The sequence below is a fragment of the Stenotrophomonas sp. 1L-E-5-B-C3 genome (assembly GCF_057292075.1).
Genome location: NZ_JBXAWS010000026.1, coordinates 1 through 42,634, shown reverse-complemented (window position 1 = coordinate 42,634; position 42,634 = coordinate 1). Strand labels below are relative to the sequence as shown.

General features: G+C 67.5%; 39 protein-coding genes. All 39 read left to right on the top strand.

The window, feature by feature from the left end; genetic code table 11:
• Window positions 1–421: 421 nt before the first annotated feature.
• The 39 genes from rpoN to AC0Z6F_RS21080 all read left to right on the top strand — a co-directional run bounded on the left by rpoN (window position 422) and on the right by AC0Z6F_RS21080 (window position 42,074).
• Entirely contained in the window at window positions 422–1,831 is a 1,410-nt protein-coding gene (rpoN, locus tag AC0Z6F_RS21270) for an RNA polymerase factor sigma-54 (protein WP_154354721.1), read from the top strand.
• Between the two features lie 14 nt (window positions 1,832–1,845).
• Window positions 1,846–2,223 carry a response regulator gene (locus AC0Z6F_RS21265; protein WP_012510975.1) on the top strand — a complete coding sequence of 126 codons (378 nt, stop codon included), beginning with the start codon at window positions 1,846–1,848 and terminating at the stop codon, window positions 2,221–2,223.
• The gene (locus AC0Z6F_RS21260) at window positions 2,220–3,725 is read left to right on the top strand and encodes a sigma-54 dependent transcriptional regulator (RefSeq protein WP_065723222.1); all 1,506 of its coding nucleotides are present in this window, start codon (window positions 2,220–2,222) and stop codon (window positions 3,723–3,725) included. The genes AC0Z6F_RS21265 and AC0Z6F_RS21260 overlap by 4 nt, the downstream gene beginning before the upstream one ends.
• Before the next feature lie 197 nt (window positions 3,726–3,922).
• Window positions 3,923–4,339 carry a hypothetical protein gene (locus tag AC0Z6F_RS21255; RefSeq protein ID WP_485618368.1) on the top strand — a complete coding sequence of 139 codons (417 nt, stop codon included), beginning with the start codon at window positions 3,923–3,925 and terminating at the stop codon, window positions 4,337–4,339.
• A 438-nt stretch (window positions 4,340–4,777) separates the two neighbouring features.
• Window positions 4,778–5,143, top strand: coding sequence for a flagellar hook-basal body complex protein FliE (gene fliE / locus AC0Z6F_RS21250; protein ID WP_005409552.1), 366 nt, complete (start codon window positions 4,778–4,780; stop codon window positions 5,141–5,143).
• A 12-nt stretch (window positions 5,144–5,155) separates the two neighbouring features.
• Window positions 5,156–6,802: a flagellar basal-body MS-ring/collar protein FliF gene (gene fliF / locus AC0Z6F_RS21245; protein WP_485618365.1), complete on the top strand. Its 1,647-nt coding sequence runs from the start codon at window positions 5,156–5,158 to the stop codon at window positions 6,800–6,802.
• A gap of 7 nt (window positions 6,803–6,809) precedes the next feature.
• Entirely contained in the window at window positions 6,810–7,796 is a 987-nt protein-coding gene (gene fliG / locus AC0Z6F_RS21240; RefSeq protein ID WP_024958226.1) for a flagellar motor switch protein FliG, read from the top strand.
• Entirely contained in the window at window positions 7,793–8,434 is a 642-nt protein-coding gene (locus AC0Z6F_RS21235; RefSeq protein WP_065723220.1) for a FliH/SctL family protein, read from the top strand. The genes fliG and AC0Z6F_RS21235 overlap by 4 nt, the downstream gene beginning before the upstream one ends.
• Window positions 8,431–9,816, top strand: coding sequence for a FliI/YscN family ATPase (locus tag AC0Z6F_RS21230; protein WP_006365721.1), 1,386 nt, complete (start codon window positions 8,431–8,433; stop codon window positions 9,814–9,816). Before AC0Z6F_RS21235 ends, AC0Z6F_RS21230 begins: the two co-directional genes overlap by 4 nt.
• Window positions 9,817–9,819: 3 nt before the next feature.
• Entirely contained in the window at window positions 9,820–10,287 is a 468-nt protein-coding gene (gene fliJ / locus AC0Z6F_RS21225) for a flagellar export protein FliJ (RefSeq protein ID WP_006365719.1), read from the top strand.
• Window positions 10,287–11,456: a flagellar hook-length control protein FliK gene (locus tag AC0Z6F_RS21220; protein ID WP_485618362.1), complete on the top strand. Its 1,170-nt coding sequence runs from the start codon at window positions 10,287–10,289 to the stop codon at window positions 11,454–11,456. The genes fliJ and AC0Z6F_RS21220 overlap by 1 nt, the downstream gene beginning before the upstream one ends.
• A gap of 172 nt (window positions 11,457–11,628) precedes the next feature.
• Window positions 11,629–12,144 (top strand): flagellar basal body-associated FliL family protein, encoded by a 516-nt coding sequence (locus AC0Z6F_RS21215; RefSeq protein WP_065723218.1) that lies wholly within the window; start codon window positions 11,629–11,631, stop codon window positions 12,142–12,144.
• Between the two features lie 10 nt (window positions 12,145–12,154).
• Window positions 12,155–13,159 (top strand): flagellar motor switch protein FliM, encoded by a 1,005-nt coding sequence (fliM, locus tag AC0Z6F_RS21210; RefSeq protein ID WP_006365636.1) that lies wholly within the window; start codon window positions 12,155–12,157, stop codon window positions 13,157–13,159.
• Window positions 13,156–13,491, top strand: a complete 336-nt coding sequence (gene fliN, locus AC0Z6F_RS21205) for a flagellar motor switch protein FliN (RefSeq protein ID WP_005409543.1) — start codon at window positions 13,156–13,158, stop codon at window positions 13,489–13,491. Before fliM ends, fliN begins: the two co-directional genes overlap by 4 nt.
• Window positions 13,488–13,907 (top strand): flagellar biosynthetic protein FliO, encoded by a 420-nt coding sequence (gene fliO, locus AC0Z6F_RS21200; RefSeq protein ID WP_006365633.1) that lies wholly within the window; start codon window positions 13,488–13,490, stop codon window positions 13,905–13,907. The genes fliN and fliO overlap by 4 nt, the downstream gene beginning before the upstream one ends.
• 1 nt (window position 13,908) lies before the next feature.
• A complete protein-coding gene (gene fliP / locus AC0Z6F_RS21195) occupies window positions 13,909–14,688 on the top strand; it encodes a flagellar type III secretion system pore protein FliP (protein WP_043395553.1) in 780 nt (259 codons plus the stop codon).
• Window positions 14,689–14,747: 59 nt separating this feature from the next.
• A complete protein-coding gene (locus AC0Z6F_RS21190) occupies window positions 14,748–15,017 on the top strand; it encodes a flagellar biosynthetic protein FliQ (RefSeq protein WP_005413254.1) in 270 nt (89 codons plus the stop codon).
• Between the two features lie 13 nt (window positions 15,018–15,030).
• Window positions 15,031–15,822, top strand: coding sequence for a flagellar biosynthetic protein FliR (gene fliR / locus AC0Z6F_RS21185; protein ID WP_485618357.1), 792 nt, complete (start codon window positions 15,031–15,033; stop codon window positions 15,820–15,822).
• A gap of 164 nt (window positions 15,823–15,986) precedes the next feature.
• Window positions 15,987–18,119, top strand: coding sequence for a putative bifunctional diguanylate cyclase/phosphodiesterase (locus AC0Z6F_RS21180; RefSeq protein ID WP_485618355.1), 2,133 nt, complete (start codon window positions 15,987–15,989; stop codon window positions 18,117–18,119).
• Window positions 18,120–18,347: 228 nt separating this feature from the next.
• Window positions 18,348–19,478 (top strand): flagellar biosynthesis protein FlhB, encoded by a 1,131-nt coding sequence (gene flhB / locus AC0Z6F_RS21175; protein ID WP_485618353.1) that lies wholly within the window; start codon window positions 18,348–18,350, stop codon window positions 19,476–19,478.
• Window positions 19,479–19,522: 44 nt separating this feature from the next.
• On the top strand, window positions 19,523–21,583 hold the full coding sequence (flhA, locus tag AC0Z6F_RS21170; RefSeq protein ID WP_485618371.1) for a flagellar biosynthesis protein FlhA: 2,061 nt from the start codon (window positions 19,523–19,525) through the stop codon (window positions 21,581–21,583).
• A 145-nt stretch (window positions 21,584–21,728) separates the two neighbouring features.
• Complete coding sequence (flhF, locus tag AC0Z6F_RS21165; protein ID WP_485618351.1) at window positions 21,729–23,357, top strand: flagellar biosynthesis GTPase FlhF; 1,629 nt, start codon at window positions 21,729–21,731, stop codon at window positions 23,355–23,357.
• Entirely contained in the window at window positions 23,344–24,231 is an 888-nt protein-coding gene (locus AC0Z6F_RS21160; protein WP_065723213.1) for a MinD/ParA family ATP-binding protein, read from the top strand. Before flhF ends, AC0Z6F_RS21160 begins: the two co-directional genes overlap by 14 nt.
• Window positions 24,228–24,971: an RNA polymerase sigma factor FliA gene (locus tag AC0Z6F_RS21155; RefSeq protein ID WP_006365468.1), complete on the top strand. Its 744-nt coding sequence runs from the start codon at window positions 24,228–24,230 to the stop codon at window positions 24,969–24,971. The genes AC0Z6F_RS21160 and AC0Z6F_RS21155 overlap by 4 nt, the downstream gene beginning before the upstream one ends.
• A 57-nt stretch (window positions 24,972–25,028) precedes the next feature.
• Window positions 25,029–25,421, top strand: a complete 393-nt coding sequence (gene cheY, locus AC0Z6F_RS21150) for a chemotaxis response regulator CheY (protein WP_006365466.1) — start codon at window positions 25,029–25,031, stop codon at window positions 25,419–25,421.
• The gene (locus AC0Z6F_RS21145) at window positions 25,421–26,026 is read left to right on the top strand and encodes a protein phosphatase CheZ (protein WP_046984318.1); all 606 of its coding nucleotides are present in this window, start codon (window positions 25,421–25,423) and stop codon (window positions 26,024–26,026) included. The genes cheY and AC0Z6F_RS21145 overlap by 1 nt, the downstream gene beginning before the upstream one ends.
• A gap of 2 nt (window positions 26,027–26,028) precedes the next feature.
• Window positions 26,029–27,861 carry a chemotaxis protein CheA gene (locus AC0Z6F_RS21140; protein WP_485618346.1) on the top strand — a complete coding sequence of 611 codons (1,833 nt, stop codon included), beginning with the start codon at window positions 26,029–26,031 and terminating at the stop codon, window positions 27,859–27,861.
• Between the two features lie 147 nt (window positions 27,862–28,008).
• Window positions 28,009–28,749, top strand: a complete 741-nt coding sequence (locus tag AC0Z6F_RS21135) for a flagellar motor protein (protein ID WP_046984316.1) — start codon at window positions 28,009–28,011, stop codon at window positions 28,747–28,749.
• Window position 28,750: 1 nt separating this feature from the next.
• The gene (gene motD / locus AC0Z6F_RS21130) at window positions 28,751–29,767 is read left to right on the top strand and encodes a flagellar motor protein MotD (RefSeq protein WP_006365315.1); all 1,017 of its coding nucleotides are present in this window, start codon (window positions 28,751–28,753) and stop codon (window positions 29,765–29,767) included.
• 4 nt (window positions 29,768–29,771) lie between these two features.
• The gene (locus AC0Z6F_RS21125; RefSeq protein WP_006365313.1) at window positions 29,772–30,554 is read left to right on the top strand and encodes a ParA family protein; all 783 of its coding nucleotides are present in this window, start codon (window positions 29,772–29,774) and stop codon (window positions 30,552–30,554) included.
• Window positions 30,551–31,840, top strand: coding sequence for a chemotaxis protein CheW (locus AC0Z6F_RS21120; protein WP_153675535.1), 1,290 nt, complete (start codon window positions 30,551–30,553; stop codon window positions 31,838–31,840). Before AC0Z6F_RS21125 ends, AC0Z6F_RS21120 begins: the two co-directional genes overlap by 4 nt.
• A gap of 285 nt (window positions 31,841–32,125) precedes the next feature.
• A complete protein-coding gene (locus tag AC0Z6F_RS21115) occupies window positions 32,126–32,434 on the top strand; it encodes an STAS domain-containing protein (protein ID WP_006365253.1) in 309 nt (102 codons plus the stop codon).
• Window positions 32,431–32,796 carry a response regulator gene (locus AC0Z6F_RS21110; protein ID WP_005409521.1) on the top strand — a complete coding sequence of 122 codons (366 nt, stop codon included), beginning with the start codon at window positions 32,431–32,433 and terminating at the stop codon, window positions 32,794–32,796. Before AC0Z6F_RS21115 ends, AC0Z6F_RS21110 begins: the two co-directional genes overlap by 4 nt.
• Before the next feature lie 45 nt (window positions 32,797–32,841).
• On the top strand, window positions 32,842–34,836 hold the full coding sequence (locus AC0Z6F_RS21105; protein WP_485618341.1) for a chemotaxis protein CheA: 1,995 nt from the start codon (window positions 32,842–32,844) through the stop codon (window positions 34,834–34,836).
• Between the two features lie 392 nt (window positions 34,837–35,228).
• Window positions 35,229–37,466 (top strand): methyl-accepting chemotaxis protein, encoded by a 2,238-nt coding sequence (locus AC0Z6F_RS21100; protein ID WP_012510955.1) that lies wholly within the window; start codon window positions 35,229–35,231, stop codon window positions 37,464–37,466.
• A gap of 152 nt (window positions 37,467–37,618) precedes the next feature.
• On the top strand, window positions 37,619–38,392 hold the full coding sequence (locus tag AC0Z6F_RS21095) for a flagellar brake protein (RefSeq protein WP_012510954.1): 774 nt from the start codon (window positions 37,619–37,621) through the stop codon (window positions 38,390–38,392).
• A 186-nt stretch (window positions 38,393–38,578) separates the two neighbouring features.
• A complete protein-coding gene (locus tag AC0Z6F_RS21090) occupies window positions 38,579–39,070 on the top strand; it encodes a chemotaxis protein CheW (RefSeq protein ID WP_006365152.1) in 492 nt (163 codons plus the stop codon).
• Between the two features lie 136 nt (window positions 39,071–39,206).
• Window positions 39,207–39,590 (top strand): hypothetical protein, encoded by a 384-nt coding sequence (locus tag AC0Z6F_RS21085; RefSeq protein WP_005409515.1) that lies wholly within the window; start codon window positions 39,207–39,209, stop codon window positions 39,588–39,590.
• 102 nt (window positions 39,591–39,692) lie between these two features.
• The gene (locus AC0Z6F_RS21080; protein ID WP_485618624.1) at window positions 39,693–42,074 is read left to right on the top strand and encodes a methyl-accepting chemotaxis protein; all 2,382 of its coding nucleotides are present in this window, start codon (window positions 39,693–39,695) and stop codon (window positions 42,072–42,074) included.
• The last annotated feature ends 560 nt before the right edge of the window (window positions 42,075–42,634 follow it).

Here is a 42,634-nt window from a genome sequence, read left to right as displayed (position 1 = left end):
TTGTTCATCCGGGCTCTTTGGGGACTGGAACGGTGTGGTAACCACCATTTTCCAAAGATGTCCCGGATGAACAACCTACAGAGAGATCACAACTAACAGTCGACTCTACCGGCAATCGTCTCTATCAACAGCCGACGCAGCCAACCCACACCCAGCCCCTTCACTGACGACGAATTCCCGTCACCCCGACACGTCCCGACAGGAATCCGTACACGCAGGTCCGCCGCCACTCTTCGTCACCCACGACGAATCAACAACTTGGCGACACTCATCGTCAACATTCCGCGCCAATGTAGGGAATATCCCCACACGCTGTCGGGATATCCACCAGGGCCATCAGGAACCCCCCGATTCCGCCCCCGCCGGATCAAAAGCAAGATGCGTTCCACAAGGCGCCGGGGAGCGGTGCCGGGGAACCACGATGAAGGCTGCACTCTCGACCCAGCTGGGCCAACAACTTCACCTCACCCCGCAGTTGCTGCAGTCGATCCGGCTGTTGCAGCTCGACGGTCTGCACCTGGAACAGGAAATCCAGCGGCTGCTGGATTCCAACCCACTGCTGGAGATCGAAGAAGCTGAAGCCCCGGCTGCCGAGTCCACCGATGCCGGCGCCACCACCCTGGAAACGGCCGCCTTCGACGAACTGCCCGAATCCTCGATGTGGGATGTGGCCGGCAGCAGCTGGCAGGACGGCGACGATGACCGCATGGCACGCATCGCGGCCGGCGAATCCAGCGACCCGCAGCTGCGCGTATTGCAGCGTCTTTCGCTGGACATGGATGACCGTGAGCTCGCCGTGGCTGCGTTCTGGCTGGACCATTGCGACGAGGCCGGTTACCTGCAGGCGCCGCTGGCCCAACTGCAACTGCTGGCCAGCGCCCAGTTCGACATCGCCGCCGATGGCGTGGAAGCCATCCGCCAGCAGCTGCTGCATGGCGAGCCAGCCGGCATGGCCGCACAGGACCTGCGCGAAGGCCTGCAGGCACAGCTGCGCAGCCTGCACGGCGTGGTACCTGCACGCCACCTGGCAGCACGCATCCTCGACGGCGCGCTGGATGCACTGGCCGCGCACGACTACCCCGCCCTCGCCCGCCAGCACGACGCCGAGATCGACGACGTTCGCGAAGCGGTGCGCCTGATCCTGTCACTACAGCCGCGCCCGGGCGACAGCCTGCTGCCGGAACGCAATGCCGTGGTGGTACCGGACGTGGTCGCCTGGCACGCCGATGACCAGTGGAAAGTGGCATTGAACCCCGCCACCAGCCGCCGCGTCTCGATCAACAGCCAGTACGAACAGGCCCTGGCCGAGACCAGCGAGGCCGCCCCGGCGCTGCGCGAAATGCTGCAGGAGGCGCGTTGGTTCAGCCGCGGACTATCGATGCGCTATGACACCCTGCTGCGCACAGCGCGGGTGATCGTCGAACGCCAGGCCGCCTTCCTGGTGCGTGGCGAGGAAGCCATGGCACCGCTGACCCTGAAGGAAGTGGCCGAAGAGATCGGCATGCACGAGTCCACCGTCTCGCGCATCACCACCGGCAAGTTCCTGCAGACCCCGCGCGGCACCTTCGAACTGAAGCACTTCTTCGCCGTGCGCCTGGAAGGCGCCAGCGTCTCCGGCCAGGCCGTGAAGGCCATGGTCCGCCGCCTGATCGACGCCGAACCGGCCGGCCGGCCGCTGGCCGACGAGGCCATTGCCGGCCTGCTGTCGCGCCAGGGGGTGAACATTGCCCGCCGAACCGTCGCAAAATACCGAGAACAACTGGATATCGCCCCGGCCCGTGAACGGCGCCGGCTCAGCGCCAGGCAACCGCAGCTGGCCCGGGTGGGCTGAAAAGGATGTTGGACATGAACAAGCTCACGGTCCTGCTGGTCGATGACCACGAGGGCTTCATCAACGCGGCGATGCGCCATTTCCGCAAGATCGACTGGCTGCAGATCGTCGGCAGTGCCGGCAACGGCCTGGAAGCGATCGAGCGTTCGGAAACGCTGCGCCCGCAGGTGGTGTTGATGGACCTGGCAATGCCGGAGATGGGCGGCCTGCAGGCCACCCGCCTGATCAAGTCGCAGGACGATGCCCCGTACATCGTGATCGCCAGCCACTTCGACGACGTCGAGCACCGCGAACACGCGCTGCGCGCCGGCGCCGACAACTTCGTCAGCAAGCTGTCCTACATCCAGGAAGTCATGCCGATCCTGGAAGGCCTCAGGGAGGATCAGTCGTGAGCGAATCGCGCATCCTGGTACTGGACAACGACGCCGTGCGCGCAGAGCGCACCGTTGCCCTGCTCGAATTCATGGACTTCAACCCGCGTTGGGTCTCCGACGCGGCCGACTTCGACCTGGGCCGCCAGCGCCAGAACGACTGGATGGCAGTGATCGTCGGCAGCCTCGACGACAGCGCCGCCAGCACCGCGCTGTACAACTGGCTGGGCGGCAGCAGCCTGCCACCGCCGGTGCTGCTGGCCGATGGCGAAGCCACCGCGTTCGCGCAGCAGCACGGCCTGCATGAAGCCAACATCTGGCCGCTGGAAACCCCGCTGCGGCATACGCAGATGGAAGCCCTGCTGCGTCGCGCCAGCCTCAAGCGCCTGGACGCCGAGCACCAGGCCGGTGCCGTGCAGGAACAGGGCCCGACCGGCCATGGCCCGGCGGTAACCGAACTGCGCACCATGATCGAACAGGTAGCCGCCTTCGACACCACCGTGCTGGTGCTGGGCGAATCGGGTACCGGCAAGGAAGTTGTATCTCGCTCGATCCACCAGCGCTCGCCGCGCCGTGATGGCCCGTTCGTGGCGATCAACTGCGGCGCCATTCCGCCGGACCTGCTGGAAAGCGAGCTGTTCGGTCACGAAAAGGGTGCCTTCACCGGTGCACTGACCGCGCGCAAGGGCCGTTTCGAAATGGCCGAGGGCGGCACCCTGCTGCTCGACGAAATCGGCGACATGAGCCTGCCGATGCAGGTGAAGCTGCTGCGCGTGCTCCAGGAGCGCAGCTTCGAACGCGTGGGTGGCAACCAGACCATCCGCTGCAACGTGCGCGTCGTTGCCGCGACCCACCGCGACCTGGAAACCCGTATCGCCGAAGGCAAGTTCCGCGAGGATCTGTTCTACCGCCTCAACGTGTTCCCGATCGACGTGCCGGCCCTGCGCGAACGCCGCGAAGACCTGCCGGTGCTGGTGGAGACCATCGCCGCGCAGCTGGCCCGCACCGGCCGTGGCGAAGTGCGCTTTACCGCCGAAGCGCTGCAGGCACTGGCCGGCTACGAGTGGCCGGGCAACGTGCGTGAGCTGACCAATCTGGTCGAGCGCCTCGCCGTGCTGCACCCGGGTGGCTCCGTGCGCGTGCAGGATCTGCCGGCGCGCTACCGTGGCGATGCCGTCCTGGCAGCAGTGGCCGCACCGGCACCGGCGCAGCCGGTCGCCAGCGAAGAACGCCTGGACCTGCGCAGCTTCTCGTTCCACACCCCGGGCAGCGGCAACCAGCCTGCACTGGAACACGGCATCGCCGTCAATCGCCCAGCGGCACCGGTCGCACTGCCTGACGAAGGCATGGACCTGCGCAACCACATGGCCAACATCGAACTGGGCCTGATCAACGAGGCACTGGAGCGCACCCAGGGCGTGGTCGCCCACGCCGCCCAGCTGCTCGGCCTGCGCCGCACCACCCTGGTGGAAAAACTGCGCAAGTACGGCATTGAACGCGAGCAGGCCGAACTGGCCAGCTGAAACGCGATATCAGCATGAAGGGGGCACGAACGCCTGGGCTTGCCCGGGCGTTGGTGTTTCCAGTACTCGGGGTCAGAGCCCTCCCTGCGGGAGGGATCTGCCCCCTTCCGCAGCCCCCTTCTGCATTTACACGTTTTCCTAAAGACAGCGGAGCCGAACTGCGGTGCATTGCAAGGACATCCCAAGGAGGTTCCACCATGCATCGCCTCACCCTGCTCGCCGCCCTGCTCTCCCCGGCCCTGGCCACCGCCGCCAACTGCACCCTGCCCACCACGCTGGACCAGCGCCAGTTCACCAACCTCAGCGACCCGCTTTACGCACCGGACAACCCCAATGCCGGACGCATGGTGCAGGTCAGCTTTGCCGGTAACCAGTACGTGCTGGACATCCTCGGCGCCGACCTCCGCATCGGCGGCAGCTACCGCTATCAGCGCCTGGCCCCGCATATCGCGGAAATCCAGATGACCGAAGCCCACCCCGAAGGACCGGCCCGCTACGCCCTGCTGTTGACCTGCCTGAGCGACCGCCAGGGTCGCTTCATCTACACCCAGCACGACGGCCCCATCGCACCGCGCCAGCGCCAGAATTCCGGCCGTTGGACCCTGCAGCCATAGGCCAGAAAACCGACGCCGGTTAAATGGCGCATCCAATGGGGTCAGAGCCCGTTGCGTCGCAACGGGATCCGACCCCGTGCCGAACAAAACGTGTCGACCAAGGTCGACACCCACCAAGGGCAGTCCATGCCCGTCCGACAGATCGCGGGAAACTGTCGAAGGCGGGGTGGGTCCGGTTGCGGGGGTGTCCGCGGCATGGATGCCGCGGCCAAGCCCCCAAGGACGGGTTTACGGCGTCCCCCGCAACCGGACCCACCCCGCCACCCCACGGATAGCCCGCCGTTGACGTTGCCGTTGCCGTTGATTCGGCGGGTGCAGGGCGCAGCCCTGCCAGCACACCCCAAACCCTCACTTCACTGAATCGAAAACCGGTTTCGGCACGGCACTTGCACCTGCTCCAGCAGACAACCCCATCCCCTGTTTCTGGAACCGTTGCAGATGTCCCACTCCGTCACGTCGATCCTTTCGCAGATCCGCTCCTATCAGACCCAGATGGGACAGCCGGCGCTCAACCCGCTGGGCGAAACGCCGCGCAGCAACGCCCTGCCGGGCACGGTGCTGGATGCACCGCAGGCCCAGCCGGCCAGCTTCACCGAAACCCTGCGTGGTGCGATTGCCGGCGTCAACGACGCGCAACAGAAATCCGGCGCCCTGGCCAAAGCCTTCGAAATGGGCGACCCCAGCGCCGACCTCGCCAAGGTCATGGTCGCCTCGCAGCAGTCCCAGATCGCCTTCCGCGCCACCGTGGAAGTCCGCAACCGTCTCGTCCAGGCCTACCAGGACGTGATGAACATGCCGCTGTAAGGATAGAACCGCATGGCCCTGTCGCTCTCCAAGGAATCCCTGAACGCCGAAAAGGCGGGCCAGTGGTTCGATCGGCTGCAAAGCCTGCAGATCACCCGTCGGCTCGGACTGATGGCGATGATCGCCGTGGCCGTAGCGGCCGGGCTGTTCGTGTTCTTCTGGTCGCAGAAGCCCGGCATGGTCCCGCTGTATACCGGCCTGGACCAGAAGGCCACCGCTGAAGCGACCGACCTGCTGCGCGCCGCCCAGATTCCGTTCCAGCTGGACCCGGCCACCGGTGGCATCACCGTGCCGGAAAAGAACCTGCACGACGCCCGCCTGAAGCTGGCCGGGTCCGGCCTGACCGACAGCGGCAAGCTCGGCTTCGAGCTGATGGAACGCGACCCGGGCTTCGGCGTCAGCCAGTTCGTGGAAAGCGCGCGCTACCAGCATGCGCTGGAAACAGAACTGTCGCGCACCATCAACACGCTGCGCCCGGTGCGCGATTCGCGCGTGCACCTGGCCATTCCCAAGCCCAGCGCCTTCACCCGCCAGCGCGACGTCGCCAGCGCCTCGGTGACGCTGGAACTGCGTGGCGGCCAGCAGCTGGAACGCAGCCAGGTCGACGCCATCGTGCACATGGTCGCAGCCAGCATCCCGGACCTGGCACCGGAACGGGTGACCGTGGTCGACCAGAGCGGCCGCATGCTCAGCGTCAGCGATCCGAACAGCGAAGCCGCGGTCAATGCGGCCCAGTTCGAGCAGGTGCGCCGCCAGGAAACCTCGTTCAACCAGCGTATCCGCGAACTGCTTGAGCCGATGACCGGCCCCGGCCGGGTCAACCCGGAAGTCAGCGTGGACATGGACTTCTCGGTGACCGAGGAAGCGCGCGAACTGTACAACGGCGAGCCGCAGAAGCTGCGCAGCGAGCAGATGAGCGAGAACAGCACCACCACGCCGGGTCCGCAGGGCGTGCCGGGGGCCGCCAGCAACAGCCCGCCGGGCCAGGCCGCTGCGCCGGCAACCGCACAGACCCCGACCGAAAGCAGCAAGAACGCGACCCGAAACTACGAGCTGGACCGCACCCTGCAGCACACCCGGCAGCCGGCCGGCCGCATCAAGCGCGTATCGGTGGCGGTGCTGGTGGACAACGTGCCGCGCGCCGGTGCCAACGGCAAGGTCGCACCGCAGCCGCTGTCGGCCGCCGAACTGACCCGCGTCGAGGCGCTGGTCAAGCAGGCAGTCGGCTTCAACGCCGAGCGCGGCGACACCGTATCGGTGATGAACGCCCCGTTCGTGCGGGATACCACGCCGGTGGAAGGCCCCGCATGGTGGGAGCTGCCGTGGGTGCACGACGCCGGCCGCATGCTGCTGGGTGCCGTCGTGGTGCTGGCGCTGCTGTTCGGCGTGCTGCGCCCTGCACTGCGCGCGATCACCGGCCAGAACAAGAAGAACGACGAGCAGGCACTGGAACCGCATACCGCGGACGTGCAGCTGGTCGATGACGATGGCATGCCGCTGCCGGCGCTGGGCGCCGACCGGGCCAGCCTGGGCGGGCCGGACGCATTGGCTCTGCCGGTGGATTCATATGAGGAACGACTGCGGATGGCGCGTGAAGCCGTGAAGACCGACTCCAAGCGCGTGGCCCAGGTGGTCAAGGGTTGGGTGGCCAATGACTGAAGCACAACTGACCGGCGTGCAGCGCGCGGCCGTGCTGCTGCTGTCCTTGGGAGAGCTGGATGCAGCCGAAGTGCTGCGCCACATGGAACCCAAGGAAGTGCAGAAGATCGGCATCGCCATGGCCACCATGACCGACATCACCCGTGAGCAGGTGGAACGGGTGATGGACCAGTTCGGCCAGGAGCTGGGTTCGAAGACCTCGCTGGGCGTGGGCTCGGACGACTACATCCGCAACATGCTGGTGCAGGCACTGGGCAGCGAAAAGGCCGGCAACCTGATCGATCGCATCCTGCTCGGCCGCAACACCACCGGCCTGGACGCGCTGAAGTGGATGGACCCGCGCGCGGTGGCCGATCTGGTGCGCAACGAGCACCCGCAGATCATCGCCATCGTCATGGCCCATCTGGAAACCGACCAGGCCGCCGACGCGCTGAAACTGCTGCCCGACCGCACCCGCGTCGACGTTCTGCTGCGCATCGCCACCCTCGACGGTATTCCGCCGAACGCACTCAATGAGCTCAACGAGATCATGGAGCGCCAGTTCGCCGGCAACCAGAACCTGAAGTCGTCCAACATCGGCGGCGTGCAGTGTGCGGCCAACATCCTCAACTTCATGGACAGCGGCCAGGACCAGGCCATCCTGGGCGAGATCGCGCGTATCGACGCGCCGCTGAGCAACCGCATCCAGGACCTGATGTTCGTGTTCGACGACCTGGTCGACCTGGACGATCGCGAGATGCAGCTGGTGCTGCGCGAGGTCAGTGGCGAGCGCCTGGGCCTGGCCCTGCGCGGCGCCGACATCAAGGTGCGCGACAAGATCACCCGCAACATGTCGCAGCGCGCGGCCGAGATCCTGCTGGAAGACATGGAAGCACGCGGTCCGGTGCGCCTGTCCGACGTGGAAGGCGCACAACGCGAGATCCTGGCCATCGTCAAGCGCATGGCCGATGAAGGCACCGTCACCATCGGCGGAAGCGCGGAGGCGATGCTGTGAGCAACGTCGTGCGCTGGCTTGCCCCGGACCTGCTGGCCCCGCCCGAACCGGCGCTGGACCAGGAGGGCGCGTTCGAACTCACCGAGCCGGATCCGGAGCACGAACCGGAACCGCCGCTGCACCTGCCCACCCTGGAAGAAATCCAGGCGATCCAGGACAGTGCCGAGAAGGAAGGCTTCCAGCACGGCCATGCGGATGGCTACGGCCAGGGTCAGGCCGAGGTGCGTCGCCTCGCCGCGCAGATCGAGGGCATTCTCGACAACTTCAGCCGCCCGCTGGTGCGACTGGAAAACGAAGTGGTCGGTGCGCTGGGCGAGCTGGCGGTACGCATCGCCGGTGCGCTGGTCGGCCGTGCCTACGAGACCGATCCGGAGCTGTTGGCGCAGCTGGTCGGTGAAGCCATCGACGCGGTCGGTGGCAGCACCCGCGAAGTGGAAGTGCGCCTGCACCCGGACGACATCGCTGCGCTCGCTCCTCTGCTGAACCTGTCGCCGCAGCAGCGCCTGGTACCTGATACCAGCCTCAGCCGTGGCGACCTGCGCGTGCACGCCGAAGCGGTGCGCATCGACGGCACCCTCGAAGCCCGCCTGCGCGGCGCGCTGGACGCTGTGATCCGCCAGACCGGAGCAGGCGCATGACCCCCGAAGCGCAACCGAACCTGCCGCCGGCTGACTGGGCCGTGGCCCGCAACCTGCGCCTGGCCCGTCGCCTGGACGGCCTGCGCGTGGACACCGGGCATGGACGCGGCCTGATCCGCGAGGGCGTGCTGCGCCGGGCAGTCGGTCTGACCCTGGAAGCGGTCGGCTGCGAGGCGCCGCTGGGTGCCAGCTGCAAGGTGGAAGTGGTCGACGGCGGCTGGGTCGATGCCGAAGTGGTCGGCTTCGCCGGTGAACGCACCTACTTGATGCCCAGCGCCGAGCTTCATGGCCTGCTGCCCAATGCACGGGTGGTGCCGTCGGCGCGCCGTGGCGGCGTGGAAGTGGGCGAAGGCCTGCTCGGCCGCGTCATCGACAGCGATGGCGTGCCGCTGGATGGCAAGGGACCGATCCGCGCCGAAGGCCATGTCGGCATGGCGGGTGTCTCGATCAATCCGCTGGCGCGCGAACCCATTACCCAGCCGCTGGACGTGGGCGTCCGCGCGATCAACGCGCTGCTGCCGATCGGCCGTGGCCAGCGTGTCGGCCTGTTCGCCGGCTCCGGCGTCGGCAAGTCGACGCTGCTCGGCATGATGACCCGTTACACCGCCGCCGACGTGATCGTGGTCGGCCTGATCGGTGAGCGTGGCCGCGAAGTACGCGATTTCGTCGAGACCACGCTGGGTGAGGAAGGCCTGCGCCGCGCCGTGGTGGTGGCCAGTCCCGCCGACCGGCCGCCATTGGCGCGACTGCACGGCGCCTACCGCGCTACCGCCATCGCCGAATGGTTCCGCGACCAGGGCCTGAACGTACTGCTGCTGATGGATTCGCTGACCCGCTTCGCGCAGGCGCAGCGCGAGATCGGCCTGTCGGTCGGTGAACCGCCGACCACCCGCGGCTACCCGCCGTCGGTGTTCGCCAAGCTGCCGGCGCTGGTCGAACGCGCCGGTAATGGTGCCAAGGGCCGTGGCTCGATCACCGCGTTCTACACCGTGCTGACCGAAGGCGATGATCCGCAGGATCCGATCGCCGATGCGGCGCGCGCGATCCTCGATGGTCACATCCTGCTTTCGCGCCGCGTGGCCGACAGCGGCCTGTATCCGGCCATCGACGTCGAATCGTCGGTCAGCCGCGTGGTCACGGAAATCGCCGACGAGCCGTGGCGCCTGCGCATCCGCAAGTTGAAGCGACTGGTCTCGGCCTATTCTGCCAACCGTGACCTGATCGCCATCGGTGCCTACCAGCGCGGCAACGACGCGGCCACCGACGAAGCCCTGGAACGCTGGCCGGAAATCATGGAATTCCTCGGCCAGGACGTTGCCAAGGCCGCAGATCTCCCGCACAGCCAGGCGGCGCTGCAGCGCCTGGTGGAACAAGAGAGTTAAGCCATGAACCAGTCCAAGCGCATCGATCCCCTGCTCAAGCGGGCCCAGGAACACGAGGATGCCGTCGCTCGCGATCTGGCCGAACGCCAGACCGTGCTCGACACCCATCTGTCGCGCCTGGATGAACTGCGCCGCTATGCCGAGGAGTATGCGAACGCGCAGATGGCGGCCACCAGCCCGGCACAGCTGCTGAACCGTCGCGCCTTCCTCGATCGCCTGGACAGCGCGGTCGAACAGCAGCAGGCAACGGTCAATGGCAACCGCGAAAAAGTGGAAGCCGAGCGCGCCCGGTTGATCCTGGCCAGCCGGGACAAGGCCGTGCTGGAACAGCTGGCGGCCAGCTACCGCGCGCAGGAGAAGGTGGTGACCGACCGCCGCGACCAGCGCGAGATGGACGACATCGGCGCACGCCGTGCACGCCTGGCGCAGGCCGAGGACCACGAAGACGGTGAGCAGGGAGGCCGCACGTGATGCCCGCACCGCTCGCCAGCAGCGCCAACGCGCAGGCACAGAACACCGGCAATGGCAGCGCGCGCGCGCCGCGCAGTGACAGCGGCAAGGACTTCGGCCAGCTGCTGCAGGGTGGCACGCCGGGCCCGGACACGCCCGCGGCCGCCAGTACCTCATCGCCATCGTCGACAACACCAACGCCCACGCCGTCTGCGACCGCGGATGCCGACGGGCGGACGCCCGCCGAACGCAAGGCGGGCAGCGACGCTGCAACCGAAGACGCCACGGCAACGGCCCCCGCAGCGCCTGCCATTGCCGGCACCGACAAGGACAAAGCGGCCACGACCGAGGATGCGCCGTGGCCACCGCTGGGCCTGGCCGGGCTGGTGCTGGCGGTGCCGACGCTGGCCGACCCGCCTGCAACGCTGCCAACAACGGTCACGCCTGTGCTTGGCGACGACGCTGGCGCCCTGCCCGCCGCAGCCGGCGCGGCGTTGCCGACGGCTGCGGCAACGGCATCCAGCGCCATCGCCACGGCAGCGCCCGATGGCAAGCCTCTGGCGGCCAGCGCCGACGACGCCACCACCCTGCCGCTGCCGGAGATGATCCTGCCGGCGGGCAAGCGCGGTGACCGCGGCGAAGGCAGCGATCTGGCCGCCATCGGTGACCGTACCCCTGTCCCCCTGCTGCATGCACCGGCAACTGCTGCCGTGCAGGATCTGAAGGCCGCGCTGGCCACCGGCAATGCCATCTTCAACGGCGAACCGACGCCGAAGCCGGTGCTCGGTGACGATGGCTTCGACCAGGCCATCGGCGCGCGCCTGGGCTGGCTGGCCGACCAGAAGATCGGCCACGCCCACATCCGACTGAGCCCGGATGACATGGGCCCGGTCGATGTACGCCTGCAGTTGAACGGCGACAAGGTGCACGCCAGCTTCAGCAGCCCGCACGTGGATGTGCGCCAGGCGCTGGAAAGCAGCCTGCCGCGCCTGCGTGAACTGCTGGGCGAGCAGGGTTTCCAGCTGGCGCACGCCGATGTTGGTCATCAGGCCCCCGGCGGTGACGGCAATGCGTCGGGCCAGGCCGGTAGCGGCAGCATGGCGGGTGACGGAGAACCGTCGCCGGGCGACGCCAGCATGTCGTCCGCCCAGCTGATCCGCCAGCGCGGGCTGCTGGACGCGTACGCCTGACCGCGGTGGCGCCGGGCCATGCCCGGCGAGCGCGAAGCGCGGATATCTTCCGCCGGGCATGGCCCGGCGCTACCGATGCAGGCCTCCGACGGAATTCCGTCGCACCCCTCTGCCCCGGCTCCGGCACGCCCCTTGCATATCCCGGTGAAGCAACCCTCAGGAGCTTCACCCCGTGGCCGCAGCCGCTGACAAAACCAAGAAGACCGCCGAGAAGGACAAGGCCGCCAAGCCGCGTAGTCCGATCCTGATCACCGCACTGGTGGCCGTACTGGCCGCCGCTGCCGCCGGTGGCGGCGTGTGGTTCTTCACCCAGTCCAAGCAAGAAGACAAGGCCGCACCGGCGCCGAAGAAGGCCGCTGCTCCGGCGCCGGCGCAGTACTTCGCATTGGATCCGGCCTTCGTGGTCAATCTCAACGGACCGGTCGATGGCCCGCGCTACCTGCAGCTGGAAGTGCAGCTGATGACCCGCGACCCGGCCGCGCTGGAAGCGATCAAGACCCATGCCCCCGCCATCCGCGCCCGCCTGCTGATGCTGTTCTCGCAGGTCAGCCCGGACCAGATCGCCGACATCGCCGGCAAGCAGAAGCTGCAGGCCGCCTCGCTGGCCGAAGTGCAGAAAGTGCTCAAGGCGGAGACCGGCAGCAACGGTGCCGACGATCTGTTGTTCACCAGCTTCGTGACCCAGTAAGGGCCCACCGATGAATGATCTGCTGTCCCAGGACGAGATCGATGCCCTGCTCCACGGCGTGGACAATGGTGCAGTCGAGACCGATGCGGAACCGCCTACGGGCGAAGCACGTTCGTACGACTTCGCAAGCCAGGACCGGATCATCCGCGGTCGCATGCCGACCCTGGAAATGGTCCACGAGCGCTTCGCGCGCCTGTGGCGGATCGGCCTGTTCAACCTGATCCGGCGCTCGGCCGAGCTGTCGGTGCGCGGCATCGAACTGATCAAGTTCAACGACTACATGCACTCGCTGTATGTGCCGACCAACCTGAACCTGATCCGCTTCAAGCCGCTGCGTGGCACCGGCCTGATCGTGTTCGAGCCGACCCTGGTGTTCGCCATCGTCGACAACTTCTTCGGCGGCGACGGGCGCTACCCGACCCGTATCGAAGGCCGCGAGTTCACCGCCACCGAAATGCGGGTGATCCACCTGCTGCTGAAGCAGACCTTCGCCGACCTGCGTGAGGCCTGGGCACCGGTGATGGATGTCGACTTCGAGTACATCAACTCGGAGATCAACCCCCACTTCGCCAACATCGTGACGCCGCGCGAGTACGTGGTGGTGTGCCGCCTGCATGTCGAGCTCGACGGCGGTGGCGGCGACATCCACGTCACCCTGCCGTATTCGATGCTGGAGCCGATCCGCGAGCTGCTCGACGCTGGCATCCAGAGCGACCGCAACGACCGCGACGAGAGCTGGGGCCAGACCCTGCGCGAACAGCTCAACATCGCCGAGGTGACCCTGTCCAGCGTGCTGGCCAGCAAACGCATGACCCTGCGCGACCTGACCCAGCTGAAGGTCGGCGACATCCTGCCGATCGAGCTGAGCCCGCAGGTGCCGTTGTGCGTGGAGAACATCCCGGTGTTCACCGGCGAGTTCGGCATCGCCAACGGCATGAACGCCGTGAAGATCACCGCTACCCATCCGCCGGGCACCCGTCCGCGCGTACCCGTCATCCAGGAAGACCCGCAATGAACGATATCGACGCCCTCGAACCGACCCCGGCCCAGTTCAGCAGCCTGCAGGCCGATGAAGCGAACGGTCCGGACCTGAACCTGGACGTGATCCTCGATGTGCCGGTGACCCTGTCGCTGGAAGTCGGTCGTGCCCGTCTGCCGATCCGCAACCTGCTGCAGCTCAACCAGGGCTCGGTGGTGGAACTGGAACGCGGCGCCGGCGAGTCACTGGACGTGTTCGTCAATGGCACCCTGATCGCCCACGGCGAGGTGGTGGTGATCAACGACCGCTTCGGCGTGCGCCTGACCGACGTGGTCAGCCCGAGCGAGCGGATCCGGAGACTGCGTTGAGCCTGCTGTCCTCCACCCTGCTGGCGGTCGGCAAGACCGCCGCCCCGATCGGCCCGCAGGTCGGCCAGCACGCGGCCGCCGCACCGAGCCTGTTCGGCGCGGTGCTGGCGTTGCTGGCAGTGCTGGCGCTGGTCATCGGCCTGGGCTGGGTGCTCAAGCGCCTGCCCGGCAGCGGCTTCCGCCCGGCCGAAGGCATGAAGCTGGTGGCCAGCCTGAGTGTCGGCGCCAAGGAGCGCGTGGTGGTGGTGGAGGTCAACGGCCAGCAGCTGCTGCTGGGCGTCACCGCTGGCGGCATCAACACCCTGCACACCCTGCCCGAACCGCTGCCGCCGCCGGCCCCGGTGCGCGTGCCGGACTTCAAGAACCTGCCGAATTTCGCCCAGCTGCTGCAGCAGCGGCTGCGCAAGGATCCCTGACATGCGTGTCACCCGTACCCGTCTTGCCACCCTGATGCCGTGGCTGCTGATGCTCGCCCTGTGCCTGTTGCCGGCGCTGGCCTTCGCCGCGCCCGGTGCGCCGACCACGCCGCTGCCGGACATCAACGTCGGCAAGATCGGCGGTGCACCGGTCAGCCTGCCGCTGCAGACCCTGCTGCTGATGACCGCGATCACCCTGATCCCGTCGATGCTGCTGGTGCTGACCTCGTTCACCCGCATCATCATCGTGCTGGGCCTGCTGCGCCAGGCACTGGGCACCGGGCAGACGCCGTCCAACCAGGTGCTGCTGGGCCTGGCCCTGTTCCTCACCGCCATGATCATGCTGCCGACCTGGGACAAGGCCTGGAGCACCGGCATGGCGCCCTACCTCAATGGCGAGATCGACTTCCAGACCGCCTGGACGCTGACCACGTCGCCGCTGCGCGCCTTCATGCTGGCGCAGATCCGCGAGACCGACCTGATGACCTTCGCCGGCATCGCCGGGCACGGCACCTACGCCAGCCCCGACGCGATCCCATTCCCGGTGCTGGTCGCATCGTTCGTGACCAGCGAACTGAAGACCGCCTTCGAGATCGGCTTCCTGATCTTCATTCCGTTCGTGATCATCGATCTGGTCGTGGCCAGCGTGCTGATGTCGATGGGCATGATGATGCTGTCGCCGATGCTGGTCTCTGCACCGTTCAAGATCCTGCTGTTCGTGCTGGTGGATGGCTGGGTGCTGACCGTGGGTACATTGGCGGCGAGCTTCAATCCGGCCTGATATCCCCCGTAAAGCGCAGTCGGGCATGGCTCGACTCTACATAAGCAGATGGAACCCGAATGTCTCCCGAACTTGCCTTGACCGAACTGCGTGGCGGCCTGATCACCGTGTTGTGGGTAGCCGGCCCACTGCTGCTCACCGTGCTGGTGGTAGGCGTGGTGGTGGGTGTGGTGCAGGCTGCGACCCAGCTCAACGAACCGACCATCGCCTTCGTTGCCAAGGCGGCAGCACTGACTGCGGTGCTGTTCGCACTGGGCAGCCTGCTGATCGGCCACCTGGTTGAATTCACCACGCTGCTGTTCCAGCGCATCCCACACCTGATCGGCTAGGACACGCGCTTCGATGGACGCCGCCACCCAGATGGCTGCCGATGGGCTGAACGCCTTCGGCATGATCGGCACCGTGCTGTGGACCATGCTGCGCATCGGCGCGGTGGCCATGGCCATGCCGATGGTCGGCACCCGCGCCGTCCCGGCACGGGTGCGCGTGGTGCTGGCCGGCACCCTGGCCATCGCGTTGGCACCCCTGCTGCCGCCGGTACCGGACTGGACCGGTTTCGATGCCGCCACGGTGCTGACCATCGCCCGCGAGCTGGCCATCGGCGTATCCATCGGCTTCCTGCTGCGGCTGGTGTTCGAGGCCGGCGCGATGGCCGGCGAACTGATCGCCCAGGGCACCGGCCTGGCCTTCGCACAGATGAGCGACCCGCTGCGTGGCGGTACCTCCGGCGTCATCGGCCAGTGGTTCTACCTGCTGTTCGGCCTGCTGTTCTTCACCGCCAACGGGCACCTGGCGCTGATCTCGCTGGTGGTGGACAGCTATCGGGCGCTGCCGATTGGCGCTCCGCTGCCGGACCCGCACACATTCTTCAGTATTGCTCCAACCTTCCTGCTGACCGTACTGCGCGGCGCATTGACCCTGGCCATTCCACTGATCGTGGCAATGCTGGCGGTGAACCTGGCGTTCGGCGTGCTGGCGCGCGCCGCGCCGGCGCTGAACCCGATCCAGCTCGGCCTGCCGGTCTCGCTGCTGCTGGGCCTGTTCCTGCTGGCCCTGCTGGCCGGTGAAATGGGCCCGCCGGTACAGCGCCTGTTCGACGCCGCCTTCCAGGCTGCGGACGCGGTCACACACTGACCGGATCATCACGCTTTACTGCTTGCCCTTCCCCCGGGTCTGCGCGTTAGAGTGAATGCGCGGCAACCGGGGGGATGCCGCACGTGGCCGGCGCCCTGCGCCGGCCGGCCTCATGCATGCCCCACCGTAGTTTCCGTCGACAGGCAGGTCCGGGAGACTGACGAATGCTGGTAGGCACGTACAACCCGTGGCTGGTGGTGATCTCGCTGCTGGTCGCCGTGATGGCCTCGTACACCGCGCTGGCGATGGCCGGGCGCACGGTTACCGCACCCGGCAAGGGCGCGGCGTGGTGGTGGCGCATCGGTGGCGGCTTCGCCATGGGCCTGGGCATCTGGTCGATGCACTTCATCGGCATGCTTGCCTTCGACCTGCCGATTCCGCTCGGCTACGACCTGCCGATCACCCTGCTTTCCCTTGCACTGGCCATCGCCTCGTCGGTGTTCGCGCTGTGGCTGGTCTCGTTGCGTACGCTGCCGCACCCACGGCTGGCCGGTGGCGCCCTGCTGATGGGCACCGGCATCGCCGGCATGCACTACGTCGGCATGGCCGCGATGCGCATGCAGCCGGGCATCGACTACGACCCGGGCTGGCTGCTGTTCTCGCTGATGGTCGCCGTGGCCGCCTCGTGGACTGCGCTGTACGTGGCGTTCCGCCTGCGTGCGCAGCGTACCCGTGTCGGCGATCGCCTGGCCGCGGCCGGCCTGCTCGGCCTGGCCATTGTCGGCATGCACTACACCGGCATGGCAGCCGCGCGTTTCCCGGAAGGCAGCATCTGCGGTGCGGCGGTGGGCGATGGCCTGCAGAGCGAATGGCTGGCGATGCTGGTGGTGATGCTGACCGTGGCGATCCTGGCCGTGGTACTGGTGGTGTCATGGCTGGACCAGCGCGTGGAGGCGCAGCTGCTGCGCCTGCGCAATTCGCTGCTGAGCACCTCGTTGACCGACGCCCAGCAGGAGTTGACCCAGGCCGCTCTGCACGACCCGCTGACCCGCCTGCCCAACCGTCTGCTGCTGCAGCGTCGGATCGTGCAGGCGCTGGCCGAGGCCGAACAGGGCGGCAGCCGATTCGCGGTGATGTTCATGGACCTGGATGGCTTCAAGCAGGTCAACGATGCTTACGGCCATCAGGCCGGCGATGCGCTGCTGGTGGCCGTGGCCGAGCGCACCCGGCTGCTGTTGCGGCCCAACGACATGCTGGCGCGACTGGGCGGCGACGAGTTCGTGCTGGTGGTGCGCATCGAGCACGATGAAGACCTGCCGACGCTGGCCCGGCGCATCCTGCAGGCGGTCGGCAGCGGCCCCCTGCTGCCGGACAACGAACTGCAGGTGACCGCCAGCATCGGCGTGGCGATCTGCCCGGACCACGCCGCCAGCGAGCGGCAACTGATGGCCTTCGCCGATGCCGCGATGTACCAGGCCAAGGAATCTGGACGCAACGCCTTCGTGCTGTTCGCCGACTGGATGAACGACAGCGCCGAGCAGCAGTTCCGATTGCTGGCCGACCTGCGCCGGGCGATCGGCAGCGAACAGCTGTTCCTCAACTACCAACCCAAAATCCGCGTGGCTACGCAGAAAGTTGCCGGCGCCGAGGCACTGATCCGTTGGCGCCATCCAGAACATGGCCTGATCCCGCCGGATCGGTTCATCCGCCTGGCCGAGCGCAGCGGCGCGATCAACGACATCGGCCGCTGGGCGCTGGACCAGGCCTGCCAGCAGTTGCGCCGCTGGCACGACGCCGGGCATGAAGGCTGGTCGATGTCAGTGAACCTCTCACCGGTGCAGTTCAGCTCACCGCACCTGCTGCAGGATGTGCGTGAAGTGATCGAACGCTACAACATTGCCCCGCGCCACCTTGTGCTGGAGATCACCGAAAGCACGGTGATGCGCGATACCGATACCAGCCTGCGCCTGCTGCAGGCGCTTTCGGCACTGGGCGTGGGCATCTCCATCGATGACTTCGGCACCGGCTACTCCAGCCTGCTGTACCTGAAGCGGCTGCCGGCCACCGAAATCAAGATCGACCACGCCTTCGTGCGCGACCTGGAGCACAGCGCCGAGGACGTGGTGATCGTCTCGGCAATCGTGGCGCTGGGCCACGCGCTGGACATGGACATCGTCGCCGAAGGCGTGGAAACCGCCGCCCAGCGCGCCTACCTGGAGCGGCTGGGCTGCGACTACCTGCAGGGCTATCTGCTCGGTCGCCCGGTCGATGCCGCCCGCTTCATGCAGCTGCACGACCTGCCCCGGCCTCGGGTGGAGCTGGCGCAGAGCCCGCCGACGGAGCACCCACCCGGCTAACACCGGGCCGCGCCCCCGCCGTCACGAACGGCTCTTGCGACACGCTCCTGTAGAGCCGAGCCGACGCTCGGCTGCACTTCACGCCTGGGCCAGCCGCAGCCGAGCATGGGCTCGGCTCTACAACGCCCTGCCCCTCGGTAGATCCACGCCACGCGTGGATGGGCCGCCCCATCGCGTCACGGAACGGTTCTTGCAAGCGCCCCGGCACCTCCTGCCGCAGTGCCCGTGATGTCCGAAGACGAATCCGCCGGCGAAAAGACCGAACAACCTACCGAAAAACGCCTGCGCGATGCCCGTGAACAGGGCAACCTGCCGCGCTCGCGCGAGCTCGGCACGGCCGCCGTGTTCGGCGCCGGCGTACTGGCGGTGATGGCCATGAGCGGTTCGATCGGCCGCGGCGCCAGCGCCTGGATGAAGCACGCGCTCAGCCCCGAACAGAGCCTGCGGCAGAACCCGAAGGAACTGTTCGGCCACTTCGGTGACCTGCTGCTGCAGTTCATGCTGGTGATCGCGCCGCTGGTCTTGGTCTGCCTGCTGGCCAGCTTCGTCGCGCCACTGCTGATGGGTGGCCTGCGCTGGTCGCAGAAGGCGATGCTGCCGGACATCAACCGCATGAACCCGATGAGCGGGCTCAAGCGCCTGTACGGCCCGGAAGCCATCGCCGAATTCACCAAGTCGTTGTTGCGCGTGGCTTTTGTCGGCGTTGCCGCCGGGCTGGTGGTATGGACCGGCTTCGACACCCTGCGCGGCCTGATCCACCACCCGCTGGAGACCGCTATCACCGACGGCCTCGGCTTCACCCTGCGCCTGCTGCTGGCCACCGCCGGCGCGATGCTGGTGCTGGCGGCCATCGACGCCCCGTACCAGCGCTGGAACTGGATGCGCAAGCTGAAGATGACGCGTGAAGAGCTGCGCCGGGAAATGAAGGAAAGCGAGGGCAGCCCGGAGGTAAAGGGCCGCATCCGCCAGCTGCAGCAGCAGATGGCCAACCGCCGGATGATGGAGGCAGTCCCCACTGCCGATGTGGTGGTGGTCAATCCGACCCACTATGCGGTGGCCCTGAAGTACGAGGGCGGTGCCATGAACGCTCCCAAAGTGGTCGCCCTGGGCGTGGACGAGACCGCCCTGCGCATCCGTGAAGTGGCCGATGGCAACAAGGTCGCCATCGTCTCGGCGCCGCCTTTGGCACGCGCCTTGTATCGGGAAGGCCAACTCGGAAAGGAAATCCCCGTGAGACTGTATTCGGCCGTGGCCCAGGTCCTGTCCTACGTCTACCAGCTGCGCGCCTGGCGCACTGGCCCGATGCCGGACAGCCCGCACATCCAGGTGGATGAATTCGGCAAGGGAGGCCGCCCGTGAGCGCCCAGCCCTCCCCCGGCTTCAACACCCGCCGCGCCCTGGAAATGATCCGCCAGGGCCTTGGCGCGCCGCTGATCGTGCTGGCACTGCTGGCCATGGTCGTGGTGCCGCTGGCCGCGCCGGTGCTCGATGCGCTGTTCACCTTCAACATCGCCATCTCGCTGATGGTGCTGCTGGCGGTGGTCTACGTGAAGCGCCCGCTGGACTTCACCATCTTCCCGATCGTGCTGCTGGTCACCACCATGCTGCGGCTGGCGCTGAACGTGGCCTCCACCCGCGTGATCCTGCTCAACGGCCAGAACGGCCATGACGCGGCCGGCAAGGTCATCGCCGCCTTCGGCGAGTTCGTGATCGGTGGCAACTACGCGGTCGGCATCGTGGTGTTCGCGATCCTGACCATCATCAACTTCGTGGTCATCACCAAGGGTGCCGGCCGCGTCTCGGAAGTGACCGCGCGCTTCATTCTGGACGCCATGCCCGGCAAGCAGATGGCGATCGACGCCGACCTCAACGCCGGTTTGCTGACGCGTGAAGAAGCCAAGCTGCGCCGCGAGGAAGTACGCGAGGAAGCCGACTTCTACGGCGCGATGGACGGTGCCAGCAAGTTCATCCGTGGTGATGCCATCGCCGGCATCCTGATCCTGTTCATCAACATGCTGGGCGGCCTGGCCGTGGGTGTGCTGCAGCATGGCATGCCGTTCGGGGATGCCGCTGCGACCTACACGCTGCTGTCCATCGGTGACGGCCTGGTGGCGCAGCTGCCGGCGCTGCTGGTCTCCAGTGCGGTGGCGATGCTGGTCACCCGCGCCTCGCGCTCGCAGGACATGGCCCAGGCGATGAGCGGCCAGGTGTTCGGCCAGTACCGCGCGCTGGCGATCACCGCCGGCATCCTCGGCGTGGTCGGCCTGGTGCCGGGCATGCCCAACGTCGCTTTCCTGACGCTGGCCGCGATTCTGGGCTTCATCGCCTGGAAGCTGTACCGGAAGAGCAAGCTACCGGCTGCCGATGCCACCGCCGGCAGCAGTGACGCCGCCGCACTCACTGCGCTGGGCCGTCCGGCCGCACCCGCGGCCACCGCCGAACTGAGCTGGGACGAGCTGCGCCCGGTCGATCCGCTTGGCCTGGAGGTTGGCTATCGCTTGATCCCGCTGGTGGACAGCAACCAGGGCGGCGAACTGATGGCGCGGATCAAGGGCGTGCGCCGCAAGCTGACCCAGGACGTCGGCTTCCTGATCCCGTCGGTGCACATCCGTGACAACCTGGAACTGCCGGCCAATGGCTACCGCGTGCTGGTGCACGGCGTGCCGGTGGCCACCGCCGAGATCCATCCGGACCGTGAGCTGGCGCTGGACCCGGGCAGCGCGCTCGGTGCGCTGGAAGGCATCGCCGGCAAGGACCCCGCCTTCGGCCTGGACGCGACCTGGATCCAGCCGCACCAGCGTGCGCAGGCCGAGACGCTCGGCTACACCGTGGTCGATCCGGCCACCGTGGTCGCCACCCACCTCTCGCACCTCATCCGCGAACACGCGCCGGAACTGCTCGGCCACGAAGAAGTGCAGCACCTGCTGGCCAACCTGGCCAAGAGCGCACCCAAGCTCGTCGAAGATCTGACGCCGAAGGCACTGCCGCTGTCGGCGGTGGTACGCGTGCTGCAGAACCTGCTGATCGAGCGCATTCCGATCCGCCAGTTGCGCAAGATCGCTGAATCACTGGTCGAACACGCGCCCAACAGCCAGGACCCGGCCGTGCTGACTGCCGCCGTGCGCACTGCACTGGGTCGTTTCATCGTGCAGGAGATCGCCGGAATGTCGGCGGAGCTGCCGGTGTTCACGCTCAACCCACAATTGGAACGTGTCTTGCAGGAGTCCACGCAGGGCAACGGCGCCGCGCTGGAACCCGGACTCGCTGAGCGACTGCACCAGAGCCTGGCCGAATGTGTCAGCAAGCAGGAAGCGCGCAACGAGCCCGCGGTCGTGCTGGTACCCGGCCCGGTGCGCGCCGCGCTGGCCCGCCTGGTCCGCCACAGCGTTCCGTCGCTGTCGGTCCTGGCCTACAGCGAGGTGCCGGAGGACAAGCGCCTGAAGCTGGTCGGAACGATCAGCTGACGCCGCCCTCCGATGCGCCAGAAAACAGACACCACTTTCGAACCAACGCAACAGACAGATACCAAGGGGAACCCGCACCGTGCAGACCACCGACCACCCGAGTTCTCCGACCGCCACCCCGCCGTCTTCGTCCCGTGACCACAGCATGAAAATCAAACGATTCGTCGCCGCCGACATGCGCTCGGCCATGAACCTGGTGCGCAAGGAACATGGTCCTGACGCCGTGATCCTGTCCAACCGCCGGATCGAGGAAGGCATCGAGATCGTCGCCGCCGCCAACTACGACGAGAGCGCCGTGCAGCGTGCACTGGAAGCCTCGCGTCGTGACATCGCCCCGCCGCCGGCACCGAAGCCGCGCAACGCTGCCGATGCGGTGATCGCTGCTGTGACCCGTCGCCGCAGTGCCACCCCGGCACCAGAGCCGGTGGCTGCGACCACCTCGGCCGTTGCCGCGCTGGCCCGCGCTGCCGTCGGTGCCACCGGCCGCACCCTGGACAGCGCCGACGAGATCGTGCCGACCCGCGGCAGCACCGGCTTCGCCGCAACCCTGGCGCGCGCTGCCGTCAACGAACCGGCGCGTGCGGAACAGGCCTTCGGCCCGTTCGCGGATGCCGTCGCCGACGCTGCCGCCACACCCGCCGCGATCGCGAAGGCCAACCGTGCCCGCTTCCAGATCGATCCGCCGCATGCCGAGCACCAGCAAGGCCCGGCCCCGGCCGTGCAGCCGCCGCCGCTGCCGGCCAGCGTTGTGGCCGACGCGCAGTCGCAGACCTTCGCCGACGAACCGTCGCTGGCGGACGCAACCATCGACACCGCCCCGGAACCGACCCTTGCACCGGCCCCGGTGCTGACCGTGGTCGCCCAGGACGATGCCGAGATCCGACAGCTGCGCCAGGAAGTGGCCGGCATGCGCCATGTGATCGAGCGCGAAATGAACCGCTTCACCGACGAGCGCCTGCGCGGCTGCCCGGTGCGCGCCACTGCGCTGGACCTGATGGACGAGTACGGCTTCGACGCCGGCCTAGCCCGCGACGTGGCCATGCAGATCCCGCTGGAGACCGAGGCCCACCGCGGCCGCGGCCTGATGCTGGGGCTGATCTCGCGCAAGCTGCCGATCGCCCCGGTCGATCCGCTGGAGGAAGGCGGCGTAATCGCCCTGGTCGGCCCGACCGGCGCCGGCAAGACCACCACCATCGCAAAGCTGGCCTCGCGTTTCGCCGAGAAGCACGCGCCGCGTGACGTGGCCCTGGTCACCACCGATACCACCCGCATCGGTGCGCGTGAGCAGCTGTACGGCTACGGCCGCCAGCTCGGCATCGCGGTGCACGAGGCCAACAGCGGCACCGACCTGGACCAGCTGCTGGAACGCTTGAAGGACTACAAGCTGGTGCTGATCGACACCGCCGGCCTGGGCCCGCGCGACCGCGCCCTGGCCGCCCAGCTGCAGTGGCTGCGTGCCGCCCGCCAGGTCCGCACCCTGCTGGTGCTGCCGGCCAACACCAGCTTCGGCGACATGGACGAGGTGGTCCGCCGCTTCGGCGCGGCCAACCTGCAGGGCCTGGTGCTGAGCAAGCTGGACGAGACCGGCCGCTTCGGCAACGCCCTGTCGGTGGCCGTGGACCACGCCCTGCCGATCACCTGGGTGACCGACGGCCAGGACGTTCCGGAGGACCTGCACCGGGCCAGTGCAGCCAATCTCGTACTTCGCCTTGAAGATTTGCGCCGCGCGGCCGATATGCCCTGCAACCCGGAGTTGAACCATGCCGTCGCGTGAGTACGCCAAGCTGACCAAGACCTTCCCGCTGTCGGCCACCCGCAGCGAGCCGCTCGGCCCTGTGCGCACCATTGCGGTCACTGGCGGCAAGGGCGGCGTGGGCAAGACGAATGTGTCCGCCAACCTGGCCGTGGCGCTGGCCGGCATGGGCAAGCGCACGCTGCTGCTGGACGCCGATCTCGGCCTGGCCAACATCGACGTGATCCTGGGGCTGAACCCCACCTTTACCCTGGCCGATCTGGTCGCCGGCCGCTGCTCGCTGGATGACGTCATCGTCGAAGGCCCGAACGGCGTGCTGGTGGTCCCGGCCGCGTCCGGCCGCCGCCACATGGCCGAGCTGGCCCCGGCCGAGCACGTCGGCCTGGTCAACGTGTTCTCCGAGCTGGAACGCGAGCTGGACATCATGGTGGTGGACACCGCCGCCGGCATCAACGATGGCGTACTGACCTTCTGCCAGGCCGCACAGGACACCGTGGTGGTGGTCTGTGACGAGCCGGCCTCGATCACCGACGCCTACGCACTGATCAAGGTGCTGTCGCGCGAACGTGGCGTGGACCGCATCCAGGTGGTGGCCAACATGGTGCGCGACCCCAACGAAGGCCGAGTGCTGTACGAGAAGCTGACCCGTGTCTGCGAGAAGTTCCTCGCCGATGTCTCGCTGAACTACCTGGGCTGCGTGCCGCAGGACGATTGGCTGCGCCTGTCGGTGCAGCGCCAGCAGCCGGTGGTGAAGGCCTATCCGTCCAGCCCGGCCGCGCTGGCCATCACCGAGATCGCGCGCCGTACCGCGCGCTGGCAGGCGCCGACCGAACCGCGTGGCGGCGTCGAGTTCTTCCTCGAACGCATCCTCAAGCAGCGTGGGGTGACGGCATGAAAGGCGCAGCCCAGTACAGGGAAGTGCAGCGCTCGGCGGCGAACGAAGTCATCGCCCAGCACTCGGACCTGGTGCGGCGCATCGCCCACCACCTGGCCGCGCGCCTGCCGGCCAGCGTCGAGGTCGATGACCTGATCCAGGCCGGCATGATGGGCCTGATCGAAGCCTCGCGCAGCTACGACGCCGACCAGGGCGCCTCGTTCGAGACCTATGCGTCGATCCGCATCCGCGGCTCGATGATCGACGAGATCCGCCGTGGCGACTGGGTGCCCCGCTCCGTCCACCGCCGCGCTCGTGATGCCGCCGCCACCATCCGCCGCCTGGAGCAGAGCAGCGGCCGCGCCGCCAGCGCCACCGAAGTTGCCGCGGCGATGGAGATGCCGCTGCCCGAGTACCTGCGGCTGATGGAAGACGCCGCACGTGGCCAGGTGCTGAGCCTGGAGTCGCGCATCGAAGACCAGGGCGAGCTGGACACCGTCACCCAGGGCGGGCCGACCCCACAGCAGGTGCTGGAACGCGGCGAGTTCGGCCGCGAGCTGGGCAAGGCCATCGGCCACCTGCCCGAGCGCGAGCAGCTGGTGCTGTCGCTCTACTACGAGCAGGAGCTGAACCTGAAGGAGATCGGCGCGGTGCTTGGCGTGAGTGAATCGCGGGTCTGCCAGATCCACGGCCAGGCGGTGCTGCGCCTGCGTGGCCGACTGAAGATTTTCGAGGCGGCGGACGCCGGCCTCGAAGAATGAACATGCCCGAGGCGGCTGCCCCCGGCCGCCCGGACTGAACAACAAAGGAACTCTGCTTTGAACAAGAACATGCGCATCCTGATCGTCGACGACTTCTCGACCATGCGTCGGATCGTCAAGAACCTGCTGGGCGATCTGGGCTTCACCAATACCGCCGAAGCCGAGGACGGGCATGCCGCGCTGTCGCTGCTGCAGAGCCAGCCGTTCGATTTCGTGGTCACCGACTGGAACATGCCGGTGATGACCGGCATCGAACTGCTCAAGGCGATCCGCGCCGATGCCAAGCTGAAGACACTGCCGGTACTGATGGTCACCGCCGAAGCCAAGCGCGAGCAGATCATCGAAGCCGCCCAGAGCGGGGTGAACGGCTACATCATCAAGCCGTTCACTGCGCAGACCCTGGAAGAGAAGCTCGGCAAGATCTTCGAACGCCTGGCGGCCAGCGCCTGATGGATACCACGGTCGACAGGAACGCCCTCGCCTTGCGCCTGCAGGAAGCCCTGGACGCATTGGAGTCCGGTGACGAAGCCGCCTGGCGGCAGCGCATCGACGGGCTGGTCGCGCTGCGCACGCAGCCGATGATGAGCGGCCTATCGCGGCTGGCCCGCGAGCTGGGACAGGCGCTGGGTGAACTGCCGACCGTGCCCGATGAAGCCGGCGAACTGGACGACGCCTGTGCGCGCCTGGACCACGTGGTGGCGATGACCGAACAGGCCACCCACCGCACCCTGGACCTGGCCGAGGAATGCCGCAGCCTGACCGAGCAGCTGCGCGCCGAAGGCCTGCAGCCGGGCCAGGACGCGCAGCTCGAGCGCATCCGCCACAACCTGACCGAGATCGCCCTGACCCAGAGCTACCAGGACCTGACCGGGCAGATCATCCGTCGCGTGGTCGGCATCGTACGCCGCGTGCACGAAGGCTTCGGCGCACTCGGCCTGCCGCCGGAACAGCATCGCTCCGACCCGGAACTGGCCGGGCCGGCACTGAAGGGACTGGACCGCCACGCGGTCTCGCAGAACGACGCCGACGACCTGTTGTCGGACCTGGGGCTGTAAGCATGAGCGCGGTATCCGACGACATCACTGCCGATTTCATCATCGAGGCGCAGGAAATCCTGGATCGCCTGGGCGAACAGCTGGTGTCGCTGGAGCAGGCACCCCAGGACGGCGAACAGCTCAATGCGGTGTTCCGCGGCTACCACACGCTGAAGGGTGGCGCCGGCTTCCTCGGCGTGACAGCCATGGTTGAACTGTGCCATGCCGCCGAAGAAGCCCTCGGCGCCGCGCGCGCCGGCCAGGCGGTGCTGCAGGCCCACCATTTCGATGCCGCCCAGCAATCGCTGGATTACCTGCAGTCGATGCTGGATGCGGTGTCCTCGGGTACCGAACCGGGCTACGCGCCCCCCGAGCTGATCGCGCAGTTCGATGTACACGGTGGCGCCACCGCCACGCCGGCGGCCGCCGCTGCGCCCACCACCGGTGGCAGTGACCTGATCACCGACGATGAGTTCGAGGCCCTGCTCGACCAGCTGCATGGCGGCAACGCCCCGACCGCAGTCGCGGCCGCGAAGAAGGCCGACGACGGCCTGATCAGCGAGGACGAATTCGAAGCCCTGCTCGACCAGCTTCACGGTGGCGCCGCACCCGGCACCAAACCGGTCGCCGCAGTGCCGGCGGCAGCAGCGACGCCCGCGCCGCGTCCGGCCGCACCCGCTCCGGCGGCCAAGCCGCCCGCCAAGCCACTGGCCGAAGCCGAGCACACCGTGCGCGTGGATACCAAGCGCCTGGATGCGATCGTCAACCTGATCGGCGAACTGGTGCTGTCACGCAATCGCTTGAAGACCCTGCGTGCGCGCCTGCGCGACGAAGAGCTGGACCGCGCCGTGTCCACGCTGGACATCGCTACCGCACGCCTGCAGTCGGCGGTGATGCGCACCCGCATGCAGCCGGTGGGCAAGGTGTTCTCGCGCTTCCCCAAGGTCGCCCGCGACGTTGCCCGCTCGCTGAAGAAGGAAGTGGACCTTGAGCTGATTGGCGCCGAGACCGAGCTCGACCGCAACCTGGTCGAAGCCCTGGCCGACCCGCTGGTACATCTGGTCCGCAACGCCATCGACCATGGCGTGGAAACGCCCGAGCTGCGTGAAGCCCAGGGCAAGCCGCGGATGGGCCACGTGCGGCTGTCGGCACAGCAGGAAGGCGACTACGTCAGCATCGAGGTGCAGGACGATGGCGCCGGCATCGATCCTGAAAAACTACGCGCGAAGGCACGCGAGAAGGGCCTGATCGACCCGGAAGCCGCGGCCCGCCTGAGCAGCGAGGAATGCCTGCATCTGGTGTTCCTGCCCGGCTTCTCGACCAAGCAGCAGGTCACGGATATCTCCGGCCGGGGTGTCGGCATGGACGTGGTGCAGTCACGCATCCGCGAACTGAGCGGCCAGATCCAGATCCAGTCGGAACTCGGCCGCGGCAGCCGCTTCCTGATCCGCGTACCGCTGACCCTGGCGATCCTGCCGACCCTGCTGGTGCAGGCCGGCGAAGACGTCTACGCCTTGCCGCTGGCACGTGTGATGGAAGTGCTGCACGCCCCGCGCACCTCGCTGGGCTGGTTCGACGGACGTGCCGTGCTCGACCGTCGCTCGCACACCCTGGCGCTGGTCGATCTTCGCCAATGGCTGGATGTGACCCCGGCCGCCTCGCCGCTGCTGACCATCGTTGTGCTGCAGGCCGGTGAAGCCCGGTTCGGCCTGGTCGTGGACCAGGTGCGAGGGCGCGAGGAAGTGGTCATCAAGCCATTGCCCAAGGCACTGCGTGGCCTGGCCGGTTATGCCGGTGCAACCTTGATCGGCGATGGTCGCATGGCCCTGATCCTGGACGTGGACGGACTGCGCTGAACCCCGCCGGGCATGGCCCGGCGCTACCGGAAGCGGCCGCCCAGGGTAGCGCCGGGCCATGCCCGGTGACCCGAAGAACTGTGACTACCGTCTGTACACGACTTCCCGGTGTCTCAAGTCCCATTCACACAAGCCGATACCGGACCCATGGATAGACTCAGCCTCATTGGACTCTTTCTCGCCCTGGCCTCGCTGGTCGGCGGCAGCATCCTCAAGGGCGCCGGCCTGGCGTCGCTGTGGTCGCCTGCCGCGTTCGTGATCGTCATCGTCGGTACCGTCGCCGCGATCCTGCTGCACACCTCGCCGGCGGTGTTCAAGCACGCCTTCAAGATCGTGCGCTGGGTCGTGCGTCCGCCGCACAGCGACCGCCGCGAACTGATCCAGCAGATCGTCGAATGGAGCAACATCGCACGCCGCCAGGGCCTGCTGGGCCTGGAAGCACAGGTGGAAGCACAGCAGGACCCATTCCTGCGCAAGGGCCTGCAGCTGCTGGTGGACGGCGTCGAGCCCGAATCAATCCGGCACATGCTGGAAATCGAACTGGGCAGCCAGGAGCATCAGGACCAGGCCGGCGCCAAGGTCTTCGAGGCGATGGGCATCTACGCGCCCACGCTGGGCATCATCGGTGCCGTGCTCGGCCTGATCGCGGTGATGAAGAACCTCGCCGACCCAAGCAAGCTCGGCCATGGCATCGCCGCCGCGTTCACCGCCACCATCTACGGCATCGCCTCGGCCAACCTGCTGTTCCTGCCGATCGCCGCCAAGCTCAAGAGTGTGATCTCGCACAATACCCGCGACCGCGAAATGGTCATCGAAGGCCTGATCTCCATCGCCCAGGGCGAGAATCCGCGCAACATCGAAACCAACCTCTCCGGCTTCCTGCACTGACATGGCCCGCCGCAAGCACCACGAAGAGCACGCCAACCATGAAGCATGGGCGATCCCCTATGCCGACCTGATGACGCTGCTGCTCGCCTTCTTCGTGGTCATGTACGCGATCTCCTCGGTCAACGAGGGCAAGTACCGGATCATGGCCGACGCGCTCACCGATGCCTTCGGTGGCGCACCGCGCACCATCAATCCGGTGCAGGTCGGCAACAAGCAGGTGCAGGGCGGCGGCTGGGATAGCCCGTCGGTGATCAAGTCCGGCACCAAGGTCGGCCCGTCCGCACCGGCGCCCTCGCACGACCCGACCCTGCTGCCGTCGATGGCCTCGCAGATGCGCATGCCGGTGTCGGTGCACAACCAGGAACAGATCGCGCGCGCCGAGCGCCAGCTCAGCAGCATCGCCGACCGCCTGACCGCCGCGCTGGCACCGCTGATCGACCGCGGCATGATCAGCGTGCGCCGCACCGAGCTGTGGATCGAAGTGGAGATCAACAGCGACATCCTGTTCCCGACCGGCTCGGCCGCGCTGGACGTGCACGCGCGGCAGACCCTGGCCAGCCTGGCCGAGGTGCTGCGCGACGTGCCCAACAGCGTGCGCGTGGAAGGCCACACCGACAACGTGCCAATCGCCACCGCCACCTTCCCGTCGAACTGGGAACTGTCGGCCGGACGCGCAGCCAGCGTGGTGCATCTGTTCGCCGACCAGGGCGTGCAGCCCTCGCGGCTGGCGATGGTCGGCTACGGCCAATTCCGCCCGCGCGAAGAGAACGACAGCGCGCAGGGCCGCAACCGCAACCGGCGGGTGATGGTCATCATCCTGGCCGATACCACCCACGCGGTCGATCCGCTGGGCCAGCGCCTGAACGCCGCAACCGGTGCTGCCAACAGCACCGGCACCGAACAAGCCGCCGCAACTCCGGCTACCGCCCCCACCTCCCCCATCGCACCGGTGAAGTTGCCGCCGGTGCCGGCTGGCAGCCGTGTCGGCGCCGCCGTTCCCCCGGCAATGAAGGAGTAAACCGATGCGCATCTGGGCAGTCGCCAACCAGAAGGGCGGAGTCGGCAAGACCACCACCACCCTCGCCCTCGGCCGTGGCCTGGCTGCAATGGGCCACCGCGTGCTGCTGATCGACCTCGATCCGCATGCCTCGCTCAGCCGCGCCTTCGGCGTACCGGTGGATCCACCGCCGGCCGGCGTGCTGGAACTGTTCGGTGCGCCGCCGGCCGACCTGTCCAGCTTGTGCCACGCCAGCAGCATCCATGGCCTGGACTACGTCTGTGCGCAGTCGGCGCTGGCCACGCTGGAGCGCCGCAGCGCCAACCAGCCCGGCCTCGGCCTGGCCCTGCAGAACGCGCTTGCCCGCCATCAGGGACAGCACGACTACATCCTGCTGGACTGCGCACCGACCCTCGGGCTGCTGATGATCAACGCACTGGCCGCGGCCGACCGCCTGATCATTCCGACCCAGGCCGAACCGCTGGCGCTGCATGGACTGGACGGCATGGTCCGCACCGGCGAGATGGTCGAACGTTCGCGCCGCCGCCCGTTGCCGATCTCGATCCTGCCGACCCTGTTCGATCGCCGCACCCGCGCCGGCAACGAGTCGCTGCGCACCATGCAGGACCGTCATGGCGCGCGTGTATGGGAAGACGCGATTCCGATCGATACGCGCATCAGCAATGCCGCCGGCCTGACCCTGCCGAGCGTCGGCGAGGACTACCCGGGCCGCGGCCTGGCTGCGTACCGTCGCGCCCTGAACTGGATCCTCGGCGAGGATGCTCGCGCCCTGGAGCAGGCCGCATGAACAGCACCGGCGTACTGGACGACTATCTGGACGAGCTGCTGGGCGAGGCGATCGCGGTGGCATCACCCGCCGTGCCGCCGCTGGCCAGCACCGGATCACGCCCGGCGAGCACAGCGGCACCGGAACGCGAGCCGACCTGGGATGACCTGCCGGCCGAAGTGATCTACGAAACCGAAACCGTCGCCGCTGCGCCTGCCATGGACGACGCCGCGCTGGAAGCCGCCTTCGAGGCCGCATCTGCACCGGGCAGCGCCGGGCCACGCCCGGCGAGCGCAGCGGAACCGGAACGCGAGCCAACCTGGGACGACCTGCCGGCCGAAGTGATCTACGAGACCGAAACCGTCGCCGCTACCCCCGCCGTGGACGATGCAGCGCTGGAAGCCACTTTCGAGGCCGCCTCTGCACCGGGTAGCGCCGGGCCACGCCCGGCGAGCACAACGGCACCGCAACGCGAACCGACCTGGGATGACCTGCCGGACGAGGTGATCCACGAGACCGCTCCTGCGCCGACCCCAGCCACTGCAACGTCCGCCCCGGAGCCAACCTGGGACGATCTGCCGGATGAGGTGATCTACGAGACCGATCCGGCCGACAGCCATCGTCTCGCCCACACCGACAGCCCCGGCCTGCAGGCCGCATTCGAGGCGGCCGCCGGTGGCGAAGACGTCCCCACGCCGCCACCCGCCGCGGTTGCAGCACTGGCGCCCGCACCACGCCCCACCGCTGCACCGGCTGCGGCAGCACCGCCGCCGCGCGTGGCCGTGGACGCACCCAGCGGCAACCGACCTGGCACCTGGCAGGAGCTGCAGGCGCAGGCACACCGCCCGGCCAGCAGCCCACATCCGCAGAACCGCCGCGCCGGCGAGCGCACCTCGCGCTGGCTGCGCCTGCGTTGTGGTGCCCAGGCCTATGCACTGGAACTGCTGAAGGTGCAGGAGGTGGTCCTGCCGGTACCGTTGCTGCCGTTGCGCGGCACCGCTCCGGCCATGCTCGGCATCATGAACCTGCGTGGCCAGGTGGTGCCGGTGATGGACCTGGGCCTGCACCTGGGCGCCACCGCTGCCGAGGACGACGCCCAGACCCGCATCGTGGTGCTGGAGGAAAACGGCGAGACCCTCGGCCTGCGCGTGTCGGCCGTGGAAGACGTCGCCAACCTCACCGATTCGCAGATCGAGCCGCCTGATACGGCGCGCATCTGCCAGATTTCCAATGATCTGTTCCGCGGCGTGGCCCGGGTCAGCCAGCGGCCGATGATCCTGCTCGATGCCACGCAGCTGCTGAGCTGAGCGGAAAAAGGGGACGGAGAGGATTAAGTCGCAATCGACCAGGCTCTCCCGCAGCCACCCTCGGCAACGGCGACCACGCAGTGGGGACGTAAGGTGTTGACCCAACGGATCAACTCCTTGCGTCCCCGACAGGCACCGCATCGGCGCAAAGCGCCGAGCCAGTTGCGACTTAATCCCCTCCGTCCCCTTTTCAACAGCGACCGCATCGACGCCCCGCGCCGATTCCCCTAAAGAACCCCGCTGGGGTGCCGTTATGGATCACGGAACCGTTTGTCCGGAGCAAGCATGAGCATTGTCGAACTGGGTGAGGATCTCGGCATCGAGAGCAGCACCGAGCTCAAGAACCGCCTTTCGCCACTGGTGGCAGAGGCAGGCGAGCTGACCCTGGATGCGAGCCAGGTCACCCGCATCCACACGGCCGCCGTGCAGGTGCTGTGTGCGTTCGTGCAGGCCCGCCGCGAGGCAGGCCTTGGCACCGGCTTCCACGGTTGTACCGCAACCTTCCGTGACGCCGCACGCCTGCTGGGCGTCACCCAGGCCCTGGGCCTGGACGTAACCCATGACAACCTGAAATCTGTGGAGAACGCTGCATGAGCGCACGTATCTTGGTGGTGGACGATTCGGCGTCGATGCGCCAGATGGTTTCCTTCGCCCTCACCTCGGCCGGTTTTGCCGTCGAAGAAGCCGAAGACGGCGCGGTCGCGCTCGGTCGCGCAAAGGGCCAGCGCTTCAATGCGGTGGTCACCGACGTCAACATGCCGAACATGGACGGCATCGCGCTGATCCGCGAACTGCGCCAGCTGCCGGACTACAAGTTCACCCCGCTGCTGATGCTGACCACCGAATCGGCCGCCGACAAGAAGTCCGAAGGCAAGGCCGCCGGTGCCACCGGCTGGCTGGTCAAGCCGTTCAACCCCGAACAGCTCGTCGCCACCGTGCAGAAAGTGCTGGGCTGATCGCCCCGCACTGCTCCCCCTCTTCGCTTCCGGATCGCCACTGCCATGAGCATGGACCTGCAACGCTTCCACGCCACCTTCTTCGAGGAGAGCCGCGAAGGCCTCGACGCGATGGAGGCTGGCCTGCTGGCCCTGGAATCGGGGCAGCAGGACGCGGAGATCATCAATTCGGTGTTCCGCGCCGCCCACTCGATCAAGGGCGGCGCCGGCACCTTCGGCTTCGATGCGATTGCCGGCCTGACCCACGTGCTGGAAACGCTGCTCGATGAGCTGCGTGCAGGCAAGCGGGCACTGGAAGGCCACGCTGTCGACGCCATGCTGTCTTCGGTGGATGTGCTGCGCGCCCTGCTGCGCGAAGCCGAGCACGGCCAGGCCGCCGATCCGGCCGCCGTCGTAGCGGTGAAGGCGCGCCTGGAAGCCGTACTGTCCGGCCAGGCGGCATCAAGCGCACCGGCCGCCCCGGTTACCAAGGTGGACGACACGCCGGAAGCCTGGCAGATCGGCTTCACCCCGGCGCCGTCGCTGTTCATGAGCGGCAACGATCCACTGCGCATCATCCGCGAACTGGAACATCTCGGTTCGCTGCAGGTCGCCGCGCGCATGGAACGCCTGCCCGGCTTCGCCCAGCTCGACCCGCTCGAGGCCCACCTGGCGTGGGACCTGGGCCTGGTCGGCAAGGTGCCGCGCAGCAAGATCGAAGACACCTTCGCCTGGGTGCTGGACGACTGCGAACTGGACATCCGTCCGGCTGCGCCGCCGAGCCTGGCCACGCAGGCCCCGGCTGCGTCCGCTGCTGCCCTTTCCACACCTGTTGCTGCACCGGCTGCGGCCGCCGCTCCTGCCGCCAGCGGTGGTGGCAGCCAGGAGGCGGAGACCTCGATCCGCGTCAGCGTCGACAAGGTCGATGCACTGATCAACCTGGTCGGCGAACTGGTCATCACCCAGGCCATGCTCAAGCAGGTCTCGCACGCGCTGGACCCGGTCCACGCCGAGAGCCTGTTTGCCGGCCTGGACCAGCTTGAACGCAATACACGCGACCTGCAGGAAGCGGTGATCGGCGTGCGCATGCTGCCGGTCGATGCAGTGTTCCGCCGCTTCCCGCGCCTGGTCCGCGACCTCTCCGGCCGTCTCGGCAAGCAGGTCCGTCTGCGCACCGTCGGCGAAGGCACCGAGCTGGACAAGGGCCTGATCGAGAAAATCGCCGATCCGCTGGTCCACCTGGTGCGCAACTCGATCGACCACGGCCTGGAAATGCCGGACGTGCGACGTGATGCGGGCAAGGATGAAACCGGCACGATCACCCTGGCGGCATCGCACCAGGGCGGCCACATCGTCATCGAAGTCAGCGACGACGGCCGCGGCCTGGACCGTGCCAAGATCCTCGCCAAGGCCAGCGAGCGCGGCCTGGCCGTACCGGACAACCCGACCGATTCGCAGGTCTGGGACCTGATCTTCCAGCCCGGCTTCTCCACTGCAGACGCGGTCACCGACCTGTCCGGCCGCGGCGTCGGCATGGACGTGGTCCGCCGCAACATCCAGGCACTGGGTGGCGAAGTGCAGATCGAAAGCGGCCTTGGCACCGGCACGCGCACGCTGATCCGCCTGCCGCTGACCCTGGCCATCCTCGATGGCATGACCGTGGCGGTGGCCGGCGAAACCCTGATCCTGCCGCTGGCCTACGTGCTGGAGGCACTGCAGCCGCAGCCCGAGGACATCCGCAGCATGGCCGGCGAAGGCCGCGTGCTGCGCGTGCGTGGCGAATACCTGCCGATCCTGTCTCTGAGCGAGTACTACGGCTACGGTAACCGCGCCCCCGGCAGCGAATCGCTGGTGGTGGTGGTCGAAGGCGATGGCCAGAAGATCGCACTGGAAGTCGACGAGCTGGTCGGCCAGCAGCAGGTGGTGGTGAAGAACATCGAGAACAACTACCGCCGCATCGGCGGGGTGTCCGGTGCCACCATCCTCGGCGATGGCCGCGTGGCGCTGATCGTCGACATCGGTGGCCTGGTGCGCTCGCTGCGGATGCCGCAGGCCGCCTGATCCACACTGAGTTCGTGCACTGAACCGCCGCCCTTCGGGGCGGCGGTTTTTGTTTGCGTGCGCTCCGGCCATGTGTGGCTGGGGTCGGATCCCTTTTCTTTGAAAAGGGATCCGACCCCAATCTGCTCCCGAATCCATTCCGTGAACTCCGTCGCCGCACTGGTTTCGTTCGCAACCACGCCGCCGAAGCGCAAGCCCCGCCACTGCAGCACTTTCGCGCCGTCATCCCTACGCAACCGAATGTGATCTGGGTGCATAAAGTCCGCCCGCAGCACGCCGCTATCTCGCTTTGACGGCCGTCACCGCCCCCCCACCGGGCACCACCGTTCGCTCTGCAACCACCCCCAGCCGACGCAACGACGCCGGCATCCTGCCCACCTGGAGCACCCTGCATGAAGTGGTTCCAAGATCTGCCCATCGCCCGCAAGCTGGCCGTGGGGTTCACCCTCACCACCTTGATGACCCTCGTCCTCGGCGCGTTCGCGCTGCTGCGGCTCAACGAGGCCAACAAGCAACTGGGCGAGATGGCCAGCAACGATATTCCTTCGGTACAGCACCTCGGCGAGGCACGCTCGCAGCTGGGCGAGTTCCGCACCTACGAGCTGGCGCTGCTGAGCATGCTCGAGCAGCCGGACAAAGTGGCCGACTACTACAAGCGCATGGACGACACCGCCAAGGCCGTGCATGACGAACTGGCCGCCTACTCGGCACTGCCTGCACTGGCCAAGGAGCGCGAACTGTATGGCGCGGCCAACGTGCAGCTGGACCGCTACTTTGCCGCCAACAAGGCCATGCGCGAAGCCGTCGCGGCCGGTGACGGCGCACTGGCGCAGCAGATCTCCGACGAACAGTCGCGGCCCGCACGCCGCGACCTGTTCGCCGCGATGAAGACCCTCGGCACCCACATCGGCGGCCTGATGGATGCCAAGATCGCCGATGCCAACGCCACCCACCGCACCAGCATGCTCGCCATCATCGGCTGCATCGTGCTGCTGTCGCTGGTGGCCGCTGCGCTGGCCATGGTCATCTCGCGCGCCGTCACCGGTCCGCTGGGCAAGGCCGTGCACGCGATCCAGGCCGTCGCCCGTGGCGACCTCAGTGTCAGCACCCAGGCCACCAGCAAGGACGAAGCCGGCAAGATGCTGGCCGCCACGGCCGAGATGACCGCGATGCTGCGCCGCTTCTCCGAGCAGACCCAGCTGATGGCGCAGATGCATGCCGGCCCGGATATCAGCCACCGTATCCCGGAGGACTTCCCCGGCGTGTATGGCCAGCTGGCCGGCGGCATCAACACGGTGATCTTCGAACACCTTGATGCGATCCGCGATGCCATCGACGTGCTCAACCAGTACGCCATCGGCAACCTCGCGCCGGACGCACGCCGCCTGCCGGGCAGCCGCGCGATCCTGCACGAGTCGATGGATGCCGCCAAGGCCAGCCTGCTGGCGATCAACACCCAGATCCAGCAGCTGGCCGCCGCAGCGGCGGCCGGCGACTTCAGCCAGCGCGGCGATGCACAGCGTTTCCAGCATGATTTCAAGGTCATGATCGAGCAGCTGAACACCATGATGCAGGTGGCCGACGGCAATCTGGGCCAGTTGTCGCAGCTGCTGCAGTCGATCGCTGCCGGCGACCTGACCGCCCGCATGGATGGACAGTTCAATGGCGTGTTCGCACGCATGCGTGACGACGCCAACACCACTGTCGCGCAGCTGACCCAGATCGTCGGCCAGATCCAGGCCAGTGCCTCCAGCATCACCCTGGCCGCCGGCGAGATCGCGTCGGGCAACAGCGACCTGTCACGCCGCACCGAACAGCAGGCAGCCAACCTGGAAGAAACCGCCGCCTCGATGGAGGAGCTGACCTCGACCGTGCGCCAGAACGCCGAGCATGCCCGCCAGGCCAACCAGCTGGCGATCGGTGCGCACGGCGTGGCCTCGCAGGGCGGCGACGTGGTCGGCCAGGTGGTGACCACCATGTCGGCCATCGAAGCCTCCTCGAAGAAGATCGCCGAGATCATCTCTGTCATCGACGGCATTTCGTTCCAGACCAACATCCTGGCGCTGAACGCCGCGGTGGAAGCCGCACGTGCCGGCGAACAGGGCCGCGGCTTCGCCGTGGTCGCCAGCGAGGTGCGCACCCTCGCCCAGCGCTCGGCCGCCGCCGCCAAGGAGATCAAGGGCCTGATCGATGACTCGGTCGGCAAGGTCGCCGAAGGCTCCAGCCTCGTGCACCAGGCCGGCAGCACCATGGGCGAGATCGTCGCCTCGGTGCAGCGCGTGACCGACATCATGGCCGAGATCTCCGCTGCCTCGCAGGAACAGAGCGCTGGCATCGAGCAGGTCAACCAGACTGTGGTGCAGATGGACGAGACCACCCAGCAGAACGCCGCACTGGTAGAGGAAGCCACCGCCGCCGCACGCGCGATGGAAGACCAGGCCGTGCAGCTGGGCGAAGCAGTGGCTCGCTTCCGCCTGGCCTCACAGGGTACGACGGCCGCGCCGACGCGCCTGGCCGCGGCACCGGTTCCGCGCCAGGTGGCGACCGCTGCGCCGGCTGCCAAGCGCGCATTGCGTGCGTCGGTGGCACAGCCGGCGCTGGCCGCAGAGGGCGACTGGCAGGAGTTCTGAGGTAGCGGGGTCGGATCCCTTCCCGAGGGGAAGGGATCCGACCCCTTATGGAAAGTGATGCAATTCTCACTTCATAATCCAGCACAGTGGCCGATATCCCCATCGAGCCATGCGCCAACGCGTGCTGGCGCCCGCCCCTGACCGTAGATTCCATGTCCGACGGCAACGACACTGCAGTGCACGATGTCCACGCGGCCGACGCCGCTGACGAACGCTTCCTGGTCCGCAACCCGCGCCAGCTGCGGCAGCTGCTGCGTTCGCTGATCGACCAGCGTTCGCTGATCAACGCACATATCGACGGCCGCGACCGTTCGTTCCCGACTGCGCTGCTTGAGCTCGACGAGGACGAAGACTACCTCCTGCTCGATGGCAGCCCCCAGGAAGCGTCCAACCGCGCCGCCGAGCAGGCCGACCACCTGCTGTGCTTCGCCCAGCTTGAACGCGTGCTGGTGCGCTTCCGGCTGCAGGAACTGCAGCGCGTGGACAACGATGGTCACGTCGCCTTCCGCGCCCCGCTGCCAGACGAGCTGGTGCACCTGCAGCGGCGTGAACTGTACCGGCTGGAGACCCCGGTCACCGACTCGCCGCAGCTGCAGCTGCCGGCCGCCGAAGACCGTAGCGAGGCACTGTCGATGCGGGTGGTTGATATCAGTGGCGGCGGCCTGGCCGTGGTGGTGCCCACCGACTGCGCGGTGTTCAGCCTGCAGAAGCGCTACCCGGCCGTGCTGTCGCTGCCCGACGGCCCGGACCTGGAGATCGAGCTGGTTGTCTGCAACCTGCTGCCACAGCGCCAACCCAATGGCATCGAGATCAAGCGCGTGGGCATGCGTTTCGACATCCTGCCGCGTGGCGGCGACAGTGCCATCCAGCGCTACATCTTCCGCATCGACCGCCAGCGCAAGGCGCGTCGCAACGGCGAGCTGTAGGGGGAAGCCAGGTACGGTAGCGCCGGGCCATGCCCGGCGGGTCGCCCACGCACCGCCGGGCATGGCCCGGCGCTACCGAACCATCCACACCATGCGTGGATGCCCCGGCGCCACACCTAAAGTCCCCCGACGAGGGGCCGATATCGAGCCTGACACCGGGACTTCCGGCAGAACCAGGACCCCTCGATGAACGACAAGACCAGCACCACCGCCAGCGCCGGTGGCGAATTCCTCAGCTTCACCCTCGGCGCCGAGCACTACGGCGTGGACATCCTCAAGGTGCAGGAAATCCGCGGCTACGACGCGGTCACCCGCGTGCCGGATGCACCGGACTACATCAAGGGTGTGATCAACCTGCGCGGCACCATCGTGCCCGTCATCGATCTGCGCCTGAAGCTGCGCCTGGACAATGCCCGCTACGACGCCTTCACCGTGATGATCGTGCTGAATGTCGACGACCGCGTGGTCGGCATCGTCGTGGACAGCGTCTCCGACGTGATCCCGCTGTCGGCCGAGCAGATCCGCCCGACTCCGGAATTCGGCGCCGCCGTCGATACCCGCTTCATTTCCGGCATCGGCACCCAGGACGACCGCATGCTGATCCTGCTGGACATCGAGACCCTGCTCGACAGCGCGGACATGGGCCAGGCCAGCCTCGTCGAAGACGCCGCCGCCTGAGCCAGCGGACCTGCTTCACGTTCTGGTCACAAAACCCTTCAGTTCCCCCCGGCAGTGCCGATAGGGGGACAGAAGCCGGCCGCGCAGGAGCGCGCAGGACCGGAACGACCATCACCATCCCCGGAGATACACCTCGATGAAGTCCCTGCTTGCGTTCGTTTCGGCCGCTGTCCTGGCCACCACTGCGTCCTCCGCTTTCGCCCAGGCGGCCGACATGATCCCGCCGGAACTGGCACCGCGCTCGGTCGGCAAGGACGGCATGGTCTGTGGCAAGGTCGAGAAGGCTCGCTACGCGGAAGGTTCCGAAGGCCAGCCGACCTTCCTGTACATGGGCGGCGCCTTCCCGCGCCACACCTTCTCGGCCCGCATCGCCGGCGAGAACCGCGGCAAGTTCTCCTTCCCGCTGGAAACGCTGGAAGGCAAGACCGTGTGCGTCATCGGCAAGATCCAGCGCGACGCCTCGCGCGCCGAAATCGAAGTCAGCTCGCCGGCTGGCCTGAAGCTGGCCAACATCAAGTAATCCGCTGTCCATCCGATCACGCCGGCCCCTGGGACCGGCGTGGTCGCTGCTGCAACCGGGCCCGACGCCCGGACGCGTCTGCCTTAGGAGATCGCAACGCCCATGCCGTGGATCAACAACCTGAAACTGATGCCGAAGCTGATGCTGACCTTCGGCGTTCTCCTGCTGGTGATGCTGCTGCAGGGCATCGTCGCCTACCGTGGCCTGCACTCGCTGAACAACGTCACCACCGAGTTGGCCGGTTCACGCATGGAGAGCATCCGCATGGCCGGCGAGATGCGCGGCATGCTCGGTGAGTACCGCAACGCCGCCTACCAGCAGTTGATCCGCGCAAGCGACGACGTCAAGGCAGACGCCCGCAAGCAGTCCACTGAACTGCGCGAAAGCATGGACAAGTCGATCAAGGGCTATCCGGCGCTGGTCGACAATCCGCAGCAGAAGAAGCTGTTCGATACCTTCGCCAAGGAATGGAAGGAGGCACTGGCCTCCTACGACAGCGTCACCGAGATGCTGGAGCTGGACCTGCCCGACGATGCGATCGACACCTTCGTCGGTGAGACCCGCGCCAAGCACCGCAAGGCCGGGGCCGCACTGGAAGCCCTGATTGCCGAAGACAATCGCCTCGCCCGCGCTTCGCGCGAAGAGGCCGAATCCACCTACGCCGCCTCGGCCGTGCTGACCGTGATCGCCCTGCTGGGCGGTGCCGCGCTCGGCCTGGTGCTGGTCTGGCTGTTCGCACGCGCCCTGGTCGGCAGCGTGCGTGGCGCCGTCTCGGTTGCCAACGATGTGGCCGGTGGCAAGCTTGATGGCCATATCGATGTCAGCCGCAAGGACGAAGTCGGTGAGCTGATGCAGGCCATGCAGCGCATGCAGCGCGACCTGCGCGAGCGCACCGAAACCGACCAGGCCATCGCCCGCGAGAACCTGCGCATCCGCACCGCGCTGGACTACAGCTCGACCGGCGTGTACCTGACCGACACCAGCAACACCATCGTCTACAGCAATCGCGCCCTGCAGCAGACCCTGACCCAGTACCAGGACGAGGTTCGCCGCGACCTGCCGGACTTCGATGCGCAGGCCTCGCTGGTCGGCAAGCCGGTCACCGTGCTCGAGCACCGTGGCGAGATGGACCAGACCCTGCTCGGCAACCTGAAGGCGCACGGCGTGGCCCGTCGTCCGATGCAGTACGGCGATGCCCAGTTCGCCCAGGTGGTGTCGACCATCCGCAACGAAGGCGGCGACACCGTTGGCTACGTGGTGGAATGGCGCGACCGCACCCAGGAAGCGCAGGTCGAGGCCGAAGTGGCGCGCGTGATCGCCCAGGCTGCCGCCGGCGACCTGTCCGGCCGCATCGACGCCAGCGACAAGGAAGGCTTCTTCCTGCAGCTGGCCCAGCAGATCAACGGCCTGCTCGACGCCAACGCCGGCAGCATCGAACAGATCTCCGGCCTGCTCGCTGCGCTGTCGCAGGGTGATCTGACCGTGCGCATGCACGGCGATTACCAGGGCGTGTTCGCCCGCATGCGCGATGATGCCAACGCCACCGCCGCGCAGCTGAGCGAGATCGTCACCCGTATCAAGCAGTCCAGCCGTGCGATCAGCTCGGCCGCCGGCGAGATCGCCTCGGGCAACAGCGACCTGTCGCGCCGCACCGAGCAGCAGGCCGCCAACCTGGAAGAAACCGCCGCCTCGATGGAGGAGCTGACCTCGACCGTTCGCCAGAACGCCGAGCATGCCCGCCAGGCCAACCAGCTGGCCATCGGCGCACATGGCGTGGCCTCGCAGGGCGGCGACGTGGTCGGCCAGGTGGTCACCACGATGTCGGCCATCCAGGCCTCGTCGAAGAAAATCGCCGAGATCATCTCGGTCATCGACGGCATCGCGTTCCAGACCAACATCCTGGCGCTGAATGCCGCTGTGGAAGCCGCACGTGCCGGCGAACAGGGTCGTGGCTTTGCCGTGGTCGCCAGCGAGGTGCGTACCCTCGCCCAGCGCTCGGCCGCCGCCGCCAAGGAAATCAAGGGCCTGATCGACGACTCGGTCGGCAAGGTCAACGACGGCTCGGCGCTGGTGCACAAGGCCGGCGCCACCATGGGCGAGATCGTCGCCTCGGTGCAACGCGTGACCGACATCATGGCCGAGATCTCCGCGGCTTCGCAGGAACAGAGTGCCGGCATCGAACAGGTCAACCAGACCGTGGTGCAGATGGACGAAACCACCCAGCAGAACGCCGCGCTGGTGGAAGAAGCCACCGCCGCCGCACGTGCAATGGAAGAGCAGGCTGGGCACCTCAGCGAGGCCGTGTCGATCTTCGTGGTCGACGAAGCCGAGGTCGTGGCCGCTCCGCGCAAGGCAGTCGCAGCGCCGGCACCGCGTGCCGCCGCACCGGTCGCACCGGCTCCGGTCGCCCCACCGGCCCGACGCACTGCAGGCGGCCGTCCGATGGCCACCGAACTGGCTGACGGAGACTGGCAGGAGTTCTGATTCCTGCCTGACGTGATGTACGGGAACGCCCTGGCCCTGCGCTGGGGCGTTTTCGTTTACGGGGGTATCTGGATATCAGCCAACGGCGGAGCCCCTCGGGGTGGTCGGTCGAAAAGCTGGGCTGCTGAGATTTGGCCGGGAGGGTGGATTGCGCAGGGGACGCCGTGAATACGTCCTTGTAGGCTCGGGCGCGCCATCCATGGCGCTTACGCCCCTGCGCAACCCACCCTCCCGGCCACGGACACTTTCCGTGCGCGTCCACCCCGGATTGAAAAGAAAAGAGCAAAAAGCAAAAGCCAGGTCGCGTCCGGGGTCAGATCCGTTTTCCTGCGGAAAACGGATCTGACCCCTCTTTCCAATTGGAAACCCAACGCTCTTGCCGTCCGACACCGGAATATCGAATGGGCCGGGCCAGGGTGGGTTGGCGGGGGTGTCCGCGGCATGGATGCCGCGGCCAAGCCCCCAGGGTGAAGTGACCCCCGGGAATTGGACACCAGATCCAACCCCGAGGGATACATGAACAGATACGACGCGCGTTTCAAACTGCAGGTCGCCAAAGA

Coding starts and splice junctions, on each gene's coding strand:
- rpoN (WP_154354721.1), top strand. CDS start 422: ATGAAGGCTGCACTCTCGACCCAGCTGGGCCAACAACTTCACCTCACC.
- AC0Z6F_RS21265 (WP_012510975.1), top strand. CDS start 1,846: ATGAACAAGCTCACGGTCCTGCTGGTCGATGACCACGAGGGCTTCATC.
- AC0Z6F_RS21255 (WP_485618368.1), top strand. CDS start 3,923: ATGCATCGCCTCACCCTGCTCGCCGCCCTGCTCTCCCCGGCCCTGGCC.
- fliE (WP_005409552.1), top strand. CDS start 4,778: ATGTCCCACTCCGTCACGTCGATCCTTTCGCAGATCCGCTCCTATCAG.
- fliF (WP_485618365.1), top strand. CDS start 5,156: ATGGCCCTGTCGCTCTCCAAGGAATCCCTGAACGCCGAAAAGGCGGGC.
- AC0Z6F_RS21230 (WP_006365721.1), top strand. CDS start 8,431: ATGACCCCCGAAGCGCAACCGAACCTGCCGCCGGCTGACTGGGCCGTG.
- fliJ (WP_006365719.1), top strand. CDS start 9,820: ATGAACCAGTCCAAGCGCATCGATCCCCTGCTCAAGCGGGCCCAGGAA.
- AC0Z6F_RS21220 (WP_485618362.1), top strand. CDS start 10,287: ATGCCCGCACCGCTCGCCAGCAGCGCCAACGCGCAGGCACAGAACACC.
- fliM (WP_006365636.1), top strand. CDS start 12,155: ATGAATGATCTGCTGTCCCAGGACGAGATCGATGCCCTGCTCCACGGC.
- fliN (WP_005409543.1), top strand. CDS start 13,156: ATGAACGATATCGACGCCCTCGAACCGACCCCGGCCCAGTTCAGCAGC.
- fliP (WP_043395553.1), top strand. CDS start 13,909: ATGCGTGTCACCCGTACCCGTCTTGCCACCCTGATGCCGTGGCTGCTG.
- AC0Z6F_RS21190 (WP_005413254.1), top strand. CDS start 14,748: ATGTCTCCCGAACTTGCCTTGACCGAACTGCGTGGCGGCCTGATCACC.
- fliR (WP_485618357.1), top strand. CDS start 15,031: ATGGACGCCGCCACCCAGATGGCTGCCGATGGGCTGAACGCCTTCGGC.
- AC0Z6F_RS21180 (WP_485618355.1), top strand. CDS start 15,987: ATGCTGGTAGGCACGTACAACCCGTGGCTGGTGGTGATCTCGCTGCTG.
- flhB (WP_485618353.1), top strand. CDS start 18,348: ATGTCCGAAGACGAATCCGCCGGCGAAAAGACCGAACAACCTACCGAA.
- flhA (WP_485618371.1), top strand. CDS start 19,523: ATGATCCGCCAGGGCCTTGGCGCGCCGCTGATCGTGCTGGCACTGCTG.
- flhF (WP_485618351.1), top strand. CDS start 21,729: ATGAAAATCAAACGATTCGTCGCCGCCGACATGCGCTCGGCCATGAAC.
- AC0Z6F_RS21160 (WP_065723213.1), top strand. CDS start 23,344: ATGCCGTCGCGTGAGTACGCCAAGCTGACCAAGACCTTCCCGCTGTCG.
- AC0Z6F_RS21155 (WP_006365468.1), top strand. CDS start 24,228: ATGAAAGGCGCAGCCCAGTACAGGGAAGTGCAGCGCTCGGCGGCGAAC.
- AC0Z6F_RS21145 (WP_046984318.1), top strand. CDS start 25,421: ATGGATACCACGGTCGACAGGAACGCCCTCGCCTTGCGCCTGCAGGAA.
- AC0Z6F_RS21140 (WP_485618346.1), top strand. CDS start 26,029: ATGAGCGCGGTATCCGACGACATCACTGCCGATTTCATCATCGAGGCG.
- AC0Z6F_RS21135 (WP_046984316.1), top strand. CDS start 28,009: ATGGATAGACTCAGCCTCATTGGACTCTTTCTCGCCCTGGCCTCGCTG.
- motD (WP_006365315.1), top strand. CDS start 28,751: ATGGCCCGCCGCAAGCACCACGAAGAGCACGCCAACCATGAAGCATGG.
- AC0Z6F_RS21125 (WP_006365313.1), top strand. CDS start 29,772: ATGCGCATCTGGGCAGTCGCCAACCAGAAGGGCGGAGTCGGCAAGACC.
- AC0Z6F_RS21120 (WP_153675535.1), top strand. CDS start 30,551: ATGAACAGCACCGGCGTACTGGACGACTATCTGGACGAGCTGCTGGGC.
- AC0Z6F_RS21115 (WP_006365253.1), top strand. CDS start 32,126: ATGAGCATTGTCGAACTGGGTGAGGATCTCGGCATCGAGAGCAGCACC.
- AC0Z6F_RS21110 (WP_005409521.1), top strand. CDS start 32,431: ATGAGCGCACGTATCTTGGTGGTGGACGATTCGGCGTCGATGCGCCAG.
- AC0Z6F_RS21105 (WP_485618341.1), top strand. CDS start 32,842: ATGAGCATGGACCTGCAACGCTTCCACGCCACCTTCTTCGAGGAGAGC.
- AC0Z6F_RS21100 (WP_012510955.1), top strand. CDS start 35,229: ATGAAGTGGTTCCAAGATCTGCCCATCGCCCGCAAGCTGGCCGTGGGG.
- AC0Z6F_RS21095 (WP_012510954.1), top strand. CDS start 37,619: ATGTCCGACGGCAACGACACTGCAGTGCACGATGTCCACGCGGCCGAC.
- AC0Z6F_RS21090 (WP_006365152.1), top strand. CDS start 38,579: ATGAACGACAAGACCAGCACCACCGCCAGCGCCGGTGGCGAATTCCTC.
- AC0Z6F_RS21085 (WP_005409515.1), top strand. CDS start 39,207: ATGAAGTCCCTGCTTGCGTTCGTTTCGGCCGCTGTCCTGGCCACCACT.
- AC0Z6F_RS21080 (WP_485618624.1), top strand. CDS start 39,693: ATGCCGTGGATCAACAACCTGAAACTGATGCCGAAGCTGATGCTGACC.